The organism is Nostoc sp. LPT, assembly GCF_017115165.1.
Classification (GTDB): domain Bacteria; phylum Cyanobacteriota; class Cyanobacteriia; order Cyanobacteriales; family Nostocaceae; genus Nostoc.
Genome location: NZ_JABXKF010000139.1, coordinates 181,309 through 236,724 on the forward strand (window position 1 = coordinate 181,309; position 55,416 = coordinate 236,724).

At 42.1% G+C, this 55,416-nt stretch carries 48 protein-coding genes and 2 pseudogenes (1 of these 50 only partly in view); 21 read left to right on the plus strand and 29 right to left on the minus strand.

What is annotated here, in order from left to right; all coding sequences use genetic code 11:
• From HWQ58_RS26550 to HWQ58_RS26620, 15 genes and pseudogenes are all read right to left on the minus strand, one after another.
• Positions 1-14 carry the 5' end (the start) of a response regulator gene (locus HWQ58_RS26550; RefSeq protein WP_292869489.1) on the minus strand. The gene continues 4,681 nt to the left of window position 1, outside the view, so the window shows 14 of its 4,695 coding nt (coding positions 1-14); it begins with the start codon at positions 12-14; its stop codon lies off the left edge, out of view.
• 232 nt (positions 15-246) lie between these two features.
• Positions 247-1,506 (minus strand): hypothetical protein, encoded by a 1,260-nt coding sequence (locus tag HWQ58_RS26555; protein ID WP_292869492.1) that lies wholly within the window; start codon positions 1,504-1,506, stop codon positions 247-249.
• Between the two features lie 337 nt (positions 1,507-1,843).
• The gene (locus tag HWQ58_RS26560) at positions 1,844-2,056 is read right to left on the minus strand and encodes a CopG family transcriptional regulator (RefSeq protein ID WP_292869494.1); all 213 of its coding nucleotides are present in this window, start codon (positions 2,054-2,056) and stop codon (positions 1,844-1,846) included.
• A 178-nt stretch (positions 2,057-2,234) separates the two neighbouring features.
• A pseudogene (locus HWQ58_RS26565) lies at positions 2,235-2,609 on the minus strand (histidine kinase dimerization/phospho-acceptor domain-containing protein); the annotation flags it as partial.
• A 258-nt stretch (positions 2,610-2,867) separates the two neighbouring features.
• The gene (locus HWQ58_RS26570; protein ID WP_292869497.1) at positions 2,868-3,533 is read right to left on the minus strand and encodes a glutathione S-transferase family protein; all 666 of its coding nucleotides are present in this window, start codon (positions 3,531-3,533) and stop codon (positions 2,868-2,870) included.
• Between the two features lie 67 nt (positions 3,534-3,600).
• Positions 3,601-3,735 carry a hypothetical protein gene (locus tag HWQ58_RS26575; RefSeq protein ID WP_292869501.1) on the minus strand — a complete coding sequence of 45 codons (135 nt, stop codon included), beginning with the start codon at positions 3,733-3,735 and terminating at the stop codon, positions 3,601-3,603.
• A 45-nt stretch (positions 3,736-3,780) separates the two neighbouring features.
• On the minus strand, positions 3,781-3,948 hold the full coding sequence (locus HWQ58_RS26580; RefSeq protein WP_292869504.1) for a hypothetical protein: 168 nt from the start codon (positions 3,946-3,948) through the stop codon (positions 3,781-3,783).
• 406 nt (positions 3,949-4,354) lie between these two features.
• Positions 4,355-4,840: a VOC family protein gene (locus tag HWQ58_RS26585; protein ID WP_292869507.1), complete on the minus strand. Its 486-nt coding sequence runs from the start codon at positions 4,838-4,840 to the stop codon at positions 4,355-4,357.
• A 106-nt stretch (positions 4,841-4,946) separates the two neighbouring features.
• Positions 4,947-5,918, minus strand: a complete 972-nt coding sequence (locus HWQ58_RS26590) for a glutathione S-transferase family protein (RefSeq protein ID WP_292869510.1) — start codon at positions 5,916-5,918, stop codon at positions 4,947-4,949.
• Between the two features lie 168 nt (positions 5,919-6,086).
• Entirely contained in the window at positions 6,087-8,117 is a 2,031-nt protein-coding gene (locus HWQ58_RS26595) for an amylo-alpha-1,6-glucosidase (protein ID WP_292869513.1), read from the minus strand.
• 186 nt (positions 8,118-8,303) lie between these two features.
• Positions 8,304-8,945 (minus strand): GNAT family N-acetyltransferase, encoded by a 642-nt coding sequence (locus HWQ58_RS26600; RefSeq protein ID WP_292869516.1) that lies wholly within the window; start codon positions 8,943-8,945, stop codon positions 8,304-8,306.
• Positions 8,946-9,207: 262 nt separating this feature from the next.
• Positions 9,208-10,467: a hypothetical protein gene (locus HWQ58_RS26605; RefSeq protein ID WP_292869519.1), complete on the minus strand. Its 1,260-nt coding sequence runs from the start codon at positions 10,465-10,467 to the stop codon at positions 9,208-9,210.
• A gap of 20 nt (positions 10,468-10,487) precedes the next feature.
• Positions 10,488-12,026 carry an NACHT domain-containing protein gene (locus HWQ58_RS26610; RefSeq protein ID WP_292869522.1) on the minus strand — a complete coding sequence of 513 codons (1,539 nt, stop codon included), beginning with the start codon at positions 12,024-12,026 and terminating at the stop codon, positions 10,488-10,490.
• 236 nt (positions 12,027-12,262) lie between these two features.
• The gene (locus HWQ58_RS26615) at positions 12,263-13,063 is read right to left on the minus strand and encodes a PD-(D/E)XK nuclease family protein (protein WP_292869525.1); all 801 of its coding nucleotides are present in this window, start codon (positions 13,061-13,063) and stop codon (positions 12,263-12,265) included.
• 367 nt (positions 13,064-13,430) lie between these two features.
• The gene (locus tag HWQ58_RS26620; protein WP_292869528.1) at positions 13,431-13,670 is read right to left on the minus strand and encodes a hypothetical protein; all 240 of its coding nucleotides are present in this window, start codon (positions 13,668-13,670) and stop codon (positions 13,431-13,433) included.
• A 651-nt stretch (positions 13,671-14,321) separates the two neighbouring features.
• Here HWQ58_RS26620 and HWQ58_RS26625 point away from each other — a divergent pair.
• The 5 genes from HWQ58_RS26625 to HWQ58_RS26645 all read left to right on the plus strand — a co-directional run bounded on the left by HWQ58_RS26625 (position 14,322) and on the right by HWQ58_RS26645 (position 23,891).
• On the plus strand, positions 14,322-14,873 hold the full coding sequence (locus HWQ58_RS26625; protein WP_292869531.1) for a PadR family transcriptional regulator: 552 nt from the start codon (positions 14,322-14,324) through the stop codon (positions 14,871-14,873).
• A gap of 47 nt (positions 14,874-14,920) precedes the next feature.
• Positions 14,921-18,394 (plus strand): efflux RND transporter permease subunit, encoded by a 3,474-nt coding sequence (locus HWQ58_RS26630; protein ID WP_292869534.1) that lies wholly within the window; start codon positions 14,921-14,923, stop codon positions 18,392-18,394.
• 67 nt (positions 18,395-18,461) lie between these two features.
• Positions 18,462-18,680 carry a hypothetical protein gene (locus HWQ58_RS26635; RefSeq protein WP_292869537.1) on the plus strand — a complete coding sequence of 73 codons (219 nt, stop codon included), beginning with the start codon at positions 18,462-18,464 and terminating at the stop codon, positions 18,678-18,680.
• Positions 18,681-18,815: 135 nt separating this feature from the next.
• Complete coding sequence (locus HWQ58_RS26640) at positions 18,816-20,174, plus strand: efflux RND transporter periplasmic adaptor subunit (protein ID WP_292869540.1); 1,359 nt, start codon at positions 18,816-18,818, stop codon at positions 20,172-20,174.
• Positions 20,175-20,372: 198 nt separating this feature from the next.
• Positions 20,373-23,891 (plus strand): NB-ARC domain-containing protein, encoded by a 3,519-nt coding sequence (locus HWQ58_RS26645; RefSeq protein WP_292869543.1) that lies wholly within the window; start codon positions 20,373-20,375, stop codon positions 23,889-23,891.
• A 62-nt stretch (positions 23,892-23,953) separates the two neighbouring features.
• Here HWQ58_RS26645 and HWQ58_RS26650 read toward each other — a convergent pair whose 3' ends face one another.
• From HWQ58_RS26650 to HWQ58_RS26660, 3 genes are read right to left on the minus strand one after another with little or no spacing between them, the layout of a single operon-like run.
• Positions 23,954-24,157 carry a hypothetical protein gene (locus HWQ58_RS26650; RefSeq protein WP_104908675.1) on the minus strand — a complete coding sequence of 68 codons (204 nt, stop codon included), beginning with the start codon at positions 24,155-24,157 and terminating at the stop codon, positions 23,954-23,956.
• An 11-nt stretch (positions 24,158-24,168) separates the two neighbouring features.
• Entirely contained in the window at positions 24,169-24,732 is a 564-nt protein-coding gene (def, locus tag HWQ58_RS26655) for a peptide deformylase (protein WP_292869548.1), read from the minus strand.
• Positions 24,733-24,744: 12 nt separating this feature from the next.
• Complete coding sequence (locus HWQ58_RS26660) at positions 24,745-25,098, minus strand: hypothetical protein (protein ID WP_292869551.1); 354 nt, start codon at positions 25,096-25,098, stop codon at positions 24,745-24,747.
• A gap of 72 nt (positions 25,099-25,170) precedes the next feature.
• On the opposite strand from HWQ58_RS26660, the gene HWQ58_RS26665 reads away from it, so the two are divergent.
• On the plus strand, positions 25,171-25,308 hold the full coding sequence (locus tag HWQ58_RS26665; RefSeq protein ID WP_292869554.1) for a hypothetical protein: 138 nt from the start codon (positions 25,171-25,173) through the stop codon (positions 25,306-25,308).
• Between the two features lie 240 nt (positions 25,309-25,548).
• On the opposite strand, the gene HWQ58_RS26670 is transcribed toward HWQ58_RS26665, so the two are convergent.
• Positions 25,549-25,752, minus strand: a complete 204-nt coding sequence (locus HWQ58_RS26670; RefSeq protein WP_292869629.1) for a hypothetical protein — start codon at positions 25,750-25,752, stop codon at positions 25,549-25,551.
• Here HWQ58_RS26670 and HWQ58_RS26675 point away from each other — a divergent pair.
• Both HWQ58_RS26675 and HWQ58_RS26680 read left to right on the plus strand, forming a co-directional pair.
• On the plus strand, positions 25,657-26,322 hold the full coding sequence (locus tag HWQ58_RS26675; protein WP_292869622.1) for an SDR family oxidoreductase: 666 nt from the start codon (positions 25,657-25,659) through the stop codon (positions 26,320-26,322). The two genes, HWQ58_RS26670 and HWQ58_RS26675, sit on opposite strands and share 96 nt — an antisense overlap.
• A 200-nt stretch (positions 26,323-26,522) precedes the next feature.
• Positions 26,523-27,101 carry a hypothetical protein gene (locus tag HWQ58_RS26680; RefSeq protein WP_292869557.1) on the plus strand — a complete coding sequence of 193 codons (579 nt, stop codon included), beginning with the start codon at positions 26,523-26,525 and terminating at the stop codon, positions 27,099-27,101.
• Between the two features lie 620 nt (positions 27,102-27,721).
• Here HWQ58_RS26680 and HWQ58_RS26685 read toward each other — a convergent pair.
• Complete coding sequence (locus tag HWQ58_RS26685; RefSeq protein WP_292869560.1) at positions 27,722-28,009, minus strand: Mo-dependent nitrogenase C-terminal domain-containing protein; 288 nt, start codon at positions 28,007-28,009, stop codon at positions 27,722-27,724.
• A 490-nt stretch (positions 28,010-28,499) separates the two neighbouring features.
• Here HWQ58_RS26685 and HWQ58_RS26690 point away from each other — a divergent pair, with 490 nt between their 5' ends.
• Entirely contained in the window at positions 28,500-29,402 is a 903-nt protein-coding gene (locus HWQ58_RS26690; protein WP_292869563.1) for an ABC transporter permease, read from the plus strand.
• 14 nt (positions 29,403-29,416) lie between these two features.
• Here the strand turns inward: HWQ58_RS26690 and HWQ58_RS26695 are convergent, their stop codons facing one another.
• Complete coding sequence (locus tag HWQ58_RS26695; protein WP_292869566.1) at positions 29,417-29,677, minus strand: hypothetical protein; 261 nt, start codon at positions 29,675-29,677, stop codon at positions 29,417-29,419.
• A 132-nt stretch (positions 29,678-29,809) separates the two neighbouring features.
• Between HWQ58_RS26695 and HWQ58_RS26700 the strand changes: the two genes are divergently transcribed.
• Both HWQ58_RS26700 and HWQ58_RS26705 read left to right on the plus strand, forming a co-directional pair.
• Positions 29,810-30,619 (plus strand): DUF3598 family protein, encoded by an 810-nt coding sequence (locus HWQ58_RS26700; protein ID WP_292869623.1) that lies wholly within the window; start codon positions 29,810-29,812, stop codon positions 30,617-30,619.
• A gap of 72 nt (positions 30,620-30,691) precedes the next feature.
• Complete coding sequence (locus tag HWQ58_RS26705) at positions 30,692-32,209, plus strand: BamA/TamA family outer membrane protein (RefSeq protein WP_292869569.1); 1,518 nt, start codon at positions 30,692-30,694, stop codon at positions 32,207-32,209.
• Positions 32,210-32,481: 272 nt separating this feature from the next.
• Here the strand turns inward: HWQ58_RS26705 and HWQ58_RS26710 are convergent, their stop codons facing one another.
• Positions 32,482-33,159: a hypothetical protein gene (locus HWQ58_RS26710; RefSeq protein WP_292869572.1), complete on the minus strand. Its 678-nt coding sequence runs from the start codon at positions 33,157-33,159 to the stop codon at positions 32,482-32,484.
• 510 nt (positions 33,160-33,669) lie between these two features.
• Positions 33,670-34,341 (minus strand): LuxR C-terminal-related transcriptional regulator, encoded by a 672-nt coding sequence (locus HWQ58_RS26715; protein ID WP_292869574.1) that lies wholly within the window; start codon positions 34,339-34,341, stop codon positions 33,670-33,672.
• Between the two features lie 100 nt (positions 34,342-34,441).
• On the opposite strand from HWQ58_RS26715, the gene HWQ58_RS26720 reads away from it, so the two are divergent.
• The 4 genes from HWQ58_RS26720 (at position 34,442) to HWQ58_RS26735 (ending at position 39,451) form a co-directional block, all read left to right on the plus strand.
• Positions 34,442-35,098 carry a DUF3386 domain-containing protein gene (locus HWQ58_RS26720; protein WP_292869577.1) on the plus strand — a complete coding sequence of 219 codons (657 nt, stop codon included), beginning with the start codon at positions 34,442-34,444 and terminating at the stop codon, positions 35,096-35,098.
• 162 nt (positions 35,099-35,260) lie between these two features.
• Positions 35,261-35,776, plus strand: coding sequence for a pyridoxamine 5'-phosphate oxidase family protein (locus HWQ58_RS26725; protein ID WP_292869580.1), 516 nt, complete (start codon positions 35,261-35,263; stop codon positions 35,774-35,776).
• Positions 35,777-35,950: 174 nt separating this feature from the next.
• Positions 35,951-36,835 carry an alpha/beta hydrolase gene (locus HWQ58_RS26730; RefSeq protein WP_292869583.1) on the plus strand — a complete coding sequence of 295 codons (885 nt, stop codon included), beginning with the start codon at positions 35,951-35,953 and terminating at the stop codon, positions 36,833-36,835.
• 309 nt (positions 36,836-37,144) lie between these two features.
• Positions 37,145-39,451 (plus strand): FAD/NAD(P)-binding protein, encoded by a 2,307-nt coding sequence (locus HWQ58_RS26735; protein WP_292869625.1) that lies wholly within the window; start codon positions 37,145-37,147, stop codon positions 39,449-39,451.
• Positions 39,452-39,462: 11 nt separating this feature from the next.
• On the opposite strand, the pseudogene HWQ58_RS26740 reads toward HWQ58_RS26735, so the two are convergent.
• Positions 39,463-42,279: pseudogene (locus HWQ58_RS26740) on the minus strand (zinc-dependent metalloprotease).
• 989 nt (positions 42,280-43,268) lie between these two features.
• Between HWQ58_RS26740 and HWQ58_RS26745 the strand changes: the two are divergent.
• Both HWQ58_RS26745 and HWQ58_RS26750 read left to right on the plus strand, forming a co-directional pair.
• On the plus strand, positions 43,269-43,652 hold the full coding sequence (locus HWQ58_RS26745; protein WP_292869586.1) for a hypothetical protein: 384 nt from the start codon (positions 43,269-43,271) through the stop codon (positions 43,650-43,652).
• Between the two features lie 709 nt (positions 43,653-44,361).
• Entirely contained in the window at positions 44,362-44,850 is a 489-nt protein-coding gene (locus HWQ58_RS26750) for an orange carotenoid protein N-terminal domain-containing protein (protein WP_292869589.1), read from the plus strand.
• Positions 44,851-45,170: 320 nt separating this feature from the next.
• Here the strand turns inward: HWQ58_RS26750 and HWQ58_RS26755 are convergent, their stop codons facing one another.
• Entirely contained in the window at positions 45,171-45,950 is a 780-nt protein-coding gene (locus tag HWQ58_RS26755; protein WP_292869591.1) for a glucosamine-6-phosphate deaminase, read from the minus strand.
• A 236-nt stretch (positions 45,951-46,186) separates the two neighbouring features.
• Here HWQ58_RS26755 and HWQ58_RS26760 point away from each other — a divergent pair, with 236 nt between their 5' ends.
• A complete protein-coding gene (locus HWQ58_RS26760) occupies positions 46,187-46,873 on the plus strand; it encodes an HAD-IA family hydrolase (protein WP_292869593.1) in 687 nt (228 codons plus the stop codon).
• A 442-nt stretch (positions 46,874-47,315) separates the two neighbouring features.
• On the opposite strand, the gene HWQ58_RS26765 is transcribed toward HWQ58_RS26760, so the two are convergent.
• On the minus strand, positions 47,316-48,230 hold the full coding sequence (locus HWQ58_RS26765) for an AraC family transcriptional regulator (RefSeq protein ID WP_292869595.1): 915 nt from the start codon (positions 48,228-48,230) through the stop codon (positions 47,316-47,318).
• A 207-nt stretch (positions 48,231-48,437) separates the two neighbouring features.
• Between HWQ58_RS26765 and HWQ58_RS26770 the strand changes: the two genes are divergently transcribed.
• Positions 48,438-49,184 carry an SDR family oxidoreductase gene (locus tag HWQ58_RS26770; protein WP_292869597.1) on the plus strand — a complete coding sequence of 249 codons (747 nt, stop codon included), beginning with the start codon at positions 48,438-48,440 and terminating at the stop codon, positions 49,182-49,184.
• Between the two features lie 62 nt (positions 49,185-49,246).
• Positions 49,247-50,245: an aldo/keto reductase gene (locus tag HWQ58_RS26775; protein WP_292869599.1), complete on the plus strand. Its 999-nt coding sequence runs from the start codon at positions 49,247-49,249 to the stop codon at positions 50,243-50,245.
• 159 nt (positions 50,246-50,404) lie between these two features.
• On the opposite strand, the gene HWQ58_RS26780 is transcribed toward HWQ58_RS26775, so the two are convergent.
• The 3 genes from HWQ58_RS26780 to HWQ58_RS26790 all read right to left on the minus strand — a co-directional run bounded on the left by HWQ58_RS26780 (position 50,405) and on the right by HWQ58_RS26790 (position 54,125).
• Entirely contained in the window at positions 50,405-51,031 is a 627-nt protein-coding gene (locus HWQ58_RS26780; protein WP_292869601.1) for a PadR family transcriptional regulator, read from the minus strand.
• Positions 51,032-52,201: 1,170 nt separating this feature from the next.
• Positions 52,202-52,657 carry a tRNA (adenosine(37)-N6)-threonylcarbamoyltransferase complex ATPase subunit type 1 TsaE gene (tsaE, locus tag HWQ58_RS26785; RefSeq protein WP_292735393.1) on the minus strand — a complete coding sequence of 152 codons (456 nt, stop codon included), beginning with the start codon at positions 52,655-52,657 and terminating at the stop codon, positions 52,202-52,204.
• A 64-nt stretch (positions 52,658-52,721) separates the two neighbouring features.
• Entirely contained in the window at positions 52,722-54,125 is a 1,404-nt protein-coding gene (locus HWQ58_RS26790) for a gluconeogenesis factor YvcK family protein (protein ID WP_292869603.1), read from the minus strand.
• A 174-nt stretch (positions 54,126-54,299) separates the two neighbouring features.
• Between HWQ58_RS26790 and ruvC the strand changes: the two genes are divergently transcribed.
• Positions 54,300-54,791 (plus strand): crossover junction endodeoxyribonuclease RuvC, encoded by a 492-nt coding sequence (gene ruvC / locus HWQ58_RS26795; RefSeq protein ID WP_292869605.1) that lies wholly within the window; start codon positions 54,300-54,302, stop codon positions 54,789-54,791.
• Positions 54,792-55,416 lie beyond the last annotated feature (625 nt).

Below are 55,416 nucleotides of genomic sequence, written 5' to 3' on the forward strand. Positions count from 1 at the left end.
AATGGTGCTTTCATTCTTCAGCCTTATACCATTTTGGATTTTAAAAAACAGAATTCAGAATTCAGAATTCAGAATTCTGAATCCAGGAGTTAGGAGTCAAAATTAAGAATACTTTGATAGTCAAAGTTTATAATTTGAAGAAAATCAAAAAATCAAAAATGTATAGTGCGCTTGATTCTATATTCATTCTGAATTCTGACCGGAGCAACGGAAACGTCTCCGGCTCCGCTCCTGAATTCTTTTTTGTTAAAACTTGACCCGCAACTGTCCTGTGAAGGAATTACCACCGTAGGTACTTCCGCCGGTTTCTTGATTGCGGACATTACTAAAGCTATAGCCCAAGTCTGCTTCTATACTGGGCGACAGTTTTACCGTACAACGCGTTTGATAGGTATTGGCATTGTCAAATTCTCCTTTAAGTCGCTGCCGTCCTAAATTGGCAGCGAGGCGACAGCGTAAGAAATTAGTAATATCTCCCTCCCAAGCTACCTCACCGTTGTAAACTAGAAAATCTGGTGGAGAAAAATAACCGCTTGTGCGTTCTAAATCGCGATCGTAACTCCAAGTAAATAAGTTAGCTGCCAAAGAAAATTGTCCGAATTTGCGCTCTAACCTACTAAAAGACTGCACATCTGAATTACCATCGTTGTAACTACCCAAACGCAATGATGAAAACAAGCTAGTGTCACGGTCAATCTGCCAGTATAAATCAGGCCCAAATCGCCAAGCAGTAATTTGATTGTTTAAAGTTCGAGCATTGGATTTATAAGGCCCTTGTTCTAAATTACCTGATAGTACTACTACCGATAGCAATCGACCTGATGACGAAACTCGCGGCGGCGAAATAGGAGCCTCCACCTTAGCATTGAGATTGATAGCTGTGGGTAAACGATTGAACACATCGACTCCAGCTGCTGTTTGTAGAGTCACTTGTCCAATTTTTCCTTGCCATCCAACTTGCAAGGGAAAATTGGTTACTGATTCAACACCCCGTTGCTCAAATAAGTTAAAACCTGTCTTGAAAAATACTTTATTGCCATTTCTCAATCGAAACTGAACTGTTGGCTCAAGGAAAAAATTAGTTTGACCAAAGTTGTCTGTCTCATAGTGATAGTCTGTATCAATACTTTCCAAAACTGCATCCGGCGTTTTTGGTTTGGTGGAAGTTGTTGGTGGACTAGGATTCTGCTGCGGTGGTTCGGGTAGCGATGGTGGACTAGAATTCTGCTGCGGTGGTTCGGGTAGCGATGGCGGTAATCGCAAATCAGGATTGAAGTTTTCGGGTGCCACCAGCAAAATAGGTGTTGGCTCTAACCGATAGGGGAGTGGTTTTGAGTATTGCTCTGCTAACTCAGGATTAACTGTGGTGACTTGCTCAGTCAATTTTAAAGGTGATTTCCAGGTCTGATGTGCTTGGGCTGCTTGTAATTTAGCTGCTGATAATATCCAAATACCTACGCTACAGATTACTCCCAATTGAATCTGTAGGCATCCCAAAAGAAACATAGTGTACAAACTATATCGAGAAACAAAGAGATAAGGTCTAAAACTATATACCATCGGTTGATACTACATTTATAAATGAAAAACTGGCTGCCAAATAGTTTTCTGGCTGCTAGCTGATGTATTCGGACTGGGATTATGATGCCCATAATCGATGCTTGTTAAGACATGAGAAAAGGCAAAAGGCGTAAAGACCTTAATTTGGCGGGATATAGAAGTTCCCAGGTGCATGAAGTACATATTAAAACCTCACCCCCAACCCCTTTTTTTATCAAGAGGTTGAGGGTGAGGCTAAGTTGTACCTCATTCTGATTAGGAAACACTATATTCGAGTCGATAGTTAGTGTGATTTTGACCAACTACCAACAGTGATTTTTGAGTCTGCTGTTTCCATCTCAGAGTTTTCAGCATTGTCAACCTCAAGACTTCGGAGCAATTCTCGAATTACATCTGTTGCTGGTCTTCCTGTGAGAGTACAGTATTGTTCAAGTTTCTTCATTTCCTCGGTTGTGAGATTTACTGTCAATCGTTTAACAGCCCATTTTTTCTTCATAATTTTCTTTGATCTTCAATATGTTGCTTTTTCTTGAAATCACCAAGTCATTACAATTACTCCCGTAGTCCATAGCCTACACCACGGACTTATAAATCAAACATCTTTCATTATTTTCTTCCAACTTGAGCAAAGGAATGCCATAACCTTTGTCACAAACTTGAATAATCGCCCGTTATTGAAGCCGATCTAACTTAAAAATTATGGGTGTGTCAACATCAGAATACTTAATGGCATTATCAATTAAATTTAATAACACTTGTTTAAAGCGGCTATAATCTGCTTTTATTTCAAGTGGAGAAATCTCTGACTCGATTGTAATTGTGCGATCGCTATATTTTTTTGCGATTATTACAACTTCTTCAACCAAGTTATTCAGCACATAAGATTTCATTTGAAAATATAAATAACCGCTATCCGCACGTGCTAAATCAAGGAAATCTTGTAGCAGACGGATAGTGCGTTCAGCTTCTGATGCCGCAGTTTATAAAGCTTCTTGTTGAGTTTGGGTTAAGTTATTCTGCCTTCGCAAGACACTTTGCAAATAACCATGTAAGTAGATAGACATGAAAAATTATAAGATAAGAGTATGGATCACTGGAGTTTAGACTAAATGGTGAAAAAAAGCGGTCAGTCCTGTTGAACTGACCACGTTTTGGTCAATGCTGAGATTTAGGGAAAAATACACAGATTGACTATGATATTTGATAAGCGTAAAACTTTTCCGAGGTGGAGTGTACAGCCTCTTGGGTAACGGCAAAGACGCACTATTTGACTTGATGGATGCAGTGTTAGTCACACGTAGCGCTAGTCAGCCAGTCGGTTGCTTGCCAGTGAAAAGCTCTAATTGAGCGGCGAAAGCACGCTTGAAGGCGGGCCGCGCTTCGCCACGGGCGACATAGGTAGAGAGATTCGGATAGTCGTCCAGCATACCCGAGTCTTTCAACCTGAGCAGCACTTCCACCATCATCAGGTCGCCTGCGCTGAATGCGCCATCGAGCCAGTCGGCATCTCCAAGGTGACTGGAAAGTTCTCCCAGCCGGTTACGGATGCGACCTTCGACGACACGCAAGCGCTGCTCGTACCAGGCCTGATCACGCTCTAAGTACGTGGCGATTTCCCGATCAACGATTGGCGGCTCCATCGTGTTAAGTGCGGCAAACATCCATGTGATCGCTCGCGCTCGACTATTCGCATCGTCTGGCAACAGCCCTGTATGGCGCTCCGCGATATGGAACACTATCGCCCCCGACTCGAACAGGGCGAGATCACCTGACTCATAGGTTGGAATTTGCCCGAAAGGATGAAGCACACGGTGTGCGGGTTGCTTCATCTCACTGAACGAAACAAGACGAACGTTGTAAGGTTGGCCTACTTCTTCGAGCGCCCAGCGAACGCGCATGTCACGCGCCAGTCCCTTGCCGCTATCAGGCGACCGTTCAAAGGCGGTAATGGTGGGTGTCATTGTCAGGGTCATGGTGATTTCTCCTTTCGGTCCAATTTTCTGCTTTGGGTGTGTGTTCTGTCCGGCAAGAACAGCAACTCTAGATATCAGCGTCAAAGCTGGCATTAAAAGCACCGGCGGAACTATCGCAAAAAGACAGATGTAACACTATTGGTAATAGTGTTACATTTTGCGCGGCTGATGCTGCCGGCATCAGTTGGCCGCGGTCGCTCATGACCGCCTTGCCAACACTGGCGCTTGGTGGCAATGTAACAGTTATTTACGGCATTGTTACATATGAGCGAAAACGACCTTTTCGACCGGCATGGCAACCGCCTCTACAATCTTCAGCGGAAATCACAGAAGCCATTTGATTTAGCTGGCGCAGAGGTTGCAGAGAACGCTTAATATAAAATGCGATCGCAGGAGTTAAAACAATAATTGCCAAAACAAATCCACGAATTATTGTCTAATAATAATATAAATGCATTTACTAGTAATTAAAATAATTTCTGCTGAGAATTACCTTAATATTTTGAATCCTCGAAATTGATTCTGAGCCGGGGTAGTAACAACAAGGCTTTATTCCCTGATGTAAATATTTGAAGCATTTTCATAAAGGCGACAGAGAATCTGATTTGGATGTTGTTATGTTAAAGCGATCGCGTCTTTATCCTTGATAATTTTTTACTTCTTTAAACAGGTCTTTATACTCTGCACAATATTCATCTATGATGGAAACTGTTGGGTGAGCATAAGAAAGCCAAATGTTTCAAAATTTGTAATTATACATCCATTGCCCTACTTACCTTTTTGTAGCGCTTCGTGAAAACCCTGAAATGAAGCATCAACGATCAGGCAAACTTCGATATGCATACCATCAAGATCGGAAAATACAAGTTACAGCTATTTTCAGGTAAATAGATCCACGCGGTAGGGGCGCAAGGCCTTGCGCCCCTACGACAGGTGTGGTTCAAATACATGAAAATTGCTGTAAGTACTGGGCCAAGGTCGGCAATCGCGCCATCACTCACACCTCGTCGATCTATGAGTTTGCGGCGGATAATCTGAAATGCTGATTCTGTTGGGGCATTCAAAGCTAAGTGGTCGATGTGTCCTCGCCCAAACATATCCGGCAATCCAGAACTATGAATATTATTAGGCATCTCTGCTGCGTGAAGCACGCTTTGCAATCCAGCTAGCAGAAGTGCGTGACGAAAGGCTGGGGTCGTCTCTTGAAAGATTACTGGCATCTTGAATACATCAGTATAGAAGCCGATAAACCGGTCGATATCTGCTGTCACCACTGCAACATGGTGGATACCTGATACAAGATTCATGGTGTTACTCCAGTTGGATTGTGCAATTTCTTTTCTATGAATAGGCAGCGGTAACTTCTCTACGAGACGCTGCGCGTAGCTTGCTTAAGAGTAGGGGTACGTTAAGCTACACCTTAGTGAAGCGCTGGCGATCGTGCCGTTGGTCAAAATCAATAATCGGCCCCTTCGGCACAATTCGATTTGGATTAATATCAGTCATACTCATGTGATAGCCGCGCTTAGTATAGTCTAGATTGCAAGTCGCTTTGAACTCAGGACGCTGATATAGGTCTAGTAGATAATTCCAGAGATTTGGATAGTCGATAATTCGCCGCAAATTGCACTTAAAGTGACCGTAATACACTGAGTCGAAGCGATACAGAGTTGTAAACATACAAATATCGGCTTCGGTGAGTTGATTGCCGCATAAATACCGCTGCTCGTTCAGAATGGCTTCCCATCGATCTAAACTCTTGAAGAGTTCAGTTACCGCATCTTCGTAGGCTGCTTGCGAAGTCGCAAAACCAGCGCGATATACACCAGCATTGATTGGCAAATAGATTGCATCGATCGTTTCATCAATCTTATGCTGTAGGTCGTGTGGGTATAAGTCTATTTTTTGTGTTGCCAATTCCCCAAACTCTACATCAAACATCCGCATGATTTCGCGAGATTCGTTATTGACGATCGTTTGAGTTTGCTTATCCCACAACACCGGAACAGTGACTCGTCCTGTGTATTTGGGATCGGCTTTCAGATAAATCTCTTGCAAATATTGAGTGTGATTCACCCAGTCAGGAATAGCTCCCGGTGCTTCAGTAAACATCCATCCCTTGTCGCTCATAATCGGATCGACGATAGAGACTGAGATTACATCATTCAAACCTTTGATTTCTCGCATAATTAAGGTGCGATGCGCCCACGGACACGCCAAGGAAACATAGAGGTGATAGCGTCCTGCTTCTGCCTTAAACCCACTAGAACCATCGGCGGTTATGCAATCGCGAAACGTTGTCGGCGTTTCATTGAACTTACCGCTGGGATCTGATTTATTCCCATCGGTTGTCCATTTGCCTTCGATCATCATTCCTGACGGCATAATTTCCTCCTAACACTAACACTAGGGCGTGTCTATAAACTTTTGAAGATTACTTCAGCATTACGTCTTTCCTTTTCTGAAGGATGTTAATTTCTTAAAAATTCTTGACAAAATCGACTTTGTAGACAATCTCCCAATACGATTCGGATAAACAGGAGATTCGCCGTATCAACTCGTTGTCGCCAACCAAGCACGCAAAACCTCTGCTACTGTCCACGCTTGCGCAATACATCCCCGTGGAGTCATCGGAGCATCACCATCAAAAATTTCGCTGAGACTACCAACACCGTGCGTGTTGAGGTGATTAGCCATTGGTTCCAAAAATTGACGAGCCTGCTCAGGATTTTTGTAGACGCGCAAGTGTGCTAAGACGAACGGCCCCAACAACCAACCCCAAACTGTCCCCTGGTGGTAAGCACCATCACGTTGATACTGATTGCCACCGTATTTACCCTGATACTGGGGATGATTGGGAGCAAGCGATCGCAACCCATGAGAAGTTAGCAGCATTCGCCCACAAGCTTCCACCACACTCCTTTGCTGGGCAGGTGTGAGCGGACTTTCTGGTAATGACACAGCGAATATTTGGTTAGGTCGCAACAACGCATCATCACCATCAGGACTGTCTAAAACGTCATAGCAATAACCCGTCTCGTCATTCCAGAAGCGAGAAAATCTATACTTTGCCCGGTCTGCCATTGCTTCATACTCTTGGTGTGGTTTACCAAGGTGACGAGCAAACTTTGCCATTGTCCGTAAAGCATTATACCAGAGGGCATTAACTTCAATCGGTTTGCCAATTCGGGGCGTAACTACCCAATCGTCAACTTTGGCATCCATCCAGGTGAGTTGTACACCAGCAATGCCTGCATAAAGTAAGCCATCGGCGGCATCGAGGTGGATGTTGTAGCGTGTACCGCGACAGTGCCAATTAATGATGTCTGCAAGTATGGGAAAAAGTTCACCAAGCAAAGTATCATCGTCCGTAGCGCTGTAGTAGGCGCGGACTGCTTCAAAGTACCAGAGAGTGGCATCGACAGTATTATATTCTGGTTGCTCACCTGCATCGGGAAAGCGATTAGGTAACATTCCCTGGTCTACATATCTGGCAAAGGTGCGAAGAATTGAGCGTGCTACCTCTGGGCGACCAGTGGAAATTGTCAAACCAGGTAAACTAATCATGGTGTCGCGTCCCCAGTCGCTAAACCAGTGATAACCAGCGATGATAGTTTTACCCTGCGGGTCTTCTGGCAATGAGCGATCGACAATAAACTGGTCAGCAGCTAGTACTAGGTGGTTGATCCAGCTAGGTGATTCCTTAGTCTTGAGAGGTCGACTAGTTTTCCAAAATCCTGTTAACTTCTGCTCTTGAGTGCGACGTAACTTTAATGCCGCTTCACCATTGAGATTTGGTTGTTTTTCTGTGCTGGCTACAAACGCGTAGGCGTAGCCCGTCGTAGACATCGCTTCCCCAGGATTCAGTGTAACTTCAAAGGTGGCGGCGTGGAGGTGGTCTTCTTTATCTCTCAATCCCCGATAGCGTTCAACTGCCAAGTCAAAGCCATGATACCAATTGTGGACAACAGATGTACTAGTGCGTGAAATGCTGCGATCGCCTTTAGGTGAATCACTCACTAGATACAGTGGTACAGCACTCGGATAAGCAGTTACACAAATTCCTTGTTCTACCTCTTCTACAGACATCTGCCAACCATTACTTTGAGTGTCGCTGTGATAATCGCGGTAGTTGACTATTGCTTTGAGCGTCAATTTTAGCGGTTGAGTGGCACGACGCAAAGTATATTGGACATAAGTTGTGTTCGCGCCTTGTTGCATCCACACCCGTTTTTCTAATAAGGCATCAGCAACAGCAAAACGCCATACAGGAATTGTACCTTCCAGAGAAAAACGTTCAATATGTTGATAACCGTGGGGACTGACAATCCCATCTGCCCAACGATTTGTGTCTAGAGAATAAGAGCGGGTATCATACAGGACAGTTTCATCTAGTTTTGCCAGCAGTAAGGTACGACCCAGAGGTGGTTTCAATGCTGCTACCAATAGTCCATGATAGCGGCGGGTCAATAAACCAGCCACAGTCCCAGAGGCGTAACCACCAATACCGTTAGTAACTAACCACTCCCGCGATTCTGCAATATCAAGATTGCCGCAAATTTCCCGCCCAAATTCTATAGACATAAGTCACGCCACTTTGCTCTAAATTCAAAATTAACAATCGCCATCATGCTTTTCTCTCTGCGTTTTCTGTGCGTCTACTGATTTAAAAGTAATTTATTGAACCACACAGACGCAGAGAACACGGGAAAAAGAGGAATTATTGTCCAAAAATTTTACCCACTTTGAAAGAGCTACTCCTAACTTTTGTTAGATTGGAGATTGCTCCTCAGTTATTTGAGATTCACTCACTAGAGGATTAAGGACGACTTCATTAGCAACACTATCAGGCTTACGGGCACGAATTGCCGGACGCGATCGCCTATAACCTGCTCTTTCAGCTTTTTGGTGTTCGTAATCAATTAATCTGCCATAATATTCATGCTTGCTTAAATTCATCGACAAGAAAATATGCTGGCGGATATTGCCAAAACCTTTGCGGTTAAAAAACTTTAATGCTGAAGTATTGGTGGGGTCAGTGTCTACCAGCATAAACCGCGCTCCATCTTCAATCATCCGAGCGACGACTTTATCAACCAACTTGTCTGCAACTCCCCGACGCTGATACTTCGGGCTAACTCCCAGCCATAAAATATATCCATAAGTCCACGATGCTTTGGTGATGATGGTTCCTAAAATGAATCCTGCTAATTCTCCATCTGTTTCAGCCACAAGACAGTATTCTGGATCGGTGTTGTAAAGTCCAATCACCTCCCATTCGTCCCAAGTGCGGTATAAATAAGGATATAAATCGCTGGTAAACAAACCTTCTCCCAAGTGGTAAACGGGAGCAATGTCATCAATTCCTAATTCCCGCACATAAATTGCTTCTGTTTCATCAAAACTTGACATAAATTTAGAAGTTGTGATTGTTTAATATAGATATTTCTTTAATTTTAACGATATCGATATAGCAATTTTCGACTGGGTAGAATAGAAATTATTGTAGGATAGCACATTTGTGCTACCCCATCCGTGTATTTAATTCAGATGCAATCCACTATACAAGCTCAGTTTATAAAAACTTATTTTATCTATCAACTTTTTATGTATGACTGACTTGAGAAAGTGCAAAACTAAAAAATGAATAGTATTAATTTAAGGTAAAGCTTCACTATTGTGTCCGTTCTTCTTGATCAGTTTTTTGCTCGGAAGATAGCTTAAGTTTTTCTATCTGTGATATACACCAAAGCAAGTTTGTACTTGAATATTCTGCGTATTCCTTCAGTCTTTTATCACCGTGTTGTCCTAAATATTCAACTCTTTCAATCAGAATTTTGAACGGTAGATCACTTGTATGCAACAAACTTGTAAAATCGAAAAATACATTTTTAACTTTTTCTTGTTTCTCTAGTCTACTAAAAAATCTTTCTGAGGTTACTACAGCAATAAACTTACATAAATTGAGATGAGTTTCTGATGCCGATTCTTCATTGAAAAATTTGAGAATTCCAGGAAGGTTTGTTCTTTCTAGCTCAAAGGCTCTCCAAAAACGGATGTCCCAAAAGCTACTGTCCCAAAAGCCACATAAAACATCTAAACGGCTATCTAAACAAGACTGTTGTATTGCTATATCTGCAAGTTTAGCAAGAGCATCGGCTGCATCATGGTGTTTTATTCTTAATAAAATTAAACATACAAAGTAATCCCATTTAGCTGGTTTTTGCTCTTTTGTTAGTATCCGTTTTCCTGCTTTGAATAAACTCTCTATACAACTACTATCTTTCTCACTATTTAAGAATAAGACCGAGTGAACAACTTTCAAATTAGTCAGTGCTGCTAATGCCTGAGCTATTACAATTTTTTTATCGAGAGTATTAAGAATATTATTTATTGTGATCAATATTGGTTCAGCTTTTCTTAATCTTATTTCTTCTGGTAGTGATAAAAGCTTATTGATAACTTCTTTCTGAATTACTAATCCAGGATTTTCAGCAGCAGCTAAACAATTGCCTGCTAATATCACTGCTTGTGGATTCTTAGTTTGAATCAGTGCTTTTAAAATATTTTCTACAGAATCTTTTGAAGCAATTCCTGCATAAAGAGCCATAACCTCTGACCATTGAGGATGTGACCACTGAGAAAAGAGAAAAAGGCGATCATAATTTTTAGCCTCTTCTTTATAGTCTCCTTCCTTAATCGAAAGTGCAGCTAGATATTCTTGGAATGTTAAGTGACAAAAGCCATAAATACCTGGTCTGCGTTCTACTAACAATCCGCTTCTATCTCGAATATTTGCTAATATCTGCTTTACATCAGCTTTTTCGCCAACTTCATCAAGGGAATTAAAAAAAGACTGCTCAATCTTACTTTCTGCAATTTCAGCTACACCTTCAACTTGCATTTCAATAGCTAACCGACGCAGCAGTAACATCTTGCGAGGAAGTGGCAATCCTAGATAGCTTCTGGAAGTCCTCGTTTTTGATCCCAATGAAATAGTAAGCCTTCAACGCACCTTTGGTACAAAACTACTCGGCGATTAGGTAATTTGCCACCTTCATACTTTTGTACTAAGCAAAGTGTGGATAGCATTAGAGGGTTTGCAGCAATTCGTCGGACATAAGGGTTGCTTTGAGCGCTTTCAACAAGTGCGTCAGCACTTTCAGTACTTGCTTGCTCAATTTCCTCTGGAGATTTACTTTCAGCTAGTTCAATAGCTGTTGTCCAACGTTGAACATATTTACGAATTTGGTCTGAGGTGAAGTTGCAGAGTGTCACTTCGGTGAAACCTAGCTTTTGAAATTCTTCTGATTGATAGCCAGCAGGTCTTGAAGAAATGACATATCTCGAATTCGGATACATTTCCACAAAAGCAGTTATCCATGCGATTACTGCTTGACGCTTTTCTAGTATGACTTCATCAAGCCCATCAATTAAAAGCAGAACTCTACCTGCATCTAACTGACGTTGCAAAAAGCCAGGACACTTATCAGATAATACTTGATTCCCCTCAGCAGCTTGTAGTAACTTATCTGCTCCTGGTAAGTTCTTGAAATCTAACTCTCGGATTTTCACAAGAACAGGTACTACACCCTTCGTTTCACCAAATAAAATGTCACGGTTCGAAGCAACCAAAAGAAGATGTTGTAATAGAGTCGTTTTTCCACTCCCTGGCAAACCTACAATTGCACATTTTTTGTGTTCCGGGATAAATGTTTCTGCTGGCACTCTCTTCTCTTCACTTTCTCCACGGGATATGAAATTCTGTCTTTCATCTTCAAGCGAAATTAAACACTCAATTTGTTGAGTTTCAGTTTCTTGCTCCTGGAATAATTTGCTTATACTAATAACATCAGGTTGGACAAAAACAGTCGTTAAATCTAGAGAAACACTAGAAGATGCCCGTAAGGTAGAAGCGTCTATCCTAGCAAGTTTTCGCAGTAGATATGATCTGTAATATAGATTCTCAAACTTTTCATCATAACCTTCTCCACCACTTCCAATTTTATCAATAATTTCATTTAATTTACCTAAAATCTTGTCGATTCCCTCAAAGTTTTTTTTCCAACCTTCTTTTTCCCAATCAGCAAAACTCAATGCAACTTCACAGAGTCTTTCTGCTGATACTTGGAGAGCTATTCCAAATAGATACTCTAATTTCTCTTCTCTAATGGACTGAGGAACAGGATATCTCTCCAAAATCTGGTCAACAACTTTTTCTGGTTTCAGCGATGCTGATGCAAGTAGTTCCGCATTTATTTGTGATACATTGATTGCTTCTTGGACTTCGTAAATAATTAACTCTACTCGACTTTCACTTAGCTTTTCACTTTCAAAATAATTATTTAGTAGTTGTCCTGCTACATCAGCACACTCGCCTATCTTACGTTCTACATTTCTCTGATTGAGAAAATTACCAATCTTATCTTTGACTGGTGCTAAAATTACTCCTCCTAGAAGCTTCTCAAAGAATCCGATAGAACTATCTAGCATACTTGTATAGATATTATGTTTTTTTGTAAATTGCTACAAATTTATATTGGTTGTATTTGTTAATTAATGGCAACTTTTCAGCTATACATATAAATTAACTGTATTATTGTAATATACAAGATATTGGCAAAGTAAATGCATATACATAAATTTGTATAAAAAAAGATTGTAATATTTATTACATAATAAAAGTTGTACGTAAATTGTTACTTACAATAATCGATATTCATTGAATATCAAAGTGAGACTTCCTGAATACTGTCAAAATTTGGCAATGAGTCTTTGACTGCTTCTTCAGTTGCTTGTGTGCGATCGCACCGTTTGGCAAACTGACAATAATCACAATTTTTACTACCCTCCACCACTTGAGGAAACTGCTGGTTATTTTGGTAATTTTCCAACCAGTTAGTTAACTGACTTAATAGTTGATTAAGTTTTTTTCCTGTTTGTGCGTGTTGAGCAGGATTGTAATTAAATTTAATATTTTGCGGTTTGCCTTCAGATTGGACAAACCAATAAGTCATAGAAATCTTTTCTGGCAAATAGTCGCTAGTTTCTGCCAATACATACAGATAAAGCCGTGTTTGCCAGTTGGATTCTAACTTGCGTTTATTGGGTGGTTTAGGATATGTTTTCCAATCGAGAATTTGTGCTTGTTGGTTATCTGCAATCAATAAATCATAGACAACCGTCAGCAAATAGTCTTGAACTTGCAGAGTGCGGTAGTGTTCGCTTTCACGGAAAGTTTGATTATCAGATGCGGCCGTTAAAATTTCTGGGGCTGCATCGGCAAAACCCAACATCCAGCTTTGCAGTTGAGCATCTGCTTCCAGGAAACTATCAATTGGCAAACCCATTTCTCGCTGTTGCATTAGCAAGTGAAAACGACTACCCAAAGTTAGCCGTTCTTCTTGTTCTGGATTTGAAGGAGAATTGAGTTTTTCGAGGTAAGTATGTTGAAATTTACGCGGACAAGCTTCTAGTAAGTTAAGTTGTCCTTGAGACAGTCGCAGTAGTTGAGTGGAAGTTGACAGCATTCTTCTATTTTAGAAGTAAATTAGAATCTGCAACTCCCATTTGGCAGACTATCTGTAAAAACAGTTATTTTTTATTGTCTTCACAGATAGTTTTTACGTCTACTATTTCAACTCGTCTCGAGATTCCTCATCCTGGCGATTAGAATGTTTACTTTTTCCTTGGGACTTGATTGAGCCAAAGCTGTAGGCCATAGCTATTTTAACTATGTCAAAATATGCCGGGTGATTAGCTTTGTTGACAATTGCCAAAGAAATTGACCCTGCCACTTAAAATGACTAAAAGTGGCGAAAGTGTTTCTAATTCAGAGCCGTTGTTGTTGGGCATGATATAATCTCCAAATGAAAATGGTCAGTATGAGTGTTAGTCTTAACCCCAAGACTCATAGATCATGGCGATCGCAAATAGACAGACTAGGAAAATCGCTATCTTCGCAATCCATGACCGTAGACTTGCAGATAAAAGCATCCCAACTATCGCATTTGCCCCAAAAGTGTGAGACACAACAAAGGCTATTCCCAGCCCCAGCAGCGCCAGCAGAAAATATTTGAGTCCTATACAAAACCACTTGAACAACAGATTATCGTTATCTTTTAGACTGGGGTTCATAGTTTTTTCCTGTTTTGAAAGTTGAATCTAGGCAGCAGTTCGCGCTCCCCCGACCACACTAAAGAAACAGTGAATTTCCACAGCTTTGCTCCCACCAAGGCAAGGTACACAACAGTCCCACTCCATTCAGGAGTAGGAATACCAAAAAAGATGGTCTTGATATTTGCAGATTATGAAAAATTAAGCTCTTTGATGAATTCCCAGAGCAATCTGGATATCAAAAATTAGGCGCTCAATGCGCGTAATCGCATAGAAGGCATACTACGCACATTGAACCCTTGAAATTCCTACAGGTAATTTGTATACAAATTACCTTTTTCAGAATTTGCAATTCCAGCCTTTGGCTTTATCTTTTGCTCACTAAGTTTTTTTAATTCACCCGTAACCTTACTAAGTCACCGTGGTTTCTACTGTTAAACTCACTATAAAGTAACTTGGTTACTTAGGTCAAGGTAAACTGTAAAGAAAATAATTTAAACACCATAAGATACTAGAAATCCGGCTTCCTCACTTTTGAGGTAACTTATACGGCTTCACCTTCACCAAGCATCCTGCGATCTCACAGAAAATTCTGACAATTGAACCTTAAGTACTTGGCTAAAAAGGCTCAATTTGATATTGTTGATCGACATATCAAATTGATATATCAAGATGCTGAAGTTGGCAGTGTTAGGTTTATTACAGCGAGAGCCATTAAATGGTTATCGGCTTAAACAGCAACTAGAGATGTTTATGAGTTGCAGTATTTGTGTCAACTATGGCGCGATCTATCCTCTTCTGAAGCGCATGGAAGAACAAGGTGAAGCGATCCTATGTGCAGAACAAGGAGAAGAAAGTGGGCAGTGTGGAAAAGTATATGAAATTACACCCCTCGGCAAAACCACTTGGTATCAAGAGATGCTGGCATTTCCTCATGAAAGCTGGGTTAATGCGCGATCGCGATTCTTTATCAAATTTTTTTTCTTTAGTCATTTATTACCCGAAGAACGAGTCCAGTTAATTGAACATCGATTGATGTTATGTCAGTTACGCCTTGCGGAGAAAAAAGCACTTGAAGTTATTGATGATTTATATCAAGCGAAAGTGCAAAGGCGCGCAGTTGAAGTGATCAAATCAGAAATTGAGTGGCTAGTTGAGCAACTCCAAATAGAACAACTTCAATTAGCTCAAACGCCAACCTCAGTCATGAGTGCTGAGTGCTGAGTAAAACTGCTTAAACACAAAAAACTTTTGAAGTATCCTAACTAACTATGTGGATCGTCAAAATTGCTTTACGTCTTCCGTATACATTCGCGATCGCCGCTTTGATGATTGCGATCCTGGGTGCAGTCACGATATTTGGTACACCAGTTGACATTTTTCCGGCAATTAACATTCCAGTTGTCAGCGTAGTTTGGACTTACACTGGTACCACATCAGAGGAAATGGCACAGCGAATCGTCACCATTAGCGAACGCGCTATGACAACAACCGTTGGTGACATCGAACACATTGAGTCTCAATCTTTGAGCGGTGTTAGCGTTGTCAAGGTTTTCTTCCAACCCAACGCCAATATCGCCTCAGCAGTTGCTCAAATTACCTCTGTCAGCCAAACAATTCTCCGCCCTTTACCACCGGGGATCACACCGCCATTCATCATTCAATACAACGCTTCTTCGGTGCCGATTATCCAGATGAGTGTCAGTAGCAAAACCTTGCCGGAAGAAGCACTTTTCGACTATGCTACCAACTTCGTCCGCACCCAATTAGCAACAGTGCAAGGAGCGAGTATACCTCTGCCCTATGGTGGTAAACCTCGGCAAATTATGGTTGATATCGATCCCCAAGCGATGTTGGCTAATGGCGTTTCTGCCCAAGACGTGACTAATGCTGTCAGTGCCCAAAACTTGGTTTTGCCCGCAGGCGATATGAAGATAGGCGATCGCAACTTCGCCGTCCAAATCAACAATAGTCCAGATGTGGTGGCAGCCCTCAACTACTTGCCAATTAAGCAAGTTAATGGTACTGTCATTTCTATTCGTGATGTCGCCCAGGTTAGAGATGGCTTTGGCGTGCAATCAAACATAGTACGTCAGAATGGCAGACGATCAAGCTTACTTAGTATCCTGAAGAGTGGCAATGCCTCGACGATTGATGTGATCGATCGGGTAAAAAAAGCTTTGCCTCGCATTCAATCCACCTTGCCCGCAGAACTGAATTTAGCGTTTTTGTTCGATCAATCTATATTTGTGAAAGCTTCGATTGAAGGCGTTCTCAAAGAAGGATTGATTGCAGCCTGTCTGACTGCGGTGATGATTTTGATTTTTTTGGGAAGTTGGCGCAGCACGGTAATTGTAGCCGTATCGATTCCTCTTTCGATGCTAGTTTCAATTATTGTGATGAGTCGTTTGGGACAAACTTTCAACATCATGACCTTAGGTGGTTTATCCTTAGCTGTTGGTATTCTTGTAGATGATGCCACAGTAGAAATTGAAAATATCCACCGAAATCTCGGACAAGGTAAACCCATCAAGCGAGCAATTTTAGATGGGGCGCAGCAAATCGCCACTCCAGCACTTGTAGCAACATTATGTATTTGTATTGTCTTTGTGCCGGTTGTGTTTCTCAGTGGAGTGGCAAAGTACCTATTTGTCCCCCTCGCAATGGCGGTAGTATTTGGGATGCTTGCTTCCTATGTGCTATCTCGGACTGTAGTACCGACAATGGCAAGCTATCTTTTACCAGCCGAAGTAGACTGGCATAGAGAAAGCGAGGATCATAATGGTCATAATGACAACCATCATACTGATTCGCCAGTTCAAAACAATAATGGTCGCGACAACCATCATCTAGATTCACCAGTTCAAAACAATAATGGTCGCGACAATCACCACAGCCATTCTTCACTAGTCGAAATCCATGATAATCGCGACAACCATCATCTAAATTCGCCAGTCCAAAACAATAATGGTCACGACAACCACCACCAAACAGAAGAGGCAACAACGAAAACTGCCAAATCTGTGAAGAAAGATTGGATATGGCGGCTACACGAAAAGTTTAATCGACAATTTGAGAAACTTCGCAGTTGGTACTACAATGTCCTGACCTCAGCATTAAATCACCGCCGCATAGTCTTTGTGTTATTTGGTGCTTTTATCGTCAGTGCAGGAGTTTTATTGCCGTTCGTCGGTCAAGACTTTTTCCCTGAAGTCGATGGTGGTCAGTTTAGCCTTCATGTTCGAGCCTTACCTGGTACTCGTTTGGAAGAGACAGAAAAAATTGTCAGCCAAGTTGAAGGCGTTATCCGCCAGACTGTACCCAAAGAGAATCTCTCTCTGATTCTGGATAACATCGGCTTACCCACCAGTGGCATTAACCTTACTTATGGCTACAACGGTGCCACAATTGGCTCGGCTGATGCTGATATTCTTGTGTCCCTAAAAGAATCTGGTGCAACTTTTTCTTACGTCAAGGAACTCCGCCAGAAATTGAAAGCAACATTTCCCAGCTACACTTTCTTTTTTGAGCCGGCTGATATTGTAACTCAAATTCTCAATTTCGGTTTGCCTGCTGCTGTTGACGTGCAAATATCTGGCCCTCTGAAAAACTCAAAGGGCAACTTTGAAATTGCCCAACAAATCGCCGCTCGAATGACGCGCATTCCTGGGGCTGTAGATGTACATCTTCAGCAAGTTGTCGATGCTCCCAAATTACGTCTTGATGTAGATCGCACCGAAGCTCAACAACTGGGTATGACCCAGCGTGATGTTGCCAATAGCGTCCTCACTTCCTTAAGTTCAAGCGGTCAAGCTGCAATCAACCAGTGGCTAGATCCCAAAAAAGGCGTGAGTTACACCCTTGCTGTACAAGTTCCCCAGTACAAACTTGACTCTATTGACAGCCTGAAAAATACGCCAGTTGGTAACGGTCAAACTGCACCCCAACTTTTAGGTAATTTAGCTAGTGTAAAACGCGACACAGTGATGCAGGTTGTGAATCACTACAACATTCAGCCAGTTTTCGATATCTACGCTAACTCCTCTGGTCGCGACCTTGGGGGAGTTGCCAATGATGTAAATCGAATCATCGCTGATTATCAGAAAAAATTGCCTAAGGGAAGTCAGATTAATGTTCGTGGGCAAGTGCAAACGATGAACTCTTCCTTTCTGGGACTTGGTTTAGGACTTGTGTTTGCAATTGTACTGGTTTACTGCTTAATGGTGGTGAACTTCCAATCTTGGCTCGATCCCCTGATTATTATGATGGCGCTGCCAAGTGCTTTAGCAGGGATCGTTTGGATGCTGTTTGTCACCCGCACCACTTTCAGCGTTCCTTCGTTAATGGGTGCAATTATGAGTATCGGTGTAGCGACATCCAACAGTATTTTAATGATCACTTTTGCTAATGACCAGCGTCAGGAAGGGGAAAATGCTTATAAAGCAGCTCTCGCGGCAGGCTATACAAGGTTACGTCCGGTGTTGATGACTGCCTTAGCCATGCTTATCGGCATGGTGCCAATGTCTCTTGGTCTTGGTGAAGGTGGCGAACAGAATGCACCCTTGGGTCGCGCTGTAATTGGTGGCTTGTCAGCTGCAACAGTTGCTACTCTCATCTTTGTACCTGTTGTATACAGCATTATGCGGCGTCAACAACCTCGTCCTATCGATCAGGATGATGACGATTTAAATTTCTCAGATTCGCAGACAGCATATTCATTGTCATCATCCCAAGGCAAGTCATAGCAGATAAGAACTACGGTGTACACATAAATCTCTTAAAGTTACTAAGTAACGTAGGGTAGATTAATTTTTGCAAGTCAATGCAACAAAGGTGCAAGTCAATGCAACAAAGGTGCAAGTCGATGCAACAAAGGTGCAGGTCAATGCAACAAAGGTGCAAGTCGATGCAACAAAGGTGCAGGTCAATGCAACAAAGGTGCAAGTCGATGCAACAAAGGTGCAGGTCAATGCAATAAAGGTGCAGGTCAAAAACTTGTGTGTACACCGTAAGGGAAAGGGAAAAGGTTAAAGGGAAAGGGTTTTTTCTGAGCCGCTTTCCCCTTTACCTCTTACCCCTTATCCCACTTTTGCAAAAAATCTAATAATGGTAATGACTCTAGCTGCTAAATTTTTGCTTTTTTAGATAATACAGGACAGTTTACCTATGGATTCTCAACATCGTCCATCTCCTGATTCTGAACAACAAACGACTTCTAAAAAAAACAGGCGCGGCATCGGTGCAATTGGTTGGGCTGTAATTGGTGCTGTTTTTTTTGGTAGCTTACTGGCCATAGGCATTCTACCCCGATTAAGTCAAAAGTCAGAATTACAAGCAGCAGTCAAGGAAGCAAGCACCCTACCTTCTATCAACGTAATCACTCCCCGTCGCGCTACTGGTGCTACCAAATTGGAACTACCTGGCAGTGTTGTAGCCCTAAACCAAACGACCATCTACGCTCGCAGTACTGGTTATTTACGGCGGTGGTACGCAGATATTGGCGATCGCGTCCAAGCCGGTCAGTTGTTGGCAGAAATTGATTCACCAGAGACCGATCAGCAAGTTCTGCAAGCGAAGGCAGAGGTAGTGCAAGCACAAGCTAATGTAGCTCAAACTCGTGCTAATTTAGCTAAAAGTATTTCTGATTTGAAGCAAGCCCGTGCTAATCTATTGATCGCACGTCAGAGTTGGCAGCGCTGGCAAGTTCTTGTCAAGCAAGGTGCAGTACCTCAACAAGATGCAGATACAAAATATGCTACATATCAAGCTAATCTTGCCAGCGTTGAGGCAGCACAAAACACTATTAATTCTGATTCTGCCAACATCAAAGCAGCACAAGCTAACGCCTACGCAAGTCAAGCAAACTTCCAGCGTAATACCGTATTGCAGTCTTATAAGAAAGTCACTGCTCCTTTTGCAGGAGTGATTACTGCACGTAACGTCAATACAGGTGTTTTAATTTCAGCAGGTAATGGCAACACCAGTACCAGTACCAGTACCAGCAACACCAACACTAGCAATACCAGCCTTTATACTATTGCTGCTTATGACAATCTAAACGTAAATGTGAGTGTTCCCCAGAGTTTATCACAGTCACTTCAAACTGGACAAACAGCACAAATTACAGTCAGAGAGTTACCCCAACGAGTGTTTACGGGTAAAGTAATCCGTACTAGCAATGCCATAGATCCAACGACTCGCACTTTGCTGACACAATTAGAAGTGCAGAATTTAGATGCGACGCTGCGACCTGGGATGTATGCCAATGTCAGATTTGCGATTAACCGCACTAATCCTCCTTTTATCGTGCCAGATAGTGCCTTAGTTGTTAATGCCGGAGGTACGCAGGTAGCAACTGTAACCAAAGACCACACAGTGCATTATCAAAAAGTTGCTGTTGGGCGAGATTATGGTACTGAAGTAGAGATTACATCAGGTCTGACAGGAAATGAATCGCTGATTGCCACTCCTACGGTTGATGAGACAGAGGGCTTGCGCGTGCAGCCAGTTGCACAAAGAAAGTAGACTCAATGCATCTAAGTGAAGTACACTAAACTCATCCGTGCGATTGCCCATCCCGTCAGAAAAAGAACCACAAAGCCTAAGAAAACATTCCCAGAGCAGCAAATGTTTACCCCGCAATCTTGAGGGGATACCAGATTGGCAATAATGTTATCTCACTATGTGAGATAACATTTGTTTGTAATGTGTCTTTGTGTGAGTATGAGTGTCATTCCCGAAAACGTTCTTTTAGCTTTAGCCGAAAAACGGTGCTTGTCTAGCAGCGAGCTCGAAGTGTTTTTATATGCTGTTGAGGGACATTCGCCAAATGCGATCGCTAATAAATTGGCAATCAGCGCCGAGGCAGTACGCAAAAGATTAAGCGAAGTTTACAAGAAATTTAATGTTACTGGTAGTGGCCCAGGCAAGCTCACTAAGTTACAACAAGTTATAGAATCTGAGTATCAAGCATCTTTACTGAATATTACCCAAAACCGCCAAGATTGGGGTGAAGCGCCTGGTGTCTGCGTTTTTTATGGACGTGTAGCAGAATTGTCTCAGCTAACGCAGTGGCTAATCGAGGATAACTGCCAACTAGTGGCAATATTGGGAATGGGCGGAATCGGCAAAACTGCTTTATCTGTGAAACTGGCAAAGGAAGTTCAGGAGAATTTTGAGTATTTGATTTGGCGAAGTCTCCGCAATGCGCCACCTGTTGCAGAGATGTTAGCGAACCTGATCGGGTTTTTATCCGATCAGCAAGAAACAGATTTGCCAGAAAGCGTAGATGGTAGAGTAACGCTGCTGATTAATTATTTACGAGAGCGTCGTTGTCTGGTGGTATTGGATAATACAGAGACAATTTTACAAGAAGGCGATCGCGCTGGACAATATAGACAAGAATATGAAGATTATGGTCAACTACTTAGACGGGTAGGGGAAGAACCACATCAAAGCTGTTTGGTGTTAACATCTCGCGAAAAACCAAAAGAATTTGCACCTTTAGAAGGAGAAGCATCACCAGTCAGAACATTATCATTAGTTGGCTTAGGAGAAACAGAAGGGCAAGAAGTTCTCCAAGATAAAGGGTTATTTGGCTCACAAGAAGAATGGGCCAAGCTAGTTGAGAAGTATTCAGGCAATCCTTTAGCATTAAAGCTCGTTTCTGAGCCAATTCGGGAGTTATTTGATGGTGATATCGCTGCTTTTCTGGCTGAAGGAGAAATAATTTTTGGTGATACCCGAAATTTACTAGACCAGCAATTTCAGCGGTTGTCAGAGATCGAAAAGGAAATAATTTATTGGCTAGCAATTAAGCGCGAGTTAGTTTCTCTCGACGAATTGCTAAATGATATTGTGCGTACCTTGCCCAAAAGGGAAGTGATGGAAGCGCTAGAATCACTACGGAGGCGATCGCTAATTGAACAAAGAACAGCACTTTTCACCCTCCAGTCTGTGGTCATGGAATACATGACTGACCAGCTGATTGAACAGATTTGCCACGAAATTACCACTTGTAATATTAGACTATTTATCAGCCATGCTTTAATGGAAGCTACGGCCAAAGATTATATTAGAAACACTCAGATTACCCTAATTATCAAACCAATTATAGATAGGTTATCAACTATTTTTAGATATGCTAGAAATATTGAACATCATCTATATCAAATTTTATTGTCCCTGCGACAAATTCCCCAAACAGCAGGATATGCAGGTGGAAATCTATTAAATATTCTTTGTCAATTACAAATTGATTTTAGCGGCTATGACTTTTCTAATCTGACTATTTGGCAAGCATATTTACAAAGTGTGAATTTGCATCGAGTAAATTTTACCAATGCTGATTTAGCTAAGTCCGTTTTTTCCGAAACATTAATTAGTGTTTCGTCAGTAGCATTTAGCCCGAATGGAAAACTTTTGGCTACGGGTGATGCTGATGGCAAGACTTACTTGTGGCAAGTTGACGATGGAAAGCTGCTTTTTACCTGTATTGGACATAGTAGTTGGGTAAAATCAGTTGCTTTTAGTCCCGATGGTCAAACTTTAGCTAGTGGCAGTGATGACCAAACAGTGAAGTTATGGGATGTTCGTGACGGTAAATGCCTGAAAACCTTGAACGGACATAGCAATTGGGTAAGGTCAGTTGCCTTTAGCCCCGATGGTCAAACTTTAGCTAGTGGCAGTGAAGACCAAACAGTGAAGTTATGGAATGTCCACACCGGCAAATGTCTGATAACTTTGCAGGGGAATACCAATCGAATTATGTCAGTTGCCTTCAGTCCCGATGGTCAAACTTTAGCTAGTGGCAGTGAAAAGCAAACAGTGAAGTTATGGAATGTCCGCAATGGGAAATGCCTGAAAATCTTGCAGGGGCATAGCAGTTGGGTAAGGTCAGTTGCTTTTAGTCCCAATGGTGAAATTTTAGCTACAGGCAGTGACGACCAAACTGTGAAATTATGGGATCTTCGTGATGGTAAATGTCTGAAAACCTTGCAGGGACATACTAATCGAGTCTGGTCGGTTGCCTTCAGTCCCGATGGTCAAACTTTAGCTAGCGGTGGTGACGACCAAAGTGTGAAATTATGGGATCTTCGTGATGGTAAAAGTCTGAAAACCTTTCAGGGACATACCAATCGGGTAAGGTCAGTTGCTTTCAGTCCCGATGGTCAAACTTTAGCTAGTGGTAGTGAAAACCAAACAGTTAAATTATGGAATGTCCAAGATGGTAAGTCCTTGACAACCTTGCAAGGGCATAGCAATCGAGTAAGGTCAGTTGCCTTCAGTCCCGATGGTCAAATTTTAGCTAGCGGCAGTGAAAAGCAAACAGTGAAATTATCGGATGTCCGTAACGATAAGTTTCTCAAAATTTTGGAGGGGCATAACAGTTGGGTACGTTCGATTGCCTTCAGTCCTGATGGTGAAATTTTAGCTAGCGGCAGCGAAAAACAAACAATTAAATTATGGGATGTTCACACGGGGCAATGCTTGAAAAAATTGCAGGAACATACCAATCGAATTAGGTCAGTTGCTTTTAGTCCCAATGGTCAAATTTTAGCTAGCGGCAGTGACGACCAAACAGTGAAATTATGGGATGTCTACACCGGAAGATGTCTCCAAACCTTGAAAGGGCATACCAGTTGGGTAAGATCGGTTGCCTTTAGTCCCGATGGTCAAACTTTAGCTAGTGGTAGTGAAAACCAAAGAGTCAGGTTATGGAATATTTATACAGGAGAATGTCTCCATATTTTGGAGGGACACAGCAATCGGATCAGGTCAGTTACTTTTGGCCCAGATGGTCAGACTTTAGCTAGTGGCAGTGATGACCAAACAGTAAAGTTATGGGATGTTTACATGGGCAAGTGCTTGACAACCTTGCAAGAACATACTAATCGAGTCTGGTCAGTTGCCTTTAGTCCCGATGGTCAAATTTTAGCTAGTGCCAGTGAAGACCAAACGATAAAATTATGGGATGTCTATAATGGCAGGTGCCTGAAAACTTTGCAGGGAGCTAATTGGGTAAAGTCAGTTGCCTTTAGTGCCGATGGTCAAACCCTGATTAGTGGTAGCCAAAATGAGACAATTAAGCTTTGGGATGTATTAACGGGTGAATGCCTAAGAACACTGCGATCGCCACGACCCTACGAAAAAATGAATATCACCGGGGTTACAGGGTTAACCACAGCGCAGTTAGTGACGCTCAAAGCTTTAGGGGCAGTGGAAGATCCAGAGCAAAAATAAAAGGTAAAAGAATGAATTTTGCCTTTTCCTTCATCCTTTTACCTTTTTTATGTACCTGATGCTTATTTTATGTTAGCCCTTGCGTCCTTCACTGCGGCAAAGAAAAATAATCCTGTGAGTGGAATGCTCAATACCAGGATAATTGCCGTGGCTGTGACACCAAAATCTGGTTGTCCGTAACCGAGTTCAAAAATTGAACCGACGGCGGCGATCGCACTTACACAAGAACCACCCAGAAATAAACTGCTTTTTGGAGTTAAATACACTATTGCCCCTCCTATGCTATTGGTTTCACCGCTTGATACGAGAAGCCATTCTTAGATAGCTCCTGGGCTAAAGTCAAGGAGTTTTCTACACGGTCTACAAATACCACGCCGTTAAGGTGATCCATCTCATGCTGAATGCAGCGTCCCAGAAGGTCATTAGCCTTTAATGTCAGAGGACGACCGTACTCGTCTTTATAGGCAATTTCTACGACTTCGGGGCGCTTCACGTCTAGATATACGTTGGGAATGCTCAAGCATCCTTCTTGGGCAACAGAGATGTCGCGGCTGACTTGTTTAATGGTGGGGTTAATCAACACCAAAGGCTGATTAGCTGCGTTTTCTGGTTCTAGGTCGATGACAACTAATTGTTTGTGAATTCCCACTTGGGGCGCAGCCAAACCAATGCCATCTTTGCTGTACATAGTTTGCAGCATTTCGCGCACTATTTGGCGAAGTTCGTCATCAACCTTAGAAATCCGTTTTGCAGCTTGACGCAGCACGCGATCGCCTAAATAATGAAGCTCCAAAGGTGGATTTTTTAACTTTTTTTTCTCGACAGCAATTTCAGAGGGCATGAGTCTCGATGGCTAGATGGTGCAAATTCCTACTCTTTTCATTCTATCAATCTCAGTTAGAGGATGTTTAAAAAGTCCTAGAGTATACCAAAAACCCAGTTGCCATTCCTCTGTTTGCTTGCCTAACGGCAGCCTGACGCCAAGGAGGAGAGGCTGTGAAACCCTTACTTTTTTGTCAGGAAAGCTTGTTAGGGAGTTAGTCTTTGAGGTTGTTTTGTTAGCAATAATACTTTTTAAACATCCTCTAACCTCGACTTTATCCATTTTTTTCGCAACGCGATTGCTTAAGCTGAAACCTTTGTAGGACAGTAGTTTTACTTTTTTAACTTCATCTATAATCTGTGACGTGGAAAAAGTATTTGCCAAAAAGCTAGGGTTTTTGCCGGATAAAGAAAGCGAGTTCTTAATTTTGGATAAAGTCGAGCTAACGACGTGTTTGTGAACATCCGTGATGACGAATGCGAACATGTAAAAACTATGGTGGCACTCCAGAAACCAGAAGCACGGTTAACCTTCAAAAGTCCCCATACAGTTTTTGAAGTGACAAAAGTTTTATCGAGTGAAGCAGAAGTTTGACCAAATAATTACTAATTCGTAAAAGTGATTAACTTGACGGCTTCCCCCAAAAGCTTGATGCACCCTATAATTTCTCTGAGGGTACTGTTGGGTAACATTTTACAGGTTGGTATTCCTAGAGTAGTCAACTACGAAAGGAACAGCAATGCAAAAATATATTCCGATCAATTGCGACTTTCACGACGAGTAGATTAGGTTGTTACGGCATTTGCAGCTTTTACCCATTAGACGCTAAGCATTTTATCCAATTTTTAATCCACGGTATTGAATATGAACTACACACTCAAAAATAAACGCGCACTCGTCACCGGAGGCAGTCGCGGTATCGGGGCCGCCATCGTTAAGCGTTTGGCAACTGAAGGTGCTGATATAGCTTTCACCTACACCAGCTCGCCCGATCGCGCCAAGGAAATCACGCAGGCAGTCCAGGCGCTCGGTGTTCAAGCTTTGGACATCCAAGCCAACAGCGTTGAAGCTAGTGAGGTGGTGGCTGCTGTTGAACAGACAGTAGAGAAATTGGGTGGCATTGATATCCTTGTGAATAATGCAGGTGTAGCGATGATGTCCCCTATCGATGATTTCACACTTGCAGACTTTGATCGCATCTTTGCTATTAACGTGCGTGCCGTATTTGTGGCAACCCAAGCCGCAGTCAAGCACATGCAAGAAGGCGGACGCATCATCAACATTGGTAGCACCAACGCCGAACGTGTCCCATTTGCCGGCGCCTCTGTTTATGCCATGAGCAAATCTGCTTTGCAAGGGCTTGTGCAAGGGCTGGCGCGTGACCTCGGCCCGCGTGGAATTACGATCAATAACGTCCAGCCAGGGCCGATCGCTACGGATATGAATCCCCCAGAGGGTGAGTTTGCCGAGATGCTCAAAAAGCAGCTAGCACTGCCCCGCTACGGCACTGTTGAGGAGGTTGCAGGGATGGTCGCTTATCTAGCTGGGTCTGAGGCAGCTTACATCACTGGTGCAAACCTAATGATTGATGGAGGATTCAGCGCCTAACTACCTCTAGGTGTAGCCAACTGTAAATATCAATCCTCAGCAATGAGCGATAGACTAACTGCAAGGATGCTGAAACCTTTAGCCAGAGATATTTTTAGCTTTTTGGGCTACAAGTCAAGATTAGAAGCGCATACTCATATAAAATTGTCAATGGTTGTATTGATTGCATTTCTAGTATACAGAATCCCAAGGAGGTATCTTTGTTAAAGATTTACTTCTATTTATATATCTGGTTAAAACAGCACCGTATAGCCTTTGGAGGAATGCTAATTGCGATCGCCATCACAGGCTGTAATGCCTCTGTTAAATCGCAGCCACCTGCCAATACCCCATCGGTTGCAAATCTGATCGCGTCCAGTCCGACTCCAGCATCGGTTTCTCCTACGCAAAGCGCTGCTAATACCAAGCCGCCTGAGCAGCAAGCAGTCCAAGTGATTCGTGACTATTACAGTGCGATCGCCCGTCAAGACTATAAACAAGCTTATTCAGCTTGGGATGGAAATGGCGCTGCTAGCAAGCAGTCATTTGAGCAGTTCAAGCAGGGTTTTGCCAACACCACATCCGTTGCTGTAGAAGTTGGAAAACCCGGTAAACCAGACCCAGGTGCAGGCTCAATCTACATTGAGATTCCGGTTACTGTGACTGCGATCGCCACCAATGGAACCCCGCAGCGATTTCGCGGCAGCTATGTGCTGCGACGAGTCAATGATGTTCCTGGCTCAACTCCAGAGCAGCGTAGATGGCATCTCTACTCGGCGAAAATTACTCCTGTCAAGTAACCTGCGGTAAAACGCTGGTTTTCCAAGATTCAAGGCTAAAACCAGCGTTGCTTGAACGCCAAGATAAATCATAGAGGTTGATTAAAATGATTACTTTATACACTGCCCTTTCTCTATGGGGGCTACCGAGCATTAGCCCAGTCTGTATGGAGCTTGAAACCTGGCTTCGCATGGCAAAGCTGCCTTATAACACAATCGTCGTCACAGCAGACAATCTAAGTTAGCTCCCAAGGTAAGGTTCCGTCTTGCCACTGCGATGATAATTGGCGATCGTCTAAATTTGCTTGAACAAACATATCTAGCAGGGTAATACCAATTCAAAATTCTCTCATTCAAAATTAAGAAAGCCAGACAGAACAAAGGTTTAGGAGTATGTATGTGTCACATTCTTTTTTCAAATTGGTATAACAACTATGGTGAAAAGTCTTTACTGCTCAAATGTCAGGAAATAATTCACCAACAGCATGAACACAAAATTGGGTGAAACTCAAAACATTTCATCGATTGTAAGTCGTTCGCCAGCCTATTTTGTATTCACATCTGATTGCAACTAGGATTCCTATACAATTTTATTCCTAAAAATATTTCTTCAATCTATTTTTATTCATAGAAACCTATGCTTAACAATATTTTCTAGCATCCTCACCACATTCATTGACTAAATACAATAAACACTTAAAACGAAGACTAACTAGCTGTTCGTAGAGAGGGTTCAATTTGCACAAAGGTGGAATCTGAAATATAGTCCGACCGAGAACTGTAACAGTTCTTTCAAAAGGGCAATGGGAAGGAATTATTTTGCACAATAGTCTGGCCAGATTAGAATTATGTATTTCTACGGACTCAAGCTGAGAGCGAATCTGGTTTAATAAGGTATTGCTCAAATTGGCTTTATTTAAGAAGCTCATAGTTTAACTTTCCTTTAATCAATCTGTTACTCCTATAAAATTACTCCGAACTTTAGAGAAAAACATCGTATAATTACCAAACTATTTTCCCCCTTTTTGGAAGTCAAGTTTAAAGAACAGTAAAATTGCTTAGAAAGCAGAACAGCTAGTACCGCAAGGCGGAAGTCAAAAGTCAAAGGTCAAAAGTCAAAAGTATTATGGAATGGGCTTTTTAGGGATTTTAAATGGTTGCTCTCTTTACGCCGTGGCGTACTAGTCAATTATTATCAATAACTGTTAAAAGCAATAATGAGTATATCTGTGGGAAATGGTATAAAGATTAGGTAAATGCTCGAGACAGCAGGAAGACAGAGGAAAAAAGTCACAATGGATAAAAGCTGATGTATTGGCAAACTTTGCACCATTGACTATAAATAGTGGTGTTATTGACGCAAAGACGCAAAAGCTGAACTTAGTGCCTTGGCGTTAAGTTCAAATTTTGAGGTGATGTGTGTTTAAATCTTTCACGAAACTTGACTATCTGCTCAAAGAAACTTTCCTCGGTTTACTGCGGGGAGGTTGGATGAATTGGGCAGCTGTAAGTACTGTAACAGTGTTATTGTTTTTATTTGGCTTGAGTTTGCAAACCTCTTGGCAAGTCGAAAAACTCCTCTATCAGTTTGGTAGCCAGCTAGAAGTATCAGTTTATCTCGAACCGGATACTCAAATCGAAAATATTGAGCCACTAATCGCTAAAATGCCAGAGGTGGCGGCGATAAAAACCATTACCAAACAAGAAGCTTGGACTAAGTTAGTTAAGGAAATGAGAATTTCTGATATTGAGGGTGCTACCCAGCAGCTAGGTGAGAATCCTCTGGTTGATGAGATGAAGGTGAAAGCGGGTAATTCTCAAGTTGTACCAACCTTAGCAACGCAGTTGGCTAAATTACGAGGAGTTGAGACGGTGCAGTATGTCGATGAAGCTGTTAAACGCATTGCCCAGTTGCACCGAGGCCTGAACTGGATTAGTTTAACAATTACGATTATTCTGACTTTAACAGCGATCGCAGTGACTACCACCACAATTAGGCTGATTGTCATGGCGCGTCGCCAGGAAATTGAAATTATGCAGCTAGTGGGAGCGACTTCTGTTTGGATTTACCTCCCGTTTATTCTACAAGGAATTGCCTTTGGTTTGGTTGGTGGTGCGATCGCTTGGAGTTTCATTTCTGTGATTCAACAGTTTCTCGGTAAGTTACTAGTCAATCAACCTGAGTTTATCCAAGTCATCACCAACAGAGTGCAACTCACTCCAGCAGAAATTTTATTATTGCCTCTGATCCTTTTGGGTTTCGGTGCAGCTGTAGGATTAATGGGGAGCTTATTTGCTGTCCGACGTTTTGCTAAAAGATAGTCCTTTGTCATTGGTCATTTGTCCTCTGAACTTGGAACTTCGACCTCTGAACTCGGAATTTTGACCTCTGACCTCAGAACTTCGACTTCTGAACTCGGAACTTCGACCTCTGAACTCGGAATTTTGACCTCTGAACTCGGAATTTTGACCTCTGAACTCGGAATTTTGACCTCTAAACTCAGAACTCCGACTTCTGAACTCGGAACTTCGACCTCTAAACCCGGAACTTCGACCTCTAAACCCGGAACTTTGACCTCTGAACTCGAAATTTTCAAAAAAAATTTTAAAAGAATAACTGAAGTTTTGCTTGAACGAATATGAAATTAAACCTATATATCAACTTAACAGGGCTAATCAAATGACCAATGACCAATGACAAATGACCAATGACAAATGACAAAATCACTATGAAATCACAATGGGAATGTTTTTTGCAGAATCTTGGTGTTTGGGAAGGTTCATTTACTAATTTTTCTCCCCAAGGAACACTTTTGAATGATACTCCTAGTCGTCTTTCCCTAGAAGGTTTGAACAATAGCCAGAAAGTGCGTCTAACTCTGAGCCGTTCGGGACAAGATATAATCAGAGAATTTAATTCTGTGGGAGGGGGTCTGCTGTTTTTTGAAAATGGTTCATTTTCAGAAGGTTTAATTCAGCTAGGGCCATTTTCCGAATTTGGTGCAGAACTCGCTTTAGTTCATGAAAATCGCCGCTTGCGTCTGGTGCAACTGTTTGATAATACTGGTCAGCTAAAGGAATTAATTTTAATTCGAGAACATCTCGCCAGAACCCTAGTAGCAGAACGTCCAACTTTGCAGATAAATGATTTGTTGGGAGAATGGCAAGGTCAAGCAGTAACAATATATCCAGATTTGCGATCGCCTGATACTTACTCTACAATCTTCAAATTACAACTTGATGATGCTGGGCGATTAATTCAAAGTACCTCTTTTGCAGAACGCACAATTACCTCAACTGCTACCATTAAAGACCCGATTGTTCTCTTTGACCAAGACCCCCAAAAGCAGGTGCAAGTATTATTTTTACCAGATGGTGCTTCTGCAACATCACCTCTCAAAGTGCAGTTACGCCAACCATTTTTTATAGAAGTGGGTTGGTTAATCCAGCCAAACCTGCGCCGACGGATGATTCGCAGCTACAACGAGAAAGGCGAATGGGTTAGTTTGACATTAGTTACTGAAGAAAGAAAGCTTTGATATCATCTGCGCTTGATTACTTGTCAAATATTTAACTGTTGCCAAAATGTGGGTAATGACAAAGCTTTATTTATGTATATTCAAATAGCTGTAGTTGCGATCGCAGTCATCTTAATAGCTGGAGAAAATCTAAAGGCCGTTGCAGACTCGCAATCTTCTACTAAAGATGGCCTTAGTAGTATTGTGGCAACATCGACATTAGAGATAGAGGGAGGGTATGCAAAATATGCTGATTATATCGGATTAACTCCAGTAGATACCCAGTCTGTGGAGTTTTCCCAAATTTCCCAAAGAATTGTCAAAGATATCCAGATTCGTTTTGTTAATAACAAAGATCAATTGCTCGATGAAAAAGGTCAGCCGATCAAAGGACGAACTCGAAAAGATTTCATCATTGGTCTGCTGAAACTTAAACCTGGTCAGGTATTCCGTGAAGATTTACTGGAAGCAGACTTGCAACGATTGCGGAGATTAGAGTCATTTAATGAAGTCAATGTTTATCGACAAGAAGATGCCAACAGCGTTAATCTCATCTATGAAATTAAAGAGCGTAACTTCCCTTCTCTAATATTAGGAGGCGGTAGTAACGAAGATGTTGGATTATTCGGTCGGGTGGGTTATAAAGATGAAAATATCAGCGGTCTTAACGATAAATTAGATACAACTGTGCAAATCAGCGGTAAAGATGTCCAATTTAATGGTCAGTTCACTAGTCGTTATCGTCCTGAAGAACCAAACCGCTTAGGCTACAGCATCAGAGCTTTTCGTAATCGTAATATATCGGGAACCTTCAACGAAGATATCAGATTATCTACCGGTGACAAAGTACGCGAGGGAAGGTTTGGCGGTTCTGTAGGAGTTTTACGATCTTTTAATGAGTGGGATGCGGCTATAAGTTTGAATTATACCAGAATTAGCTTACGCGATCGCGAATATAATGTCGCACAGGTCGATAGATTAGGGAGTCCTTTATCTGTGAGCGGTACTGGCATTGATGACTTATTTACAGTATCATTTGCTGTATCCAGAGATCAACGCGATCGCCGAGAAAATCCGACTCAAGGATCAATCCTCACTCTCAGCACAGAACAAGCAATTCCGATTGGACTGGGCAATATTTCTAGCAACCGCCTACAGGGAGATTATATTCAGTATTTACCAGTCAGTTGGATAGGTAATGGTAGACCAACCGACAATCCAGAAATGTTGGCGATTAATTTGCAAATTGGTACGACTCTTGGAAACTTTCCACCAGCTGATGCTTTTAATATTGGTGGACTAGATTCTGTCAGGGGTTACGGTTATGGAAAAGTTGCCAGTGGTCGGAGTTATGGTTTAGCTTCTGTGGAATATCGTTTCCCAATTTTTTACTCAATCGGAGGAGTTCTTTTCACTGACTTCGCCTCAGATTTCGGGTCTAGCGAAACCGTGCTAGGAGAACCAGGAGTGCTACGAAATAAACCTGGAAGTGGCTTTGGTTACGGCTTAGGATTGCGCGTCAAGTCATCCTTTGGGCTAATTCGAGGTGACTTAGGAATTAGCGATCAAGGAGAACTTAGATTTGAAGTTACTACAGGTCAGCGATTTTAACGGGTGGCAAAAAAGCCCTAGTACCGCTGCGCGGAAGTCAAAAGTCAAAAAGCTCGAATTTCGCGGCTTTGAGCGATTTAGAATGGTGAGGCAGTCCGGTCTTGGGGGTTCCCCCCATGAGGAACTGCCGAACCCGAAGGGGTAGTTTATTTTTGCCGATGTGTAGTAGAAAACTACTGAAGATTGCTTAATAACACACTCAGGGCGATTTCATTCTAAAAAGCTGCTTGAGTATGTCTAGTCCAAAAGGACATAATTCAAGATATTGGAGATTACTTGCACATTTGTAACGTGCGGCGATCGCTAGCAGCGATCGAATTTAACCGATAAAAGTCTTCCAGAGCCAAGGAGTAAGCATAAGAATTTGACTCATCATCACTAACCTGGGGCAGTCTATTGCTTGTAGCTACCTGATTTGATTGCTCAGAACTGGCTTCATTTGACGAAGTATTAACCGTCATTGCCAATTCTCCTGATGGGTTGATTGTACCCTGAAAACAATTCAACTCTGATTGGGGCATATACAATGCACCCTTTACCTTGTCCTGCTGCTTTTGAAATATGATATAACCTTGACCAAGCTGGTTGGGTTTTGGGGATTGACCATAGAGGTAAATCCCATCTTTTACAGGAAAATTTGTTTTTGGTAAAACTCTGGCGCTTTTTGTAGTTCCCTGATCGCCTGGAACCAATGCTGTGACTATAGGTGCTGTGTTTCCGCCTCCAGAAGCCGCATTAAGTTGACTTCTTTGCTCTCGAACTTTTCTAAGCTGCGACAAAAGAGAGTTTTCGGAGGTTTTGTGAATCTGAGCCGATGAGAATCGAGAATCTGTAAATGATGTTACATGAGTTTGTTTGGATATAAGGCCCAAACCGAGAAGTAAGCCTAAGCCCGCGAGGGGAATTCCCCACTTCCGGGGAGATAATAACTGATGAAGGTTGTTAAGCACCCTACTTCTCCTGTTAAAAAAACTAACTAAGTTCTCTAGAACTTACTTAAATCATAACCAAGTCTTAATTGTCAAAGACTTTATCCACGACTTATATTACTATTGTCCAAAAAATAAAACTGTCAAAAACAAAAGTTTTTATCGAATTTGGTTTTACAATCTTAGATTAGCATCAGTTAGAGTCTTTATAACAGAAGGTAGGAGGTAGGGGGCAGGGGGCATGGAGGCAGAAGGCAGGAATAACCCACGTTTAAAAGCGTGAGATTGAAGTAAGAAGAATTGTATCTCGCTACACTCTACTGAATATAATTCTTCTTTTAAAACTGGATTTTATACCCAGAATTAAAGTTTTCATATCATGTGCGGCTAATTAGTTATAATTCCCAAATCTATGCAGAAAGCCCAAAAACCCCTCCTTTCTGCCCCTCTGCACCCCTGCTCCTGGAGCGGTCTTAATGATAAGTCTTTAACCGGACACGATATCATGCATCATTTTTCCTCCTGCCCCCTTCAAGAAACTTGTATATCTTGTAGCTTTGCCACCATTTCTGCACGCGCCGAAACCTTCAACTTCCGAAACATCCTCTTCAAAGCTTGTTTGACGGAATTTTGCGTAATCCAAAGTTTTTCTCCAATTTCCGCATTCGTTAACCCCTGTGCTACTAACTCGGCAATTTCTAACTCACGCGCTGTTAGAGGACTTACTAAAAGGGAATGGGATATTTTGGGTTTTGTCCGTAGGGTTGCCATTTTTGCTGACAAATGAATACATAAAGCACTCAAGTCAGCTAAATCGTTGCCATTAAAGGCAGGATTTCCCTTGTCACGTGCCAAGTTAAGCGTTCCTACAAGACGACCATCGCAAACAATTGGCCCAGTCATCACGTGTTCGTGGTCGGAACGCGAACAAAAATGCTTCCAGTCTCCTGGCGATAATAATAACTGTTCGTGGGCGGGAGCATGACGCTCAACCACATAGCGTCCCACTGGATTGCTCTCTAAGCATACTGCCGGAATGCCTGTAACATTAATCTCAGTGCTTGGCTGCTCATCTAGGAGATAAATACCCCAATTTTGCACGCCAAAATGCTCGCTAATTTGATCCGTCAGAGCAAGTCTTAACTCTTGCTCATTCTGGACATTAGCGATCGCATGAAATACAGCGTGTAGAGAATTAGCCATAAGTGTACCCAGTTGGGGACTATCCAAGCCTCAACAATTACTTCTATGCTAATACCAAGGAAACTAAAACGCTAATTACAGTAGCGACTAGGAGAAGCACATGACAGTTACACAACTCTCTGCTCAGGAACTTTTCCGGGCTGCTTATGAAAACCGCTATACTTGGGATAAGAATTTCCCTGGTTATACCGCAAATATTACCTTTAAGCATGATGATAAAGTGTTTACAGGCAAAGTTATCATCAGTGCCAATCTCAAAGCCGAAGTTTTGGATGTAGATGATGAGTCAGCCCAGAAAGCAATTCATGGTCAAGCCTGGGAGATAGCAATTCACCGCATCCGCCGCAGCTTTGAAGACACCCACAGCGCCAATACGTTTAGCTATGGTAAAACTGACGAAACTGGTGCGGTTGAGCTTTTAATGGGTGGTAAGGCTGAAGGCGATAAATACAAAGTTCGCAATAATGAAGTCTGCCATGTTCACCGTCTAATCCACGGTACTTTTGTTACCATTGACACCTTCAGCAGTCATGACACTGGGGAAGGTTATCTATCCCATACCTATGACTCTGTGTACAATGACCCGAAAACTGGGGAACAGAAGGGCGGTAGAAGCGAATTTATTGATGAGTATGAAAAAGTTGGTGACTATTTCATCCTAAATCGTCGGGAGATTCGCACCGAGACAGCAGGACAATTTTCTACTCAGGAATTTATTTTCTCTGACATTAAATTGTTGGAACCTGTTGCTGCTTAAGCTGTATTCTGTAATTCAAAAATTAGCGATCGCTCTTGAGTTAAAGGGAGCGATCGCTTTTATTTTTTGGGCATTCCATGCGTAGCTGTAGCCCATCCTAGACATCGCTCAATCACGTTAAGATACTTTATTAGGTGTTCCTAATCAAGCGGTAATCTACTTATGAGTCAACTTGAAAACATTCAAGCTGAGTATGAAAAGTTTCCTGAAGCATTGGAGAGTGTAATTATTAGCACTGTGAGCGCACAAGCAATACCCAATGCTAGTTATGCTCCCTTTGTAATGGATGATTCCAAAAATATCTACATTTACGTCAGTGGTCTTTCGATTCATACCAAAAATCTTTATGCCAATCCTCATGTTAGTGTCTTGTTTATCGAGGATGAAGCTAAAAGTAATCTAATTTTTGCGCGTCGTCGTTTGAGTTTTGATTGTACGGCAACTTTGATAGAGCGTGAAACGGACAATTGGAATCAAATTGTTGAGCAATTTCAAAGGCGGTTTGGTGACATTATCGAGGTTTTGCGCGGCTTATCTGACTTTCGGATTTTCCGGCTAACTCCCAGTGAAGGTCGTTTTGTAGTTGGTTTTGGGGGAGCATATCATATTAGTGGCGATAACCTTCATCAACTCGTTCAAATTACAGGAGATGCCGAAAAAAACAAGGGTAAACTATGAATTATGAATTGCAAGAATTTAGCACCCAAGAGTCAGAAGCTAGAATTTAGCAGGAATTGATATATTGATTCATCAAATGTTCTCCTGATTCTTGAAATATTCAGACAAATGTATTTTGATTCCTGAATTAGTTTGACTGTATGCAAATTCAAATAAACTAAACTTTTTAATTTTATGCTTCAGTTTCAACCTCCTGGCTTTGGACATAAAGTCATCCATACATTCTTGGGGGCAATGGTTTACTATACCCAAACGAATGCACCTTGGGCGATTGCTGACACTGAAGATTTACCCCCATTATTATTTCTCCATAACTTTGGTGGGGGAGCGTCTGCTTATGAATGGTCTAAAGTTTACCCAGCTTTTGCCTCTAATTACCGCATTTTAGCCCCCGATCTCATCGGCTGGGGAGAATCGGCCCATCCAGTTCGGGATTATAAAATTAGGGATTATCTCAGTACGATCGCAGAGTTTATCATCCAAACTTGTCGCCAGCCGGTGACAGTGGTAGCCTCATCTCTCACAGCCGCTTTTGCTATCCGCCTAGCTATTGTTCAACCCAATTTATTCAAATCACTGTTTTTGGTTTCCCCTTCTGGATTTGATGATTTTGGGCAGGGTGCTGGACGCAGACTTCCGCTTTCGGTAATTAATGCGCCTCTGTTGGACAATTTTATTTATATGCTTGGTGCTGAAAATGAAATTGCAGTCCGAAATTTTTTACAAAGTTTTCTCTTTGCTAAGTCACAGCGAGTATCTCAAGAAATGGTAGAGGCTTATTTAACCTCGGCACAACAACCTAATGCCAAGTTTGCTGCTTTGGCATTTTTGCGGGGCGATCTTTACTTCGATCTGAGTTTATATATCCAACAATTAACAGTTCCCACAGTCATTTTTTGGGGAGAAAAAGCACAATTTACCGACATCAAATTAGGACAACGCTTGGCAAATTTAAATACAAGAGCAATTCGAGATTTTTATGCGATCGCAGATACCGGAATATTACCTCACTTGGAAATACCAGAAGTTTTTATTGGTCTATTGCAGCGGTATCTTTGAGAATTAAAAGATATTTTTATAGTCAACCAAAGTAATCTCGTTACAATAGACAATGACTGGAATCATATCATGTCCGGTTAAAGACTTATCATGATTGTCCGCTTCAGGGGCAGAGGTCTATGGCAGGAAACCCTAACGCTCACCGGGAGAGCAGAGGGGTACAAGGGAGGGGTTTTTGGACTTTCTGCATAGAGAAAGGAAATTATAACTAATTAACCGGACATGATATTATACACCCAAAAACCGACCAGTATATAGTAGTTAAATTAATTGCGAAAGTAGTCACCATACACTCTATTTAGCACCGTGATGCATTCTAATGTCCTGATAGCACATCCTTCAACCACCACGATCGCTCTCGTTGGTGCTGGCTTTAGTGGTTCTTTAGTAGCGGCTCACCTGTTAAAAACTGCCAACCGCCCCCTATTGATTAAACTGATTGAGCGCAGTCACGACATTGGCAAGGGAGTCGCCTACAGCACGGACACCATCAGCCATTTGCTGAATGTATCCGTAGGCAAAATGAGTGCCTTTCCCAGCGATCCTAGTCATCTGCTGCGCTGGTTAAACTATAACCGCAGTGAGTTAGGGACATTTCTGCCCAGTGACTTGAATGCCAGCAGCTTTATTCCCCGTCAGATATTCGGGCTTTATATCCAATCGATTTTGGAGGAAGCTGAAGCCACGGCATCGAGTAACGTCCGGCTAGAGCGCGTCATCGATGAAGTGGTGGCAGTGGAGCCACAAGCCAAAGGCGCGATCGTCTCCTTGAGTAGCAGCCGTACTTTCGTGGCAGACAAAATTGTACTGGCACTGGGAAACGCCCCTTCTCCCCCTCCTGGATCGCAACCCTCTGAGGACAATGACACCCCCTACCTACGTCATGCTTGGTCAGCCGAGGCGTTGGCAGAGTTGAAACCTGATGCGCCTGTATTGCTGATTGGCACTGGACTGACGATGGTGGATATGGTGGTATCACTCCACGCTGGCAACCATCAAGGCAAAATTTATGCCGTATCTCGCCGGGGATTGTCTCCGCTACCGCATCAATCGACTAAACCCTACCCCGCCTTTTTGACCCCAGACACCGCGCCGAAAACAGTTCGCGGCTTGCTGCGGCGCATTCGCAGTGAGGTGCAAACGGCAGCAGTGCAGGGCTACGACTGGCGATCGGTGATTGATTCCCTGCGTCCGATCACCCAGCAACTCTGGCAACAACTGCCCCTCGTAGAACAAAAACGGCTTTTGCGCCATGTCACCCCCTATTGGGATGTACATCGCCATCGAATTGCCCCCAAAATTGCCAAGATTGTCCAAGCAATGCTGGATTCTGGGCAACTAACTATTACCGCAGGGCGCATTCAGGGCTATCAGGCGGCATTTGAGGCGGTGGCAGTGACCGTTCGCCAGCGCCAAACGCAAAAAAATCAGGTTTTGCAAGTCGGTCGCGTGGTGAATTGCACCGGGATACAGGCAAATTATCAGCGATCGCCCCAATCCTTAATTGCCAATTTACGCACCCAGGGATTGATCCGCCCCAACGATATTGGCTTGGGTTTGGATACTACCCCCGATGGTGCTGTATTAGATGCTCAGAGTAAACCTTCAAGCCTACTCTATACCTTGGGTACTCCCCGCAAAGGCAATTTGTGGGAAACGATCGCTGTTCCCGAACTGCGCGAGCAGGCTCAGGCATTGGCGACAACAGTGTTGCAATCCTTACCAGTGCGGGTGCGTCCCGTTTCGCCCATTTCTCGCGCCACTGAACAAGAATATAGCGACCTTCGACTTGCCATACCCCAGTCAACACTATTGTTTCGCCAATTCTTTGACCCAGAATCTAGCACCTACACCTATCTGATTGCAGACAGTCAGACTAAAGATGCGGTGCTGGTAGATACAGTATTGGAGCAGGTTGACCGTGATTTACAAGTGCTGGATGACTTGGGGTTGAGTCTTTGCTACTGTTTAGAAACTCACATCCATGCTGACCATATCACTGGTGCTGGTAAACTTAGACAGCAAACGGGTTGTCAGGTGATGGTGCCCCAAAATGCCACTGCTAGGTCTGCGGATCACTCCCTTGCCGATGGCGAAACCTTAATCGTAGGGGCAGTGCGGATTGAGGCGATCGCTACACCAGGGCATACCGACAGCCATCTGGCTTATTTAGTCAACAATACCCATCTGTTAACGGGGGATGCCTTATTGATTCGCGGCTGTGGACGCACAGACTTTCAATCGGGTGATGCGGGTACTCTGTACGAGACAGTGACGCAACAGTTATTTACTCTCCCAGAAGAAACCCTGGTTTATCCCGCCCATGACTACAAAGGGCGCACTGTTTCTACTATTGGTGAAGAAAAACGCCTCAATCCCCGATTTGCTAATCGCAGCCGCGAGCAATTTATCGCAATCATGAGCCATCTGGGTTTGAGTTATCCCAAAAAGATGAACGAAGCCGTACCCGCCAATGAATACTGTGGCGATTTCATGCCCGAAGAGAGTCTGAGCAATGGTACGAGTTTGGCGATTGATGTAGATCGTGAAAAAGTAGAAAAAACGCTATCAACTAATACTGAAATTTATGAGGACTACTTTGCTATGTACATTTAGGAGTATCGTGGCTACCTAGAAAGTAACTGCGCGTTTAATGCTTTAGTAATGCGATCGCCAGAAGCTTCTAAGTGAGCTAAGGTGTAAAGATCGAGGCTTTTTCCGTCAGGGTGACGCTCGGTCCTCGCTATCGCTGGCGCTAACGCAGTGGTTTCAAGGGAAGGAACCCCGCTAATGATCTGTTCGCCAAGTTGTTTGAGTCTGACATCAATGGCTTTTTGCAGTTGGCGCAGTTTATACCAAGCTAATGTCCGCCCATCTTCAGGTGTATTAGTAGTACCCAAGATCATCTGTAACAAAATATTCAGATGTTCCCGTTGCAATGAACGGCGGATGCTAGAAATTGGCTTTGGTTCTCCTGGGGCGAAAACTTCTGTCCAGATGCCTGTTTGCAGGGTGTCGAACAATTCTGGTATGGAAAGCGCTTCTCCGGGCAGGGTTTTTAATTCTATATCTTGTAAGCGATTCAGGCGATCGCTGTCTAATAGCGATCGCAATATTGCACTTTGAAAACTCAAAATGCGATCGTGAATTGGATAATCAAGGCGGTTATTAGGTGCAGAACTACCCCAGTGTTCCCAACGGGACGGTGCTAGTTGATTGAGCAATTGTGGTGAAAAGCTAAAAGCATCTTCGGCAAATACATACTCTTGTAACTTTGTCAACGCTTGACGTTGTTTTAAAAGTGAAACTGGTACAAATGCCCAAGCATCATCACTGGTATGGAGACGCCGAAACGATTGTCCGCCAATGTATTTAGAAAGCAAAGTGGCGTTCCGAAAATAATATTTAAGTACTCTATTAAATTTCAGGCGTAGGTTACTATAGCTTTCTCCTTTCGATAGATAACCCTGATCAAGACGCTGCCACATAAAACGAGCATTATCCATTTGCCACTGTGAATAAAGTAGCACATCACTACTCATATCCCAGACATTTGCCAAAGGATTGATATCCCAGATATCTTCATCAGTTGCGTAAGATAATTCTGGTTGAGGCGACGCTAGTGCAATCTGGTCTAAAAAACTTTTTTCTGATTCTGGAATCGTTACCTCAAGTGCTGTTGCTGGAAATTTTTTGTAGCCATACTCAATTGCCCATTCGTCATAAGGCCCAATAACTCCTGGGAAATAGTCACCTTGTTGTACTCCCTGTGGTGCTATATTCACAGGTACATAGTCCATCACCGAACCCACTAAACCTTTGGTGTGAGTGATTTCAGTATTATTTAATTCTTGTGGCGCTAACATGGTGCTGCCATAAAAGTTGTGGCGCAAACCCAGAGTGTGCCCAACTTCGTGAGCGATAAGAGAACGCAAATATTGATGTACATACTCCTTCATCGTTTCACCACTAGGTGTAGTGTTTGGCAACATTGACAACGCTAGCGCCCCCATAGCTGCTTGATTTGAAGACTCCATACCATAGCAGGACTCAGAGGAGAAAAACAAAGCAGAGGAAGATGATGCAAAGAATCTATCCAGATATTTTCTTGCGTGTTCATGTCCTTTCATCTTTTCTGGACATGAATTTGCCTCGATTAATGCATGATATTCTTGCTGAACTAAACGCACCATATTGGCATCCACAATAATATCTGCATCCAATATTTCCCCGGTGAAGGGGTTAACGCGCATCGGGCCTTTGGCAAAACCTGCATCTAAAGAATTGAACCAGCGAATAGTGTTGTAATGTACATCTGCTGGTTTCCAATCAGCATCATCTGGCATTTGCTGCACTTCAATAGCATTTTGAAATCCGGCTTTTTCAAATGCTTTGTTCCACATCAAAACGCCTTCACGAATCGCATCACCGTATTTTAGTGGTACAGCATTTTCAATCCAATACACAATTGGTTTTTTCGGTAGAGATAAAGGGGCGTTAGGATCGGATGGTTCTAGATGCCAGCGATTAATGTAACGTACAAATGATTCACGAGCATTATTATCAGAAAAGTCTTGGAAAGCAGTAGTAAAATATCCAACTCTATCATCGGCAAGTCTGGGAATATAACCATTGTTTTCTCTCAACTGAGAAAAACTGTAGTGTACCTTTAGAGTGAGTGCCCTACTATCGGGTACAGTGATTAAATTTGAACCTTCTAGTGATGAAAAACCGTAAATCGAATCAATCTCTATGTTTTCTGGGAAGCTGTTAACATCACCAAAATATGACTTGCGTGCATCTAAGCGGTAATCGGCTTGCAAAGAGTATTTTAATAGAGAAGTTAATCCAGGAAAATCCTGTATTAGCAGTCCATTCAGGTCGATTAGAATATTTTGATTTTTGGGATCGATAGTAGCTATTTCGAGTGAATAAAGAACTGAATCGCTAAATGAACGAGCCAGCGATCGCTGTTCTGCTATACTGTCTGTACGGAATTTTACATTACGCACAACAAAATGCAATCTATTATTTATTCTTCGGAAGTAAAAGATAAAATCAGAAAGAGGTAATCCACTATAAATCCCACTTTACCCAATGCCTGATTCCAATGTTACTATAGCTAGGTAGTTTTTATTTAGCTGCTCTGGCTTAAGTTCTAAAAAAACTTTTCCCGAATCCTCGCTACAATAAAGTGTGAAAAGTCCTTCTAGTTTATCTATCCGATTAACAATCCCATTAAATAGACAAAAATCTTCCTTTTTAATCTCAGCAATATTCTTGTCAGCACTTACTAAGTTTTCAACTACAGGGAGTACATTTAATTGCTGTACATCAATATTAGAAGTATTTGAAAGTTGGTTTGCTTCTGCATAATCATTTGATAGCAACAAGCTATACAGTAATACTATACAGACTGCTAATTTTGTTATCCAGTATTTCATCCTTTGGCTTTCCACCTGAACAGTTCTCGTGTTAAGGAAAAATGTCGAGTAGTTTTTCGTCTGTAAGTCCTTCAAATATCTAGGGATTACAATATAAATTCACTCAATCAGATAAACAATGCCTCTAATACAGCACAGCAGAAATCCAGCTACCATCTTAATTAACTAGACAAATTGTTCAAGCAACTTGTTCAAGGTAGGCAAACTTCCGCCACAGTGTACTAGTTTAAAAGTCGTGTGACTGTTGATTGTTATTAGTAACTATTCAGGAATTATCCATAAGCATCTATCTTTTAAGGTTGATAATTTTTACAACCAAAGATATATGTTTTTTTTATTTCTACTTGTATTAAAAACCAAATGTTGTATTAAAAATGTATTTAGTGCTACATTTAGTAGCCCAAGAAATCTCAAGCATGATTTATAAACAAAGAGTAATACTGATAAGAAAGCTATTATTGAGCATTTAAATGCTTTTTTCGGATGAATTTTGGAAATTTATGCTAATTTCAACCGTTTTCTCAGATAGTCAATTGTTCTCAATGGTCTTTAAAGCGTTATGACCACGCAAAATCAGCTTTTTTGCCTAATTATCGACCATTTGCTCTAGGCAACCACAAACCAATTTTGAGTGATTTGCGGTTATTTTATGTACAAGCAAAAGTGAGTACACCAATTTCTACCGCTTGGGTGATGTCAAAATCAAGCAATCTATGAAAAATATCGTGGTTAACTAAATATTGCAGTTAATACATATCTGGCGAAATTAAATATGCGTTATCCAGAACCCTTGTAGAGACTTAGCATTGCTAAGTTTCTAGATTCTTTTTCTCCTCTATGAATGGTTTGATTTAGTTGATTTGCTTGTGGATGATTGGTATAGTCTCATTTAAGATATTTCATAACTGAGATATGCCTTTTGTTAGAAGGATAATTATTTTTTTATAGGTAATCTTTATTTGTACTCCAAAAAACAAACTAATTCGGCAATGATAAATTTGATTTCTAGGACTATTAGTCAAATCAGTTCCCTCCTTAAAGGACTTCAAATAAAAGGTTTTTTGGCTATTGTCATAGTTGGTTTTCTAGTGCTGACGACGAATGTTGCTCCTGGGCAAAGTAACACAGGCTTAAAAGAAAGAGTTCGCGAACAGATACAGCAAGATGATTCTCAAAGACCGAGAACAATCGGGGAATGGAATAAAGAAGCTCGTGAAACCAAAGGTGCTCCTGGTGAACGACTTAAAAAGATTGGAGAAGAGTCAGCAGAAGCCTTTAAACAATTTGGAGCTGGCTACGTAGAAGGTGCTGAGAAAACTGCTAATGATGTCGGGGAAAGTGCAGCACAAACAGGCAAAAAAATACTGAACTAAGTTTGACGTCAAATGCATTCTAATCTTTACTTGGCAGTAAGTACTAATAACTTTTCGCCAATAAATGAGTAATATTACGAAGGCTGGTATCTAACCAACGAACTCTTCTAATATTTGCGTAAAGCGTTCACCCTTACTGAGCATAGATTGTAGCATTTCGTCAATTGCATTAAATATAGGTTTTTTAGTAGGGGTGTACAGCTAGCTGTATACCCCTACTGCGTATTATTTCACGTCCGTTTGATCACTATTAAACTTGAAGAACCCCAAAGACTCAAAACTATACTTTGTTTACCGTTGCTTTGGCTTATTAAAGGCTGCGAGCTGCTGGTTTGACTGGAGGCAGTAACCCACCTACAAGAGGATTACAATGCAGAACCTTCCAACAAAATTTCAACCACAGTTGGTTGCTTCTGTCAATGCGTAAATCATAAATTTAGTCTTTTCAAAGATTAACAAGTAATACTTTTTTACTTTCTATTGTAATCAAGTTAACATCTATCCAAAGAAATACCTTTTAATAATCTTTTAATTTGGCAACAGACTTATAATTGCTAAGTCTTTCATTTGGCACTTGCCAAGCATTATTTTGGCTTTGAACGATCTTCTTTATGATTTTAAGACATCTGTCTTCAGTAGGGTAAAACTCCAAATGTACATTTGATAACATTATTAAGAATAAATAAATAATTGCGATTTGGAGTTAATCATGACATCTACACAAACCAACGATCCAACTATTCGTGAACATGTACAAGCTTGGCAAAATTTAAATGTAGATCAACAACTTGCTTTGTTTTGGTTTATCTACAAAGAAATGGGGGGTTCAATTACTCCAGCCGCTCCTGGAGCAAGTACTGTTTCTCCAGAAATAGCTGAAGGTTTATTTAATCAAGTTAAGGAATTATCTCACGAACAACAATTACAAGTTCAGCGTGATTTGATTAATAAAACGGATACCCAAATTTCTCGTGAGTATGGCTCTTTGGGTGATACTACAAAACTCCTATTTTGGTATCGATTATCTCAAGGGATGGATAATGGTACTATAATTCCTGTACCTAATGATTATGAACTTCCTTCCGAAGCTAAACCATTGTTTGGCAAAATTCAACTCTTAGAGTTTGAACAGCAGATTACTCTTTTCCGTGATTATGTTTCGCCACTGGGTGCTGAAGCCGCAAGTGTTGGAATTTAGCACTTTTGAACTTTTTAGGATGCTAAGGGTATCTATTAAGTTATTTATACCCTTGTCTTAAAACTTTCTAGATTCGCCAGTCGCTTAATATAAAGCTAAATTTTGATGGCTGGCGTATTTAGTAATTTTTATTTCATTACTTTGAGATGTTTATGACTTCTATAAATATCAAATTTGTATAACAAAGTGTATCAGAATTTGTGAATTTGGATATAGACGCTCACTTGATAGTTATAGCGTTACTGTATACTAAAACTATCTCATGCAATTCCAGCGATCGCTGGAATAATTAGTTTGGAAGATTGAAGCTGTGGATAAGTTTAAGTTGATTTTAGTAAGCTAGCAGAATTAACATCTAAAAACAACGTCGCTTGGGGTTGTTGACGGAGAATAGAAGCCGGACAGTCTTTACCAACGTAACTTTCCAGCATTTCTTTTACCACATTCGCTTTACGTTTTTCTGGAGCAAGACAGATAATTTTTTTAGCTGAACAAATTGTTGGAATGGTGATAGTAAAAGCATACTGTGGCACGGTTTCTAAATTCGGAAAGTGACCTGTACTTACTTGTTGCTGACGGTTCACAGTATCCAGTTTTACCAGTTTAACTTTGTAAGGATCTTGAAAATTTGTTACAGCTGGATCGTTAAAAGCTAAATGCCCATTTTCGCCAACACCAAGACAGCATAAGTCAATCGGTTGTGCTTGCAATAATTTAGTGTAGCGATCGCACTCTGTTACTGGTTGTAATGTATCACCTTCTATATAGTGAAATTTTTTAGGATTAACTCGCTTCTCTACACGTTCTCGCATATAACGCCGAAAACTAGCAGAATGGTCAGCAGTAATTCCCAAATATTCATCTAGATGGAACAGAATAATCCGTGACCAATCTACACCACCCAATGCAATCAAAGCATTAAGAAATTTGAGTTGGGAGTTACCTGTAGCTAACAATACAGCAGCTGTATCCTGCTGCTTAAGAACTTGCTGTAAATACTTTTGCACGATTTCGGCAACATCCTCGGCCATTTCGACTTCAGAGTTGTAAATCTGCACTAGTAAATCATCAACGCGAAAAAAGTTTGTGGCGGCTACCATTTGCTTACATAGAAAGTTATCAATTATACGGCACTTTTCTCTGAGGCTTTACCTATCTGCCCTTATATGCCCTATCCAGTATAGATTTTAGGATTTAGCAGATTAATTTCTGACTCTTGAAATTTTCTTCTCCAGTCCATAATCCCCGTATTAACGAAGGAATAATCACTAAAGACAAAAAACAATGTAAACTATTTAAATTAAGTTAACAATTATTTACATTCTACCCAAAAATTATGCTGGCTGCAATTCTCTTTGACCTAGACGGGACTATTGTCAACACTGACCCTATACACTACCGAGCTTGGCAGGAAATGCTGTTAAATTACAGCATAGAAATAGATGAAACATTTTATAAATCCCGAATTAGTGGAAGGCTAAATCCAGAAATTGTTAAAGACATTCTGCCACAATTATCAACATTAGAAGGGCAAAGATTTGCAGACGAAAAAGAGACGCTTTTCCGCAAACTCGCCCCACATCTCAAACCGCTAAGTGGATTTTCTGAACTACTAGCATGGACAGATGCACATCAATTAAAACGTGCATTAGTAACTAATGCCCCTAGATTAAATGCAGAATTTATGCTAGAGGTTTTGGGGATCAAAGAAGCTTTCCATACAGTTGTTTTAGCGGATGATTGTATTGCAGGTAAACCCGACCCTGCGCCCTACCAAGTTGCCCTGAATAAGTTGGAGATTACAGCAGAAGAAGCGATCGCTTTAGAAGACTCTCCCTCTGGTATTCGTTCAGCGGTGGGCGCAGATATCCGCACCATTGGCATCGCCTCCACCCACGATCCGCAAATTTTGCAGTCAGTCGGTGCATTTATGGCAATTCCAGACTTTACTGATTTGCAGTTGTGGACATTGCTAAACTCACTCATCGAGCCAGATTTAAGTGCGATCGCTTCTAATTTTTGAGGGCAGGGGGCAGGAGGCAGAGGAGCAGAGGAGCAGAGGAGCAGGGGGCTAAGTTCCAAGCTACGTCCGCAAGTATCAAAGCCTCATTAATGAGTATCAAAGACTCATTAAAGGAGTTCTAAGCCTCATTAATGAGTATCAAAGACTCATTAATGAGTATCAAAGCCTCATTAATGAGTATCAAAGACTCATTAAAGGAGTTCTAAGCCTCATTAATGAGGATCAAAGACTCATTAAAGGAGTTCTAAGCCTCATTAATGAGGATCAAAGACTCATTAAAGGAGTTCTAAGCCTCATTAATGAGGATCAAAGACTCATTAAAGGAGTTCTAAGCCTCATTAATGAGTATCAAAGACTCATTAAAGGAGTTCTAAACCTCATTAATGAGTATCAAAGACTTAATTAATTAGGATTTACGCACAGGTAATGAAAAACTTCCCCCTCATCCCCCATCCCCAAAAACTCCACTTTTTAACCGAGCCATATCACGCAACGGTGGTGCGCCGAACAACCGACTGTATTCACGGCTGAACTGTGAGGGGCTTTCATAACCCACGTAATGACTAGCTGTTGCCGCATCCATACCTTGCCCCAGCATCAGGCGACGGGCTTGTTGAAGTCTAAGCTGTTTTTGATATTGCAAAGGACTCATGGTGGTGACTGACTTGAAGTGATGATGCAGGGACGAGGGACTCATGCACGCTTCACGAGCGATCGTATCGATCCGAAATGGTTTTTCGTAGTTCCATTTAAGCCAGTTGATCGCTCTGCTAATTGCTTGGAGTTGTTTATCGACTAAAGCAATCTGTCGCAATCTAGCACTGTGTTCGCTTGATAACAAACGGTAGAGAATTTCTCGAATAATCAAAGGTGCGAGGATGGGAATATCTTCAGGTGTTTCCAACAACCGTACAAGTCTTATTGCAGCATCAAGCAGTTGGGGGCTAACAGGATTAATAGACAAGCCCGGTTTTAGTGGTTGGTTAGCGGGAGCGTCTAGTTTTGCCTCCATCATCAGTGTGCTGAGTTCTCCCGGATCTAAATCGAGCCGAAGGCACAGATACGGAACGGTTGGCGTTGCTTCAATCACTTGACCGACGACAGGCAGATCGATAGATACCACCAAATATTGGTCTTGACCATAAACATACAGATTGTCTGCCAACATTACCTGTTTCTTGCCCTGAGCGACAATGCACAGGGAAGGCTCATGCAGGGCATGAAGAGGCGCAGTTAGTTGTGAGGAGCGGATCAGGAACAGCCGCTCGATCACTGTGGGATGGACACCATCTCCATTACTGTTCTGTGCAATCAGAGCGGCTAGCTCGGACTGCTGCTTTCTAACAGTTTGTTCCATAATGTCGTTTGAAATCTTTATGAAACTAACATTCAGGGCAGCCGCAATCTATTCAGCCGCTTAGGTCAGCTTATCTTTTTATGATAAACAATGAAGGAAAATGCAGGATTAGGCAAGAATTCCGCAGGTTCAGATTACCGCATCAAGCTTTGACTCTTTTAGATTAAAAGTGTGCTAGAAAGTACAACCACTTGGAGATACGGTTTTATGACTACCAACGAAAACACTGGCAAAGAACAGAAAGTCGTACTTATTACAGGTGCAAGCAGCGGTATCGGTGAGGCGACAGCACGTCTACTCGCTCGTAAGGGCATCCACGTTATTTTGGGCGCACGACGCACGGAGCGGCTAGAAACCCTCGTGGCTACAATCCGCTCTGAGGGCGGCTCGGCGGAGTATCAGACCCTCGATGTCACCGATCGCGCCAACTTCCAAGCCTTTGTAGAATTTGCTCAGAGCAAATTTGGCCGCATTGATGCGATCGTCAACAATGCAGGCGTTATGCCGCTCTCGAAACTAGAAGCGCTGAAGGTTGATGAATGGGACTGGATGATTGACGTGAACATCCGTGGCGTACTTAATGGCATCGCCGCTGGGCTACCGTTGATGAAACGCCAGGGATTTGGCCAGTTCGTTAACCTGTCCTCCATCGGCGGACACGCTGTCTGGCCAACCTGTGCCGTTTACTCAGCCACTAAGTTCGCTGTGTTGGCAATTTCAGAAGGGCTGCGTCAGGAAAATACCGACATTCGCGTTACGGTCATCTCGCCGGGTGTAACAGAGTCGGAACTCGCCGATACCATTACTGACGCCGAAGCTGGCAAAAGTATACAGGAATTTCGCAAGATTGCCCTTCCGGCGGAAGCGATCGCCAGAGCGATCGCCTTTGGAATCGAGCAACCGGATGACGTTGATGTGAATGAGATTATCGTGCGCCCCACAGCCAGCGTATAGTTACGCAAAGATGCGGTGAATTTTCAACCTCACCTCGCAGTAAAACAACACAGAAGCGATATATGACTACCCAAAATCAAATTCAACCTCGCCAACTTGGTTCTAAAGGTCTAACTGTTTTCCCCCTAGCTCTTGGATGCATGGGTATGTCTGGTGTGTACGGTGCAGCAGACGAAAACGAAAGCATTGCAACTATCCAGGCAGCTCTTGACCACGGGATGACATTATTGGATACTGGCGATTTTTATGCCAGCGGGCAGAATGAGATGTTAATTGGTCGGGCAATCAAGGAGCGTCGAGACAAAGCCTTGGTTTCGGTGAAATTCGGCGCTTTACGTACTCGCGATGGCGGATGGCTTGGTATAGATACCCGCCCTGCTTCGGTGAAAAACTTTGTAGCTTATAGCCTTACCCGATTGGGAGTAGACCACATTGACATCTACCGTCCGGCTCGATTAGACCCGCAAGTTCCCATTGAAGACACTATCGGCGCGATCGCCGAGCTAGTCAAGGCTGGCTACGTCCGACATATCGGGTTATCGGAGGTGGGAGCGGACACCATCCGCCGCGCCCACGCTATTCACCCCATCAGTGACCTACAAATCGAGTACTCCCTGATTAGCCGTAGTCCTGAGAGCGAGATTTTTCCTGTACTGGAAGAACTTGGTATTGGCGTGACTGCCTATGGTGTGCTTTCACGAGGACTGTTAAGTGGCTCCACTCCAGGCACACAGGGAGACTTCCGTGCCTACTTACCACGCTTCAGCAAAGAAAACCTTGCCCAGAACCAACGCCTAATCGATGAACTAAAGCAAATTGCCACCGAGAAAGGAATTCTTCCTTCGCAATTGGCTATTGCTTGGGTACTTGCCAAAGGCAGAAACATTGTGCCGGTTATCGGCGCACGCAAGCGCACCCAACTTTCCGAATCGTTGGCGGCTTTGGATGTGAACCTATCCTCAGAGGACTTAACCCGCATTGAAGCAGCAATTCCTGCATCTGCGATCGCAGGTACTCGTTACGATCAACATCAGATGCAAATGCTGGACAGCGAACGCTAATGCGTAACAAAGTACTTAGAGGGTTTGTAGTGAGTTAGCGCGTTCTGCTCTACGAGACGCTTCTTAAAGGGTTTACCCATGAGCGATAAACTTATCCCGTTGGGTAAGCAGTTTAGTGTTTAGAAAATAAAGACTAAAGTCCTGACTACGAGCCTCTACTTATTTTTCAGCCAGAATCGCGTAAATTTCCCGTTTAACTTGATCTAAAAGCTCACGCACCCGATTTATCCGCTCCATATTGCCACTACGAGCAACCTGCACCACCGCAGCAGCTAACTCTGTAGCGGCATTCCGCAACTCAATAAACTCTTGGGGCTTACCTGTAACAAAACTTTTGAAGGTATCCCAAGGAGAGTCTGAAGGTTCTTGTTGGGCACGTTCTGCCAATAATTGTTTACCCTCATCCGTAATCGTATAAATCCGCTTGCCCCCTTCCTGCGCGCTCTTGAGATAACCACCTTCTTCCAACAATTGCAGTGTTGGATACACTGAGCCAGGACTGAGGCGACGAAAACCACCATAGCGAGTTTCCATCTCTTTAATCAGATCGTAACCATGACTAGGATGCTCGGATAACAATTCCAGCAGAATGAACTTGATGTCACCCCGACGAGTCCGATATTCATCTCCCCAACCACGACCAAACATTTCATTGCCAAAGTGTTTCTCATGATGTCTACCATGATGCTTGTCATGCCCAAACCAAGACCTAACAAGCAATGAATCCTCTTCGCTTATTCCTGCCCATGCAGGTGCGCCAAAACGTGACCGAAAATGTCTAAACATAAGTGAATCTCAAATCAACTTTCTCTAATATACGATATATCGCGATATATTCCGATATATCGGAATATAATTTTGATGAAGATTTGTAACGAAGGCAATTTCGACTAGCTAAGAGTCTGTACTTGTTCAACAAAAGACTCTATCTACGACGTTTAATCGTAGATTAAGCATTTTTGCTCAACTATGAAGTAATAGGTGTAACAAAGAGTTCACTCCACAGACTAAACCATGTAAAAATACAGGGTTTGGTTTTTTCATGCCACTTACTTACAGCAGTTTTCACGTATTTGAAGCACACCTATCGTAGGGGCGCAAGGCCTTGCACCCCTACTGCGTGGTCTATTTACCTGAAAATAGCTGTAATACATCTATCTTGTATTTCTAGATAAAATATGTATAAGTACGAGATATTTTAGTTAATATTTTCTTGATATTGGTGTTAATTACAGATGTGAATATCAGAATTTATTGCTAGTTAAAATTATTAAAACTAATTTTGTAAATTTATAAAATACTTTATTTTTTTGTATAGATTGTGAACTTAACTTGGGAATACTAAGTGTAAGAAAAGTTAAAATTATACAAAACTTTATGATTACTTAACTTTTTCTACTAGCATTCGCTGCTAAATAATCTAAATTCCTTTTTTGAACCACAGTAGGGAACTAATCGGCTTCAATCGAAGCTGACTAAGTTCTCTCAAAACTTTCATTGAACCCAACAACAGTTTATTTACACTTGCTTGATTCGTATACCAACCATCTAAATCAGTTTTTAACTGCTTATTACAGCAATAAAACTAGTAGATGCCGATATCCCGGTTAGTTAAGAATCACTTTCGATTTAATACTATTCGGATAATATAAACTCGCCTGGATTCAAGGGAGTGAAGGAAAAAATAGTCTCCCTTTTAAAGAAAGCCAGTGTGTTGCAAACTTTCCTAAATTTATAGGGACAGGTGTTAGCTTTGCTTACCACCAGTTTTCTATTCAAGAAAAGCTGATTAAATATTTTTGTTTGGGTTGAGATAACAATGTTAGTAACTGACAGTGGCGAACGTGGTAGTGGCAGATAGAACGAGTGTAAAGTTCTCTCTCGATTATTTGCAGTAATTTTTGAGTATTGCGGTCAAAAAAGTGAAATACCTCGTACTTTAGTCGGGAGATGAACTTAAATCGCGGCAATGACTTTGCTAATGGCACAATTGAATGGTGTGAGTTCGACTTGACGAGTGCCTTCATGTCCATAAGTCAAACTCACGCTCAGATAACTATCTGGCTTGTAGGGTAATCGTTCTGCCCATTCAACTGCCACAATTCCTGGTATGACTTCAACACCTTCCCAGTAACTTTCTAAATTTAGGGTTGCAACTTCTTGCGGTTCTAAGCGATATAAATCTAGATGGTAAAGGGGAAAGCGCCCTTCCGTATACTCATTAATCAGCGTGAAAGTCGGACTGACAATGGGTTCAGCAATTCCTAAACCTTTACCAATACCTTGAACTAAAGTAGTTTTACCAGCGCCTAAATCACCTTCTAGTAAAATTACACTGCCAGGTGTCAGGGATTCGCCAAGAGTAATACCTAAGCGCAGGGTTGCTTCTGTATCTGCAAGAAAAATTTTCATGATTGAGGTATTGGGCATTACTGATTAGTCTAAAAAAATGACAAATGACAAATTTTCATTTTCCTTAATTTTGAATTTTGAATTTTGAATTTTGAATTCCCCGAAGGGACTGACCTCTACCGTACCACCGCAATAACACTTGTGCTAGTTTCTGGGGATTGTGACGTACAAAACCTGTTTCATCTTCATACAAAACATTAGCTGGAACAATCCGTCGCCCTAGCTGAGTTACTGCTTCTCTATCGAGGAAAACGGGATGAGAGTTTTGTTGGGCGTAGCGGATGAGCGATTGCTCTGAGGGAGATTTTTTGTGTATCAGTACAGCATCGAATAGTCGTCTTTGTCCACAAGCAGCATCAATTGCTCTGATGTGATCGGCAACAGTGTAGCCTTCAGTTTCTCCGGGTTGAGTCATTATATTGCAGATATAAATACGGGGGGCATCTGATTGAGCGATCGCATCGGCAATTTCTGGTACTAATAAATTAGGAATTAGGCTTGTATAAAGGCTACCTGGGCCAATAATGATGTAATCAGCTTCTTTAATTGCCTTAATAGCTGCTGGCACCGCCGGGGGATTAGCCGGAATGCAGCCAATTTTGACAATTTTACCGCCAGCTTTCGGAATACTAGACTCCCCCTCAATACGACGACCATCGGCTAATTCTGCCCAGAGGCGAACATCACTGAGAGTTGCTGGTAGTACTTGTCCTCGCACCGCTAGAACTTTAGAACTGGCTGCAACTGCTTGTTCTAAATCTCCAGTAATATCACTCATTGCCGTTAAAAACAAATTGCCAAAACTGTGACCAGTTAACCCATCTCCAGCCCGAAAACGGTATTGAAACAATTCTGTTAATAACTTTTCTTCATCTGCTAGTGCAGCCAAACAATTGCGAATATCCCCTGGTGGTAGCACTCCAAATTCTTGACGCAAACGCCCAGAAGATCCACCATCATCGGCGACAGTGACAATTGCAGTAATATTAGCGCTGTAGGTTTTCAGTCCCCTCAACAACGTAGAAAGTCCCGTACCACCGCCAATTACCACTATTTTTGGGCCTCGGTACAATCGACGATGGGCCAGCAAGACATCAATGAGTTCCTCTCCGCCTTCTGCTCTTAGTACCTTAGTAATTGAGCCTACGGTGCGAGTTTGCCCCCAAAGCACTAACAACAAGCCGCCAAGCAGCACCAAAGGCCCACTGATATAGTTCGGTAAGAGGTTGGTGATGACTCCCAAGAAACCTCTAACCAATTCAATCATCCAAAAAATTGGGGTCAGCTTAATCCAAATGGCTAACCCCAAACTCGCCAGCAGTACACCCCCAACACTAATCAACAACCAACGTTTTACCGATAGTCCAGGGGATAACCATTTGAACCACTGGTTAACCCGATAAGAAGTACGAGAGCGCGACTGCTTTTGCAGGGCGTTGAGGGCTTGTCTGAGAAAACCAATTGACATACCTGATTTGGAGCAGTGCTACAAACAATAATTAACAGAAAATCTACACCACTTGGTTTAAAACACCAGGCGTGAAACTATTATATTTATCAATCCTATTAGACTAAGAGCAAGTCGTGAAGATTGCCAGTATTTCTAGTTAAACAATACCCTGGCTTGGTAAAAGTGAATTTAATGGAAAAACGAATTTTAGGATTAGATCCAGGACTGGCAATTTTAGGATTTGGGGCAATTAGCTACACACAAAATCTCAACAAGGTGCAAGAGACTACAGTAAATATGCTGGATTTTGGAGTCATTAAAACGTCAGCAGATGTAGAAATGGGACAACGCTTATGTACCTTGTTTGATGATTTACACACCGTGATAGAGGAATTTCAACCAGATTTAGTAGCGATCGAGAAACTATTCTTCTATCGTATGTCAAGTACAATCCTGGTTGCACAGGCGCGGGGTATAGTCATTTTAGTGTTGGGTCAGCGTCGTCTTCCTTATGTAGAGTTTACTCCGGCTCAAATTAAGCAAGCTTTAACAGGCTATGGTAATGCTGATAAGTCAGAAGTGCAAGAAGCGGTGGCGCGGGAGTTGGATTTAGATGAAATTCCTAAGCCAGATGATGCTGCGGATGCTTTGGCAGTGGCTTTAACGGCTTCTTATCAGCTGTAGCTAAGTGCTGAGTGCTGTTAGCAAAAGCGGGGCGTTTAGCCCGTGCTGAGTAAAAATCCAGTTGTTTCAAGACTTTGAGCAATCAACACTGTCCTAACCTGTGTGACTACGGCTATATGTTTCAAAGACTACCAAGAGCCAATTAACAATTCAAAATTCACGCATTCACGCATTCAAACATTTTAGACATTTCAGACGAACGCGAGTGCGTCTCTAAGAGTTGAGAAGTGCCAACTCCTGCGGGGAGACGCCAAGGGGGATGCGCGGGTTAAGAGCGTTGTGGCAACTATGTTCCATTTAAACCCCGGCTGAAACTGATCGGAGGCGGAGTGGCTCCGACTCCGCGCTACATATAGATGTAGGGGTCTTAAACCCTTGAATTTACGATAAAATTTTGCATCCAGTTGATAGCTTAATTGCAAAAAGAATATAATGCTTTAAACATCGTCAGTATAAGCTTTTCAAGGTTTTCGCGAACCTCCTTGGAGTTTGCAATCAATGATGAAAAATGTACAAATCAGAATCAAGTGAAACTCTACTAGAACACTCGGAAAATAAAGCATAGAAGTAATACCAATTCTCTAAAAGCTGGCTACAGATAAAGCTACCAAAATATATTGCCTTC

Excerpts from the sequence above, each read along its gene's own strand:
- HWQ58_RS26750 (WP_292869589.1), top strand. The coding sequence starts at position 44,362 with ATGACATCTACACAAACCAACGATCCAACTATTCGTGAACATGTACAA.
- HWQ58_RS26775 (WP_292869599.1), top strand. The coding sequence starts at position 49,247 with ATGACTACCCAAAATCAAATTCAACCTCGCCAACTTGGTTCTAAAGGT.
- HWQ58_RS26585 (WP_292869507.1), bottom strand. The coding sequence starts at position 4,840 with ATGAATCTTGTATCAGGTATCCACCATGTTGCAGTGGTGACAGCAGAT.
- HWQ58_RS26760 (WP_292869593.1), top strand. The coding sequence starts at position 46,187 with ATGCTGGCTGCAATTCTCTTTGACCTAGACGGGACTATTGTCAACACT.
- HWQ58_RS26605 (WP_292869519.1), bottom strand. The coding sequence starts at position 10,467 with ATGTTACTGCTGCGTCGGTTAGCTATTGAAATGCAAGTTGAAGGTGTA.
- HWQ58_RS26630 (WP_292869534.1), top strand. The coding sequence starts at position 14,921 with ATGTGGATCGTCAAAATTGCTTTACGTCTTCCGTATACATTCGCGATC.
- HWQ58_RS26730 (WP_292869583.1), top strand. The coding sequence starts at position 35,951 with ATGCTTCAGTTTCAACCTCCTGGCTTTGGACATAAAGTCATCCATACA.
- HWQ58_RS26625 (WP_292869531.1), top strand. The coding sequence starts at position 14,322 with ATGCTGAAGTTGGCAGTGTTAGGTTTATTACAGCGAGAGCCATTAAAT.
- HWQ58_RS26575 (WP_292869501.1), bottom strand. The coding sequence starts at position 3,735 with ATGAGCGACCGCGGCCAACTGATGCCGGCAGCATCAGCCGCGCAAAAT.
- HWQ58_RS26560 (WP_292869494.1), bottom strand. The coding sequence starts at position 2,056 with ATGAAGAAAAAATGGGCTGTTAAACGATTGACAGTAAATCTCACAACC.
- HWQ58_RS26765 (WP_292869595.1), bottom strand. The coding sequence starts at position 48,230 with ATGGAACAAACTGTTAGAAAGCAGCAGTCCGAGCTAGCCGCTCTGATT.
- HWQ58_RS26720 (WP_292869577.1), top strand. The coding sequence starts at position 34,442 with ATGACAGTTACACAACTCTCTGCTCAGGAACTTTTCCGGGCTGCTTAT.
- ruvC (WP_292869605.1), top strand. The coding sequence starts at position 54,300 with ATGGAAAAACGAATTTTAGGATTAGATCCAGGACTGGCAATTTTAGGA.
- HWQ58_RS26780 (WP_292869601.1), bottom strand. The coding sequence starts at position 51,031 with ATGTTTAGACATTTTCGGTCACGTTTTGGCGCACCTGCATGGGCAGGA.
- HWQ58_RS26770 (WP_292869597.1), top strand. The coding sequence starts at position 48,438 with ATGACTACCAACGAAAACACTGGCAAAGAACAGAAAGTCGTACTTATT.
- HWQ58_RS26615 (WP_292869525.1), bottom strand. The coding sequence starts at position 13,063 with ATGCTGTCAACTTCCACTCAACTACTGCGACTGTCTCAAGGACAACTT.
- HWQ58_RS26555 (WP_292869492.1), bottom strand. The coding sequence starts at position 1,506 with ATGTTTCTTTTGGGATGCCTACAGATTCAATTGGGAGTAATCTGTAGC.
- HWQ58_RS26620 (WP_292869528.1), bottom strand. The coding sequence starts at position 13,670 with ATGAACCCCAGTCTAAAAGATAACGATAATCTGTTGTTCAAGTGGTTT.
- HWQ58_RS26715 (WP_292869574.1), bottom strand. The coding sequence starts at position 34,341 with ATGGCTAATTCTCTACACGCTGTATTTCATGCGATCGCTAATGTCCAG.
- HWQ58_RS26590 (WP_292869510.1), bottom strand. The coding sequence starts at position 5,918 with ATGCCGTCAGGAATGATGATCGAAGGCAAATGGACAACCGATGGGAAT.
- HWQ58_RS26685 (WP_292869560.1), bottom strand. The coding sequence starts at position 28,009 with ATGAGCTTCTTAAATAAAGCCAATTTGAGCAATACCTTATTAAACCAG.
- tsaE (WP_292735393.1), bottom strand. The coding sequence starts at position 52,657 with ATGAAAATTTTTCTTGCAGATACAGAAGCAACCCTGCGCTTAGGTATT.
- HWQ58_RS26700 (WP_292869623.1), top strand. The coding sequence starts at position 29,810 with ATGAAATCACAATGGGAATGTTTTTTGCAGAATCTTGGTGTTTGGGAA.
- HWQ58_RS26790 (WP_292869603.1), bottom strand. The coding sequence starts at position 54,125 with ATGTCAATTGGTTTTCTCAGACAAGCCCTCAACGCCCTGCAAAAGCAG.
- HWQ58_RS26595 (WP_292869513.1), bottom strand. The coding sequence starts at position 8,117 with ATGTCTATAGAATTTGGGCGGGAAATTTGCGGCAATCTTGATATTGCA.
- HWQ58_RS26610 (WP_292869522.1), bottom strand. The coding sequence starts at position 12,026 with ATGCTAGATAGTTCTATCGGATTCTTTGAGAAGCTTCTAGGAGGAGTA.
- HWQ58_RS26640 (WP_292869540.1), top strand. The coding sequence starts at position 18,816 with ATGGATTCTCAACATCGTCCATCTCCTGATTCTGAACAACAAACGACT.
- HWQ58_RS26725 (WP_292869580.1), top strand. The coding sequence starts at position 35,261 with ATGAGTCAACTTGAAAACATTCAAGCTGAGTATGAAAAGTTTCCTGAA.
- HWQ58_RS26705 (WP_292869569.1), top strand. The coding sequence starts at position 30,692 with ATGTATATTCAAATAGCTGTAGTTGCGATCGCAGTCATCTTAATAGCT.
- HWQ58_RS26735 (WP_292869625.1), top strand. The coding sequence starts at position 37,145 with ATGCATTCTAATGTCCTGATAGCACATCCTTCAACCACCACGATCGCT.
- HWQ58_RS26570 (WP_292869497.1), bottom strand. The coding sequence starts at position 3,533 with ATGACCCTGACAATGACACCCACCATTACCGCCTTTGAACGGTCGCCT.
- def (WP_292869548.1), bottom strand. The coding sequence starts at position 24,732 with ATGCCCTCTGAAATTGCTGTCGAGAAAAAAAAGTTAAAAAATCCACCT.
- HWQ58_RS26755 (WP_292869591.1), bottom strand. The coding sequence starts at position 45,950 with ATGGTAGCCGCCACAAACTTTTTTCGCGTTGATGATTTACTAGTGCAG.
- HWQ58_RS26745 (WP_292869586.1), top strand. The coding sequence starts at position 43,269 with ATGATAAATTTGATTTCTAGGACTATTAGTCAAATCAGTTCCCTCCTT.
- HWQ58_RS26645 (WP_292869543.1), top strand. The coding sequence starts at position 20,373 with ATGAGTGTCATTCCCGAAAACGTTCTTTTAGCTTTAGCCGAAAAACGG.
- HWQ58_RS26600 (WP_292869516.1), bottom strand. The coding sequence starts at position 8,945 with ATGTCAAGTTTTGATGAAACAGAAGCAATTTATGTGCGGGAATTAGGA.